The sequence below is a fragment of the Pseudomonas sp. TE12508 genome, from assembly GCF_056279485.1.
The window spans coordinates 112,236-168,306 of record NZ_JBWCCN010000020.1 but is presented as its reverse complement, the minus strand read 5'-3'; the positions used below and the strand labels follow the sequence as shown (position 1 = coordinate 168,306).

At 60.3% G+C, this 56,071-nt stretch carries 45 protein-coding genes; 28 read left to right on the top strand and 17 right to left on the bottom strand.

Features of this window, described 5'->3' with window-relative positions; translation table 11 throughout:
- From ACZ9IM_RS25555 to ACZ9IM_RS25535, 5 genes are all read left to right on the top strand, one after another.
- On the top strand, positions 1–353 hold a 353-nt coding region (locus ACZ9IM_RS25555), incomplete at its 5' end, for a hypothetical protein (protein WP_476225290.1).
- Positions 350–1,237, top strand: coding sequence for a threonine/homoserine exporter RhtA (gene rhtA, locus ACZ9IM_RS25550; RefSeq protein WP_427624373.1), 888 nt, complete (start codon positions 350–352; stop codon positions 1,235–1,237). The genes ACZ9IM_RS25555 and rhtA, both read left to right, overlap by 4 nt.
- A gap of 168 nt (positions 1,238–1,405) precedes the next feature.
- Positions 1,406–1,687 carry a hypothetical protein gene (locus tag ACZ9IM_RS25545; protein ID WP_063341042.1) on the top strand — a complete coding sequence of 94 codons (282 nt, stop codon included), beginning with the start codon at positions 1,406–1,408 and terminating at the stop codon, positions 1,685–1,687.
- Between the two features lie 98 nt (positions 1,688–1,785).
- Positions 1,786–2,526 carry an SDR family oxidoreductase gene (locus ACZ9IM_RS25540; protein WP_427624371.1) on the top strand — a complete coding sequence of 247 codons (741 nt, stop codon included), beginning with the start codon at positions 1,786–1,788 and terminating at the stop codon, positions 2,524–2,526.
- A gap of 36 nt (positions 2,527–2,562) precedes the next feature.
- The gene (locus tag ACZ9IM_RS25535; RefSeq protein ID WP_476225287.1) at positions 2,563–3,159 is read left to right on the top strand and encodes a 2-hydroxychromene-2-carboxylate isomerase; all 597 of its coding nucleotides are present in this window, start codon (positions 2,563–2,565) and stop codon (positions 3,157–3,159) included.
- 58 nt (positions 3,160–3,217) lie between these two features.
- Here ACZ9IM_RS25535 and ACZ9IM_RS25530 read toward each other — a convergent pair whose 3' ends face one another.
- The 4 genes from ACZ9IM_RS25530 to ACZ9IM_RS25515 form a co-directional block, all read right to left on the bottom strand.
- Positions 3,218–5,026 carry an aminopeptidase P family protein gene (locus ACZ9IM_RS25530; RefSeq protein WP_476225286.1) on the bottom strand — a complete coding sequence of 603 codons (1,809 nt, stop codon included), beginning with the start codon at positions 5,024–5,026 and terminating at the stop codon, positions 3,218–3,220.
- Between the two features lie 55 nt (positions 5,027–5,081).
- The gene (locus tag ACZ9IM_RS25525; protein ID WP_476225284.1) at positions 5,082–6,248 is read right to left on the bottom strand and encodes a cysteine desulfurase family protein; all 1,167 of its coding nucleotides are present in this window, start codon (positions 6,246–6,248) and stop codon (positions 5,082–5,084) included.
- 205 nt (positions 6,249–6,453) lie between these two features.
- Positions 6,454–7,068 carry a LysE family translocator gene (locus ACZ9IM_RS25520; protein ID WP_008075565.1) on the bottom strand — a complete coding sequence of 205 codons (615 nt, stop codon included), beginning with the start codon at positions 7,066–7,068 and terminating at the stop codon, positions 6,454–6,456.
- Positions 7,069–7,169: 101 nt separating this feature from the next.
- Positions 7,170–7,439, bottom strand: coding sequence for a hypothetical protein (locus ACZ9IM_RS25515; protein WP_007906574.1), 270 nt, complete (start codon positions 7,437–7,439; stop codon positions 7,170–7,172).
- Positions 7,440–7,662: 223 nt separating this feature from the next.
- Here ACZ9IM_RS25515 and ACZ9IM_RS25510 point away from each other — a divergent pair, with 223 nt between their 5' ends.
- The 9 genes from ACZ9IM_RS25510 to ACZ9IM_RS25470 all read left to right on the top strand — a co-directional run bounded on the left by ACZ9IM_RS25510 (position 7,663) and on the right by ACZ9IM_RS25470 (position 14,798).
- Positions 7,663–8,121: a VOC family protein gene (locus tag ACZ9IM_RS25510; protein ID WP_192344136.1), complete on the top strand. Its 459-nt coding sequence runs from the start codon at positions 7,663–7,665 to the stop codon at positions 8,119–8,121.
- A 359-nt stretch (positions 8,122–8,480) separates the two neighbouring features.
- Positions 8,481–9,686, top strand: coding sequence for a PepSY-associated TM helix domain-containing protein (locus ACZ9IM_RS25505; protein WP_427624367.1), 1,206 nt, complete (start codon positions 8,481–8,483; stop codon positions 9,684–9,686).
- Entirely contained in the window at positions 9,683–10,225 is a 543-nt protein-coding gene (locus tag ACZ9IM_RS25500; protein WP_008075575.1) for a hypothetical protein, read from the top strand. The genes ACZ9IM_RS25505 and ACZ9IM_RS25500 overlap by 4 nt, the downstream gene beginning before the upstream one ends.
- Positions 10,222–10,542 (top strand): hypothetical protein, encoded by a 321-nt coding sequence (locus ACZ9IM_RS25495; protein ID WP_063341052.1) that lies wholly within the window; start codon positions 10,222–10,224, stop codon positions 10,540–10,542. The genes ACZ9IM_RS25500 and ACZ9IM_RS25495 overlap by 4 nt, the downstream gene beginning before the upstream one ends.
- Positions 10,539–11,114 (top strand): DUF6162 family protein, encoded by a 576-nt coding sequence (locus ACZ9IM_RS25490; protein WP_008075577.1) that lies wholly within the window; start codon positions 10,539–10,541, stop codon positions 11,112–11,114. The genes ACZ9IM_RS25495 and ACZ9IM_RS25490 overlap by 4 nt, the downstream gene beginning before the upstream one ends.
- Positions 11,115–11,149: 35 nt before the next feature.
- Positions 11,150–12,079, top strand: coding sequence for a metal ABC transporter substrate-binding protein (locus ACZ9IM_RS25485; protein ID WP_476225283.1), 930 nt, complete (start codon positions 11,150–11,152; stop codon positions 12,077–12,079).
- Between the two features lie 74 nt (positions 12,080–12,153).
- Positions 12,154–12,927 carry a metal ABC transporter ATP-binding protein gene (locus ACZ9IM_RS25480; RefSeq protein ID WP_427624383.1) on the top strand — a complete coding sequence of 258 codons (774 nt, stop codon included), beginning with the start codon at positions 12,154–12,156 and terminating at the stop codon, positions 12,925–12,927.
- A complete protein-coding gene (locus tag ACZ9IM_RS25475) occupies positions 12,927–13,826 on the top strand; it encodes a metal ABC transporter permease (protein ID WP_427624364.1) in 900 nt (299 codons plus the stop codon). Before ACZ9IM_RS25480 ends, ACZ9IM_RS25475 begins: the two co-directional genes overlap by 1 nt.
- Complete coding sequence (locus ACZ9IM_RS25470) at positions 13,827–14,798, top strand: metal ABC transporter substrate-binding protein (RefSeq protein WP_427624362.1); 972 nt, start codon at positions 13,827–13,829, stop codon at positions 14,796–14,798.
- 203 nt (positions 14,799–15,001) lie between these two features.
- Here ACZ9IM_RS25470 and ACZ9IM_RS25465 read toward each other — a convergent pair whose 3' ends face one another.
- The 5 genes from ACZ9IM_RS25465 to ACZ9IM_RS25445 all read right to left on the bottom strand — a co-directional run bounded on the left by ACZ9IM_RS25465 (position 15,002) and on the right by ACZ9IM_RS25445 (position 19,637).
- Positions 15,002–15,229, bottom strand: a complete 228-nt coding sequence (locus ACZ9IM_RS25465; RefSeq protein WP_007934245.1) for an MbtH family protein — start codon at positions 15,227–15,229, stop codon at positions 15,002–15,004.
- Between the two features lie 81 nt (positions 15,230–15,310).
- Positions 15,311–16,723 carry an aspartate aminotransferase family protein gene (locus ACZ9IM_RS25460; RefSeq protein WP_427624360.1) on the bottom strand — a complete coding sequence of 471 codons (1,413 nt, stop codon included), beginning with the start codon at positions 16,721–16,723 and terminating at the stop codon, positions 15,311–15,313.
- A gap of 143 nt (positions 16,724–16,866) precedes the next feature.
- Positions 16,867–17,352, bottom strand: coding sequence for a GNAT family N-acetyltransferase (locus ACZ9IM_RS25455; RefSeq protein WP_063341055.1), 486 nt, complete (start codon positions 17,350–17,352; stop codon positions 16,867–16,869).
- A gap of 282 nt (positions 17,353–17,634) precedes the next feature.
- On the bottom strand, positions 17,635–18,960 hold the full coding sequence (locus ACZ9IM_RS25450) for an ATP-binding protein (protein ID WP_427624359.1): 1,326 nt from the start codon (positions 18,958–18,960) through the stop codon (positions 17,635–17,637).
- A complete protein-coding gene (locus ACZ9IM_RS25445; RefSeq protein WP_427624358.1) occupies positions 18,957–19,637 on the bottom strand; it encodes a response regulator in 681 nt (226 codons plus the stop codon). Before ACZ9IM_RS25445 ends, ACZ9IM_RS25450 begins: the two co-directional genes overlap by 4 nt.
- Positions 19,638–19,974: 337 nt before the next feature.
- On the opposite strand from ACZ9IM_RS25445, the gene ACZ9IM_RS25440 reads away from it, so the two are divergent.
- From ACZ9IM_RS25440 to dsbG, 5 genes are all read left to right on the top strand, one after another.
- The gene (locus ACZ9IM_RS25440; RefSeq protein ID WP_427624357.1) at positions 19,975–20,670 is read left to right on the top strand and encodes a hypothetical protein; all 696 of its coding nucleotides are present in this window, start codon (positions 19,975–19,977) and stop codon (positions 20,668–20,670) included.
- A 179-nt stretch (positions 20,671–20,849) separates the two neighbouring features.
- Positions 20,850–21,818, top strand: a complete 969-nt coding sequence (locus ACZ9IM_RS25435) for a tetratricopeptide repeat protein (protein ID WP_427624356.1) — start codon at positions 20,850–20,852, stop codon at positions 21,816–21,818.
- A 140-nt stretch (positions 21,819–21,958) separates the two neighbouring features.
- Complete coding sequence (gene dsbD / locus ACZ9IM_RS25430) at positions 21,959–23,698, top strand: protein-disulfide reductase DsbD (protein ID WP_476225282.1); 1,740 nt, start codon at positions 21,959–21,961, stop codon at positions 23,696–23,698.
- Positions 23,698–24,564: a TlpA family protein disulfide reductase gene (locus tag ACZ9IM_RS25425; RefSeq protein WP_476225280.1), complete on the top strand. Its 867-nt coding sequence runs from the start codon at positions 23,698–23,700 to the stop codon at positions 24,562–24,564. Before dsbD ends, ACZ9IM_RS25425 begins: the two co-directional genes overlap by 1 nt.
- Positions 24,540–25,307, top strand: coding sequence for a thiol:disulfide interchange protein DsbG (dsbG, locus tag ACZ9IM_RS25420; protein ID WP_427624353.1), 768 nt, complete (start codon positions 24,540–24,542; stop codon positions 25,305–25,307). The genes ACZ9IM_RS25425 and dsbG overlap by 25 nt, the downstream gene beginning before the upstream one ends.
- Positions 25,308–25,401: 94 nt before the next feature.
- Here dsbG and ACZ9IM_RS25415 read toward each other — a convergent pair whose 3' ends face one another.
- Both ACZ9IM_RS25415 and ACZ9IM_RS25410 read right to left on the bottom strand, forming a co-directional pair.
- Complete coding sequence (locus ACZ9IM_RS25415) at positions 25,402–26,214, bottom strand: alpha/beta fold hydrolase (RefSeq protein ID WP_476225278.1); 813 nt, start codon at positions 26,212–26,214, stop codon at positions 25,402–25,404.
- 202 nt (positions 26,215–26,416) lie between these two features.
- Positions 26,417–39,400 carry a non-ribosomal peptide synthetase gene (locus ACZ9IM_RS25410; protein ID WP_476225277.1) on the bottom strand — a complete coding sequence of 4,328 codons (12,984 nt, stop codon included), beginning with the start codon at positions 39,398–39,400 and terminating at the stop codon, positions 26,417–26,419.
- Positions 39,401–39,781: 381 nt separating this feature from the next.
- On the opposite strand from ACZ9IM_RS25410, the gene ACZ9IM_RS25405 reads away from it, so the two are divergent.
- Positions 39,782–40,330 (top strand): RNA polymerase factor sigma-70, encoded by a 549-nt coding sequence (locus tag ACZ9IM_RS25405; RefSeq protein ID WP_007894994.1) that lies wholly within the window; start codon positions 39,782–39,784, stop codon positions 40,328–40,330.
- 154 nt (positions 40,331–40,484) lie between these two features.
- Here ACZ9IM_RS25405 and ACZ9IM_RS25400 read toward each other — a convergent pair whose 3' ends face one another.
- The 4 genes from ACZ9IM_RS25400 to ACZ9IM_RS25385 all read right to left on the bottom strand — a co-directional run bounded on the left by ACZ9IM_RS25400 (position 40,485) and on the right by ACZ9IM_RS25385 (position 44,175).
- A complete protein-coding gene (locus ACZ9IM_RS25400; RefSeq protein ID WP_476225276.1) occupies positions 40,485–41,498 on the bottom strand; it encodes a GNAT family N-acetyltransferase in 1,014 nt (337 codons plus the stop codon).
- Between the two features lie 148 nt (positions 41,499–41,646).
- Positions 41,647–42,486, bottom strand: a complete 840-nt coding sequence (locus tag ACZ9IM_RS25395) for a sugar-binding protein (RefSeq protein WP_427624349.1) — start codon at positions 42,484–42,486, stop codon at positions 41,647–41,649.
- Between the two features lie 173 nt (positions 42,487–42,659).
- A complete protein-coding gene (locus ACZ9IM_RS25390; RefSeq protein WP_427624347.1) occupies positions 42,660–43,454 on the bottom strand; it encodes a substrate-binding periplasmic protein in 795 nt (264 codons plus the stop codon).
- A 94-nt stretch (positions 43,455–43,548) separates the two neighbouring features.
- Positions 43,549–44,175 (bottom strand): TetR/AcrR family transcriptional regulator, encoded by a 627-nt coding sequence (locus ACZ9IM_RS25385; RefSeq protein WP_008075602.1) that lies wholly within the window; start codon positions 44,173–44,175, stop codon positions 43,549–43,551.
- Between the two features lie 178 nt (positions 44,176–44,353).
- Between ACZ9IM_RS25385 and ACZ9IM_RS25380 the strand changes: the two genes are divergently transcribed.
- The 8 genes from ACZ9IM_RS25380 to ppnP all read left to right on the top strand — a co-directional run bounded on the left by ACZ9IM_RS25380 (position 44,354) and on the right by ppnP (position 53,769).
- The gene (locus ACZ9IM_RS25380) at positions 44,354–46,156 is read left to right on the top strand and encodes an acyclic terpene utilization AtuA family protein (protein ID WP_427624345.1); all 1,803 of its coding nucleotides are present in this window, start codon (positions 44,354–44,356) and stop codon (positions 46,154–46,156) included.
- 14 nt (positions 46,157–46,170) lie between these two features.
- Entirely contained in the window at positions 46,171–47,085 is a 915-nt protein-coding gene (locus tag ACZ9IM_RS25375; protein ID WP_427624343.1) for an SDR family oxidoreductase, read from the top strand.
- Between the two features lie 2 nt (positions 47,086–47,087).
- The gene (gene atuC, locus ACZ9IM_RS25370; protein WP_476225275.1) at positions 47,088–48,704 is read left to right on the top strand and encodes a geranyl-CoA carboxylase subunit beta; all 1,617 of its coding nucleotides are present in this window, start codon (positions 47,088–47,090) and stop codon (positions 48,702–48,704) included.
- Positions 48,705–48,772: 68 nt separating this feature from the next.
- On the top strand, positions 48,773–49,930 hold the full coding sequence (atuD, locus tag ACZ9IM_RS25365; protein ID WP_008075606.1) for a citronellyl-CoA dehydrogenase: 1,158 nt from the start codon (positions 48,773–48,775) through the stop codon (positions 49,928–49,930).
- On the top strand, positions 49,927–50,724 hold the full coding sequence (locus tag ACZ9IM_RS25360) for an enoyl-CoA hydratase/isomerase family protein (RefSeq protein ID WP_123723216.1): 798 nt from the start codon (positions 49,927–49,929) through the stop codon (positions 50,722–50,724). The genes atuD and ACZ9IM_RS25360 overlap by 4 nt, the downstream gene beginning before the upstream one ends.
- A gap of 104 nt (positions 50,725–50,828) precedes the next feature.
- Entirely contained in the window at positions 50,829–52,790 is a 1,962-nt protein-coding gene (locus tag ACZ9IM_RS25355; protein ID WP_476225274.1) for an acetyl/propionyl/methylcrotonyl-CoA carboxylase subunit alpha, read from the top strand.
- Positions 52,791–52,861: 71 nt separating this feature from the next.
- Positions 52,862–53,410, top strand: coding sequence for a 3'-5' exonuclease (locus ACZ9IM_RS25350; protein WP_008009345.1), 549 nt, complete (start codon positions 52,862–52,864; stop codon positions 53,408–53,410).
- Positions 53,411–53,484: 74 nt separating this feature from the next.
- On the top strand, positions 53,485–53,769 hold the full coding sequence (ppnP, locus tag ACZ9IM_RS25345) for a pyrimidine/purine nucleoside phosphorylase (RefSeq protein ID WP_007895072.1): 285 nt from the start codon (positions 53,485–53,487) through the stop codon (positions 53,767–53,769).
- Between the two features lie 74 nt (positions 53,770–53,843).
- Here the strand turns inward: ppnP and ACZ9IM_RS25340 are convergent, their stop codons facing one another.
- The gene (locus tag ACZ9IM_RS25340) at positions 53,844–54,647 is read right to left on the bottom strand and encodes an MOSC domain-containing protein (RefSeq protein WP_476225273.1); all 804 of its coding nucleotides are present in this window, start codon (positions 54,645–54,647) and stop codon (positions 53,844–53,846) included.
- A gap of 137 nt (positions 54,648–54,784) precedes the next feature.
- Complete coding sequence (locus ACZ9IM_RS25335; protein ID WP_008075611.1) at positions 54,785–55,723, bottom strand: chemotaxis protein CheV; 939 nt, start codon at positions 55,721–55,723, stop codon at positions 54,785–54,787.
- Positions 55,724–56,071 lie beyond the last annotated feature (348 nt).

Here is a 56,071-nt window from a genome sequence, read left to right as displayed (position 1 = left end):
TCGCTGCTGTCAACACCTCTTTTTCTCCGCTTTCGACCGAGATGATCGAACCGTCAATAAGGCGAAAACACACTGCCTTACCAACTCCTTCTGGCCTCGATGAACTGAAGCTTAACCACTGCCGAAAACTGCGTAACTCTTTGTTTACCAAGGAGTTTTCCGTTTCGACTGCGCCGGAAGTGGGGCGAATTATAGACGTCCAGAATCTGCCGTCAACCCCTGATTTGGTTTTTCTATCAGGATGTTCAAAAACCCTCCTTATATATAGATGCGCCCGCAACGAATGCGCAGTATATTGCCCAACACATACAACAATACTCTCGCTTGCTACTTCGGACGATGCCACGCAATGAATGACCACCCCCGCAGTCTTGCCTCGACCCTGTTCTCGGTTGGCCTGCTCTTGATAGCCATGGCATCAATCCAGTCCGGAGCCTCCCTGGCCAAAAGCATGTTCCCGGTCATCGGTGCTCAAGGAACGACCACCCTGCGACTGATCTTTGCCAGTGTGATCATGCTGCTTATATTGCGCCCATGGCGAGCGAAGCTCACTGCGAAATCCCTGCGCACCGTTATCGTCTACGGGATGGCGTTGGGCGGCATGAACTTCCTCTTCTACATGTCCTTGCGCACTGTCCCCCTGGGTATCGCCGTAGCCCTGGAGTTCACCGGCCCATTGGCAGTCGCTATTTACGCCTCACGTCGAGCGATCGACTTTCTGTGGATTGCTCTGGCAGCCCTGGGTTTACTGCTATTGATTCCGACAGGCGCCACGAGCACGGGCATCGATCTGGTCGGCGCTGGTTACGCCCTCGGTGCTGGTGTCTGCTGGGCGCTGTACATTCTGTTCGGCCAGAAGGCTGGTGCTGATAATGGGGTGCAGACCGCTGCGTTGGGCGTGATGATTGCCGCCCTGTTCGTAGCTCCCATTGGTATTGTCCACGCTGGCGCTGCGCTACTGACACCCTCGTTGATTCCCGTGGCCATCGGGGTCGCCATTTTGTCCACCGCCCTGCCCTACACCCTGGAGATGGTCGCCCTCACACGGATACCAGCCCGGACCTTCGGTACATTGATGAGCATCGAACCTGCGATCGGTGCGCTGTCCGGCCTGTTGTTTCTCCAGGAATACCTTTCCCTGTCACAGTGGATGGCTATCCTGTGCATCATTCTGGCTTCCGTCGGCGCGACCATGACCATGGGGAGTAGCGCCAAGCCTGTGGTCGCAGCAGATTGAAACAAGATTGACGAAGGTCTGGTATTTACCGCTCAATTAGGCCATGTTTGGGCTACGTAACTCAGTGTCAGACATGGATTTTTTCAGATAGGGATATCAGAACGCTTCAAGCAAAAGCGAATGCAGGCAGACCCAGGCACAGATCCGGGGCCGCTATTAAGGACAGCAATGAAACGAATTTTGATACTGATCGCCGTACTTGCAATTGCGGGCTGCGCAGCGACCTCGAAACCCCAGACGAAACACGGCAAGAAAGGACTGCATATCAATTGTTCGGGGCTCTCGTCCTCGTGGGACAAATGCTACACCAGCGCCGCCAATTCGTGCGCGCCCAAGGGTTACAAGGTCATCGCCAAGTCAGGGGATACGGTGGAAGAGCCCGGTGACTATCCGTTCGGCCTCAACCCTGCCGGCTACACCAGCCGCAGCATGATCGTCATCTGCAAGTAACCCTCCCTTTCTATCGGGCTTGCGCAGCCCGATAGGCGCTTCGCGCCGATGCTGCTAACGTTCATCAGTCAATGACCGTTCAGCAAAGGGCGATATCCATGACCACCGCTATCAATAACAAGAACATCGTATTGGTCGTCGGCGCGGGCGATGCCACCGGCGGCGCCATCGCCAAACGTTTTGCCCGTGAAGGGTATATCGCCTGCGTCACACGTCGCAGCGCAGACAAACTCCAGCCATTGGTAGACTCCATTACAGCCAATGGCGGCGAGGCCCACGGTTTTGCCTGCGATGCGCGTAATGAAGAAGACGTGATAGCGCTCATCGAGCAGATCGAAACCGAGCTCGGCCCCATCGAAGCGTTCGTCTTCAATATCGGCGCCAATGTGCCGTGCAGCATCCTCGAAGAAACCGCCCGCAAGTATTTCAAGATTTGGGAAATGGCCTGTTTCTCAGGGTTTCTCAACGCCCGTGAAGTGGCCAAGCGCATGGTCACCCGCCAACGAGGCACGATCCTGTTCACCGGCGCCACTGCTGGCTTGCGCGGTGCCGCGGGTTTCGCCGCCTTCGCCGGTGCCAAGCACGGGATTCGCGCCTTGGCGCAAAGCATGGCCCGTGAACTGGGACCGATGAACATCCACGTCGCCCACGTCGTAGTTGATGGCGCCATCGATACCGACTTTATCCGCGACAACTTCCCGGAAAAATACGCGACCAAGGATCAGGACGGCATCCTCAATCCCGAGCACATCGCCGAAAACTATTGGTACCTGCACAGCCAGCCACGGGACGCCTGGACCTTCGAGCTGGATCTGCGCCCCTGGAGCGAACGCTGGTAAGCCCTCCCCGACAACAACAAGAAGAGCACATCGACCATGAGCAAAACCGTGGAGTTCTTTTTCGACCTCGGCAGCCCCGCCACTTACCTGGCCCATACCCAACTGCCGAAAATCTGCAAACAGACCGATAGTCAGCTGATCTACAGACCGATGCTGCTGGGTGGCGTCTTCAAAGCTACTGGCAATGCTTCCCCCATCACCATACCGGCCAAGGGTCGCTACATGTTCCAGGACCTGGACCGCTATGCCAAACGCTATGGCGTACCGCTGAAGTTCAACCCGAACTTCCCGATCAATACCCTGATGCTGATGCGCGCTGTCACAGGTATGCAACTACGCCATCCCGAACGCTTTCAGGCGTTTATCGATTGCCTGTTTCACGCCCTTTGGGTTGAGGGATGCAGCCTCGATGATCTAGCGACTGTTGCCGCCGTGCTGACGCAAAACGGTTTCGATCCAAACGAGGTGCTGGCACTGACCGCCGATGAAACCGTCAAAGCCGCCCTCAAGGAAAACACCGAGGAAGCGGTGCAGCGCGGTGTATTCGGTGCACCAAGCATGTTTGTCGGTGATCAGTTGTTCTTCGGCCAGGATCGACTGGACTTCGTCCTTGAAGCCCTGCGTGCGCAATAACCAGCGCCGGCCTATGACCTGAGCCAGGCGCTGGAAACAGCGCCTGGACTCAAACCGCTCAGATGGCCGCGGTACGGGTGTTCAACCATTCGAGGGCCGCACCATTGAGCAACGGGCTCAGGCGTTCACGCACCTCGGCGTGATAACCGTTGAACCACTGCTTTTCGTCTTCAGTCAGCAGCGCTGGTTCCAGACAACGTGTGTCGATCGGGCACAGGGTCAGGGTTTCGAATTTCAGGAACTCCCCGAATTCGCTCTTGCCTGCTTCACGATTCAATACCAGGTTCTCGATCCGCACTCCCCAGCGACCCGGACGGTAAGTGCCCGGTTCGATGGAGGTGATCATCCCCGGCTGCATCGCGGTTTGCGGTGCCGCAGCAGCCTGATAGGCGATGACTTGCGGACCTTCGTGAACATTGAGGAAATAGCCGACGCCGTGACCAGTGCCGTGGCCGTAGTCGACGCTTTCGGCCCAGATCGGTGCGCGGGCAATAGCGTCCAGCAACGGCGACAGAATGCCTCGTGGGAACTGTGCACGGGAGAGCGCAATCACGCCTTTGAGTACGCGGGTGCAATCGCGCTTCTGCTCGTCAGTCGGCGTACCCACCGGCACCATTCGGGTGATGTCGGTGGTACCGCCCAGGTATTGGCCGCCGGAGTCGATCAGCAACAAGCCGTCACCCTCGATCACCGCGTGTTCTTCTTCGGTGGCGTGGTAGTGCGGCATCGCACCGTTGGCGTTGAACGCGGCAATGGTGTTGAAGCTCAGAGAGACATAATCCGGACGTCGGGTACGCGCCGCGGTCAGGTGTTCGTCGATGGTCAGTTCGGTGATGCGCTCACGCCCCCAAGCCGCTTCCAGCCAGGCGAAGAATTCACACAGCGCCGCGCCGTCCTGCTCCATTGCCCGACGAATGTGCTCGGCATCGGCCAGGCTTTTCTGCGACTTGGCCAAGGTGGTCGGGTTCAGGCCTTCGAGCAGCTTCACGCCGCTGTTCAGGTTATCCAGCAGACCGGCCGTGACCCGCGCGGGATCGACTTGCAGGCTTGCGCCGCTCGGCACGGCGCGCAAGGCGGCGGTTACTTCGCTGTAATCGCGCAGGGTCACGCCGTCCTGTTCGAGAATGGCGCGCAGCTCGGCGCTCACTTTGCTCAGGGCGACGAATAAGGTGGCCTGCTGCTGGCTGATCAGGGCGAAGGACACGAACACCGGGTTGAACGACACATCGCCGCCGCGCAGGTTGAACAGCCAGGCGATGTCATCGAGGGTGGCAATGAAGTGCCAGTCGGCACCGCGCTCTTTCAGCACCTCACGCAGTTTGGCGAGTTTTTCGCCACGACTGACCGTCGCCTGAGGCGGCAAGTGTTGATAAATCGGCTCATTCGGCAGACTTGGACGATCACTCCAGACTTCACTCAGCAGATCGATGTCGGTGCGCAGACGTGCGCCGCGTTCTTCGAGTTTGCTGCTCAAAGTACGCGCGAAGGCCAAGGCCATTACCGCGCCATCGACTGCAACGACACCGCCTTCCGGGGTTTGCTCGGCCAGCCAATCGAGCGGGCCGGGTTGACCCGGTTGCAGCTTGACCAGCTCGATGCCGCTGCCCTTGAGCTCCTTGCTCGCTTGTTCCCAATAGCGGCTGTCGGCCCAGACGCCGGCAAAATCCGGCGTAACGATCAGCGTGCCCACCGAGCCATGAAAACCCGACAGCCACTGCCGTCCCTGCCAATAGCCCGGCAGGTATTCCGACAGGTGCGGGTCGGCTGACGGCACCAGCAGAGCATGAACACCCTCCCGGCTCATCAACTCACGGGTTTGCGCCAGGCGCTGGGGTACCAATCCGTTGGTCAAAGGCTGTGTACTCATCGTGTCTCCTGCTAACCACTCATCATTATTATTCGGTGCCGATCAGAGTCGGCGCTTAAGGACCTGTCGCCCAGAATGCCGGAGCACTGGCGCAAGTTGCTTTAATCAGGTGTACCGCCTGGTCGACATCCTGCTCGGTGGTGAAACGTCCCAGGCTCAAGCGAATGGTGCGACTGGCCGAGCGTGCGTCATGCCCCAGGGCCAGCAGCACATGGGACGGCGCATTGCTGGCGGAATTACAGGCCGAGGTCGCGGAAAACGCGATCGAGGTGCTCAACGCCGCGGAACTGAACTCGCCTTCGTTGAAAGTCAGGCTCAGGGTATGGGGAATGCGCTGGGTCGGGCTGCCATTGAGGCGCACCCCGGGAATGCTCAGCAGCGGCTCGAGCAAGCGTTCACGCAGACGCGTGATGGTGGCTTTTTCTTCATCGAACGAGGTGGCCGCCAACGCGAAGGCTGCCCCCATTGCGGCAATCTGGTGCGTCGCCAGCGTGCCGGAACGCAACCCGCCCTCGTGACCGCCGCCGTGGATCTGCGCCTGCAGACGCTGCTGAGCACGAGGACCGACATACAGCGCGCCGATGCCTTTGGGACCGTAGACCTTGTGCGCCGAGAACGACATCAAATCCACCGGCCACCGGGCCAGATCGATCGCCACTTTGCCCGCGCCCTGAGCCGCATCAACGTGGAATAACGCATCGCGATCACGCACCACCTGGCCGATGGCCGGGATGTCGTTGATGGTGCCCAGTTCGTTATTGACCAGCATCAATGACACCAGAAAGGTGTCCTCACGCATCGCTTCACTGACCGCTTGTGGAGTAATCAGGCCTTCGGCATCGGGCACCAGATACGTCACCGCAACGCCTGCGTCCTGCAACTGTTTTGCAGTGTCGAGAATCGCTTTGTGTTCGATCTGGCTGGTAATGATGTGGCCGCCGGATACACCGCGGGCCTGGGCCACGCCCTTGAGGGCAAGGTTGTTTGATTCGGTGGCGCCGGAAGTCCAGACGATCTGCTCCGCCTGGGCGCCCACCAACTCGGCGACCTGGCGCCGTGCTTGCTCGACCGATTGCCGGGCCTGTTGGCCGAAGGCGTGGGAACTGGACGCTGGATTGCCGAAGTTACCTGTGAAACCCAGACACTCGACCATGACCTTGATGACCCGCTCATCCACCGGCGTGGTGGCGGCGTAGTCGAAATACAACGGACGTTTATTCATAAAAGACTCGCAGAGCGTGTTCCGGGATCAGGAAGCTCGTCACTGGAAATGTCAAAGCGCCGCCTCATGAGCGACGCCGAATTTTCAGAACGACAGCAATACCTGATCGGAGGCCATTAAAGAAGAACAACTTCATTTAAAAGTGCGTAGGAACGCTCCTGAAGTCGAGCTTAACAGGCATCGGGCCACCGGATGAAGCAATGCGTCAGCTAAAACTTTCGAGCAATAACGGATACATCGAAGCCACCAACAATAAGGCCATACCCCAGTTGAACAGCCGCAACCAGCGGCGATCGCGCAGCACATTGCGCAACAGCGTGCCGCAACCGGCCCACACCCCGACGCTTGGCAGGTTGATCAAGGCGAAGACCGCGGCAATCACAATCACATTGGTGAAATAGCCCTGCATCGGCGTGTAGGTGCTGATCGCACCGATGGCCATGATCCAGGCCTTGGGGTTGACCCATTGAAACGCTGCCGCACCCAAGTAACTGATCGGCCTGCCCTCGCCCTGTTCACCCTCGGCTACCGGCCCGGAATGAGCAATCTTCCACGCCAGGTACAACAAATACGCCGCGCCGACATAGCGCAACACGGTGTAAAGCATTGGATAGGTTTGAAACACCGTGCCCAGGCCGAAACCGACAGCGACCACCAGGACGAAGAAGCCACAAGTGATACCCAGCATGTGGGGAATGGTGCGCTGAAAGCCAAAATTCACGCCAGAGGCCAGCAACATGGTGTTGTTCGGGCCGGGGGTGATCGAGGTGACAAGGGCAAACAGGGCAAAGCCCAGCAGCAGGTCGAGCGAGAGTGTCATGGGTGGCAGTCCATCAGGGTCAGTCAGGTATTGACCCTATCGCACGCCTTGAGGGAAACCCATGGACAGTTGCGTGAAAGTTCGAGCAGTACAGTTGTCGCTCAGCTTGGGCGACCGTGCAGCTGTACTGCGCGTTCGGCGTTCATCTCGCCTTGTTTGTCGAAACTGAACGATTTTGCCGGCTGGCCGAGCAATTCGGCTTTCTTCGCGTGGTACTCGTCGAAGGACAAGCCACGACGATTCAGCGCCTCCAGCGCCAGTTCCCGGGTTTCTTCAGCGGTGTAGGGCCGCAATTCCGGTGAAACATGGCTGGCACATCCGGCGAGAACGGAGATGGCGAGCAGCAAGAAAGTGGCGAGCAGAGATTTCATTTCGGGCGTCCGCAGATCTGTGTTTGGGGCAATGAACACAGGCTACCCGTGCCGCTTGAAGGGTAGAAATCAACGCTCTCGATAGTGGGTATCGGATCAAAAGATCGCAGTCTTTGCCAACTGCTCGTCGGGCACTCGGTTGCGGGAAAAGGGCTGACCTATAGTTACTCGACCGGAAATCGGCGAAGGAACACCTTAACCCCACAACAAAAGGAGAACCGTCATGAGCGTAAAACCTATTCCAGAGGGTTATCACAGCATCACCCCTTATCTAGGCATTCAGAAAGCTGCCGAAGCCATCGACTTCTACAAGAAGGCCTTTGGCGCCACCGAAGTCATGCGCCTGGCCATGCCCGATGGCGGGATCGGGCACGCTGAGCTGCGTATTGGTGACTGCCCGATCATGCTTGGCACACCCTGCGACCAGGGCCCATTGAGCAACCCGGACAAGTCGCCGTCCGTGGGGCTGCATCTGTATGTGAACGATGTGGACAAGTCCTTTAAACAGGCCATCGATGCCGGTGCCACGCAGGTGTCCGAGGTCAAGGATCAGTTTTATGGCGACCGTTCGGGGACTTTGAAGGATCCCTACGGGCATCTGTGGTTTCTGGCCACGCGCAAGGAGGATTTGACTCAGGAGCAGATCGAACAGCGCGCGAAGGAGATGTTTAAGCAGGGTTGAGTTTTCCAGTGAATGTTCGGGCCTCTTCGCGAGCAAGCCCGCTCCCACAGTTGATCGGCTGCGTACACATAATGTGTGTTCGACACCAATCCAATGTGGGAGCGGGCTTGCTCGCGAAGAGGCCATCACCTTCAACATCCAATTTGACTGTCAGACCTTTTCGCAAATAAACCCGCCCCCCGCCCAGCCAGCAATACGAAACATTTACTTTCATATCCCCTTTCGGGATTTCCGATGCTCATACGTCTTATTTAGATGCAGTCGGTCGCGTAGGCAAAAGCCACGGCCGGACTTTTCATGGACCGCACCGCTGGGAAGCCCGCAGCAGTAGTCCTCTCATCGAAACAAGACCTTTAATCATGTCGAAGAAATCCCGCTCAAAACTCTGGTTTCTGGTCCATAGCTGGCTGGCGCTGCCCATCTGGTTTTTTGTATTGATCGTCTGTGTGACCGGCACGCTGGCGGTGGTCAGTCAGGAAATCGTCTGGCTGGCCAACCCGCAAATGCGGGCCAGCGCGCCTTCAGACGACGCGCCGCTGCTCAACTATGACCAGATTGTCGCCGCCATCAAACAGGCCGAACCCCAGACGTTGGTCCAGAGCATCAGTCGTCCCGACGAGTCGCATTTCGCCCTGGACGTGGACGTCAGTTACCCGGACGGCCGCGAGGTGACGGTCTATGTGAACCCCTATAGCGGGGTGATTCAGGGCACCGCTCCACAATTCAACTTCAAGGCATTCACCCGCGCACTGCATGGCTGGTGGCTGGTGCCGTTCACCAACGGCTACAGCTGGGGCTGGTATCTGGTGTCGTTCCTCGGGCTGCCGATGCTGGCGTCGCTGGTGACCGGGCTGGTGGTCTACAAACGGTTCTGGAAAGGCTTCTTCCGACCGACCCTGCGCATTCGCCATGGCGCGCGGATTTTCTGGGGCGACTTTCACCGGCTCAGCGGTATCTGGTCGATCTGGTTCATTGCGGTGATCTCGATCACCGGTGTCTGGTTCCTGATCAAGGCGATTCTGTTCGACAACCAGATTTCGATTACCACGGAACCGGTGGTGTCGGTCGTCTCGCGCGAAAGCGTGCCGTTGACCAGCACCGGCAAACCGGCCCCGATGATCAGCCTGGAACAGGCGATCAAGGTCGCTCAGGAACAGATCCCCGGACTGGAAGCGAGTTTCGTCAGCCTGCCGGGCAACGCTTACAGCCACCTGTCGGTCGGTGGTCGAAGCTGGTATCCGCTGATGTTCCAGACGGCCGAGGTCAACCCGTACAACGGCGATATTGCCAGCACACGGCTGCTGTCCGATCGCTCCAGCCTGGAATTCGTGACCGAGTCGATGCGTCCGTTGCACACCGGTGACTTTGGCGGGATCTGGATCAAGCTGATCTGGTTCTTCTTCGGTTTGCTGCTGAGCATGATGGTGCTCAGCGGCTTGCTGATCTGGACCAAACGCACCGCCCTGGCCACCGCCAATGCGTTCAAGCGCAGCAACAAGGCTCCGCTCCCGGTGTCGAGACCGCAAACGGTCATGAACCAACAGACTCCGGAGGGCAACCTGTGAGCAAGACGATCACTGCACCGCAGCCTTCCCGGGCGAGCCTGCTTTGGCGCAAATGGCGCTTCCACATCAACATTTTCTTGCTGCTGATCCCTTTGGGCTTCATGCCCAAATACTTTGCCGACGCCTCGCTGTTTCGGGGCGACAGCGGACTGGGGGAACGGGAAATCGGCGAAATCCAGGTCGGCCCCTGGAGCCTGCAACTGGCCGAACTGCGCAACGAAGCGCCACGATTGACCGGCCCGGCTGGCCACATGAAAGGTTTCAACGCAGCACTGTGCGAGCGCTGTCGCGATGAGGTCAAGGCGACTTACCTGCGCATCGGCAAACCCCGCAGCCTGCGCGCCGCCGGGGTGATTTTCTTCGGTACACCATACCGCATGGGCGCGATGCTGCCGGTGCCCGAAAAGACCAAAACCGACGCCGAACTGTGGATCACCATGGAAGGCTGGGACGGCGCCATGCATCAAGCGTCCATCCCCCTGAGCCAGGCATCCCCGGCCACCCTCGCCTGGCTGAACAAACAAGGAGGCAAACCATGATCAACGCTTTTCGCCCCGTTCTATTGATGTTCTGCGCCGCCTTCAGCACCAGCGCCCTGGCTCACAACCCGATGTGCGAATGCAAGGCCATCGATGCCGAACAGATCCAGTGCACCGGCGGTTTCTCCGACGGCAGCGGCGCGCCGGGCGTGACCCTGGACGTGATCGGCTACGACGAAACCATTCTGGTGCCGGGCAAGCTCGGCGCCGATTCGACCCTGACGTTCAAGAAACCCGGCGCTGAGTTCTATGTGCTGTTCGACGCCGGTCCTGGCCATGTCGTCGAGATCGACCAAGCGGACATCCAAGCCCCATGACGACACCAACCACACACATCGTCCGCCCGGCCGGCGCCGGCCATGAAACCCTCTATGTGTTGCTGCTGTGCCTGATGATCCTGGCGGTTGCCGGCTCCGTGGTCGCCTGGCGCGGCGAGGCTCAGGAGGTGAGTAGCGTTGGCAGCCATCAACTGGATGCCCGTCGTGACCTGAGCGCATCCGAGCAAGGCATCTACGCCGACCTGCGGGTCACGCTGGATGAAATTCATCTGTTGCGTCAGGAACAGCAAGCACTGCCCACACCCGCCACCCTCGCCGATGAAGGCTTTGCGCCGTTTGCCCAGGACGCCAGTTCTGTCAGCCGCGGCAGCCATGCCTGGCAGTTGCTGGGCGCGAAGGCGTATTTCGGCCAAAGCCAGACCCCAACCGTTGCCGGTTCGTTTCTGATGCGCTTGACCGCTGAAGACGACACTGCGCCAGACATCTGGCTCAACCGCGCCAGCACCCTCAACGCCCCGAACGATCTCACCGACGCTGCGCTCAACGGCGCCGGCTGGCAGCAGATCGTCGCGCAATTCGATGCCGGCGTCACCCGCCAACATCGGCATTGAACCCTCGCCTTCACCCGAGAGAAGACCGCTTTCCCATGCCTAGTTCATCTCAACGTCATTCCTTTTTGCGCCTGCTGCTGGTCGGTCTGTTTGCCTGTTTGCTGACACCTCTGGCCAGTGCCGATGAAGCCAAGCGCCTGCGCATCGGCATCACCCTGCACCCTTATTACAGTTACGTGGCCAACATCGTCGGTGACAAAGCCGAAGTGGTGCCGCTGATCCCGGCCGGTTTCAATCCGCATGCCTACGAGCCGCGGGCCGAAGACATCAAGCGCATCAGCGGGCTGGACGTGGTCGTGCTTAACGGCGTGGGCCATGACGACTTCGCCGACCGCATGATCGCCGCCAGCGAAACGCCGAACATCAAGGTGATCGAAGCCAACGAAAACGTGCCCCTGCTGGCCGCCACCGGCGTCGCTGCACGGGGCGCCGGCAAGGTGGTCAACCCGCACACGTTCCTGTCGATCAGTGCGTCCATTGCCCAGGTCAACAACATCGCCCGGGAACTGGGCAAGCTCGACCCGGCCAACGCCAAGACCTATACCCAGAACGCCCGCACCTACGGCAAACGCCTGCGACAGATGCGCGCCGACGCCCTGGCAAAACTGACCCAGGCGCCGAACGCCGAGCTTCGCGTGGCCACGGTGCATGCCGCCTACGACTATTTGCTGCGCGAGTTCGGCCTGGAAGTGACCGCTGTGGTCGAGCCGGCCCACGGTATCGAACCGAGCCCCAGCCAGCTGAAAAAGACCATCGATCAGCTGCGGGAGCTGGACGTGAAAGTGATCTTCTCGGAGATGGATTTTCCGTCCACCTACGTCGAGACCATCCAGCGTGAGTCCGGGGTGAAGCTGTATCCGCTGTCGCACATTTCCTACGGCGAATACACCGCCGACAAGTACGAAAAAGAAATGACCGGCAACCTCAATACCGTGGTCCGCGCGATTCAGGAGTCCGGCGCATGACCGCTAAAGAAACCATCACTGAATCCCCTGTGGGAGCGGGCTTGCTCGCGAAGAGGGAGTATCAGTCGACATCAATGTTGACTGACCCACCGCTTTCGCGGGCAAGTCGGATCGCCGCACCGCCGCTCCCACAGGTTTCGGGGCCGACCCTGGATTTCGCCGAGGTCAGCCTCACGCTGGGTCGCACGACAATCCTCGACAAGGTGACCTTTGAGGTTCGGCCCGGCAGCGTGCACGCACTGGTCGGCCCCAACGGTGGCGGCAAGAGCTCGCTGATCAAGACCCTGCTCGGACAGATGCCGCATCAAGGTCGATTGAGCCTGCAATGGCCTGGCGAACCGGGGACCATCGGCTACGTGCCTCAGGCGCTGGAGTTCGATCGCGGTTTACCGATGACCGTCGATGACTTCATGGCCGCGATGTGCCAACGGCGCCCGGCGTTTCTCGGGTTGAGTAAACACTACGCGGCGGCCATCGGCGAAGCACTGGAACGGGTCGGCATGCAGGACAAACGCAAGCGGCGCATGGGCGCATTGTCCGGCGGTGAGCGCCAGCGCGTTTTGTTGGCGCAAGGACTGATTCCGGCGCCACAGTTGCTGGTGCTCGACGAACCGATGTCGGCCCTCGATGAGGCCGGTATTCAAGTGTTCGAACGACTACTGGGCGACTGGCGCCAGAGCGGCATCACCGTGCTGTGGATCGAGCATGATCTGGAAGCGGTCGGGCGACTGGCGGACCGGGTCACCGGGCTCAATCGCCGGGTGCTGTTCGATGCCACGCCGAAACAGGCACTGACCCCGGAGCGACTGCTGACCTTGTTCTCGACCCATCCCCGGAGCGCTGCCTGATGAGTTACGAAGCCTTTCGTTTGATGATCCAGGGTTGGGCCTCGTCGGGTTACCTGCCGGAAGCGCTGGCCTATGGATTTGTGGTCAACGCGCTGCTCGCGGGGCTGTTGATCGGCCCGGTGTTGGGCGGCTTGGGTACGCTGGTGGTGGTCAAGCGTTTCGCGTTTTTCTCCGAAGCGGTGGGCCATGCGGCGCTGACCGGTGTGGCCATCGGCATTCTGCTCGGTGAACCCTACACCGGGCCTTATGGGAGCCTGTTCGGTTACTGCCTGCTGTTCGGCATTTTGCTCAACTATTTACGCAACCGTACGGGGCTGGCGCCGGATACCTTGATCGGCGTGTTCCTTTCTGTGTCGTTGGCGTTGGGCGCCAGCCTGTTATTGATTCTGGCAGGCAAAATCAACGTGCACATCCTGGAAAACGTGCTGTTCGGTTCAGTGCTGACAGTCAACGGCAATGACCTGCTGGTGTTGGCCATTGTTGGTTCGCTGGTGATGGCGCTGGCCCTACCGCTGTACAACCGCATCATGCTCGCCAGTTTCAATCCGCAATTGGCGGCGGTGCGCGGTGTGGCGGTGAAGACCCTGGATTACCTGTTCGTGATCCTGGTGACCCTGATCACGGTGGCGGCGGTGAAAGTTATCGGCGCGATTCTGGTCGGTGCGCTATTGGTGATTCCTGCGGCGGCCGCGCGATTGCTCAGTCAGTCGCTGAAGGGTTTCTTCTGGTGTTCGGTGCTGATCGCCACGGTGAGCACGCTGTGCGGAATTCTCGCGCCGATTGTCTTTGACCTGCCTATCCCGTCCGGCGCCGCGATCATTCTGGTGGCCGGTATCGCCTTCGCCCTGGCCGCGATTGCTCGTGGCATCGTTCCAAGTCTGAAAGGGAACCTCGGATAAATGTCTTTTTCTCTGCGTCAATTGACCCTGGCGCTGACCTTGTGTGGGCCAGCCTCGTTCAACGCATCCGCCACCGATACCTTCGAACCGATGCGTCTGGTGGCCAATCACGGTGTCGGTAACACCGCGCTCTTTGCCTCGACTTCAACGCACAAAGTGCTGGTGCTGGCAGCGTTGCCTGTGACCTACGGTCTGGGTGCCCTGCTGCTGGAGGGCACCGATGTCAGCCTTGAGCGCGCTGCGCCGGCCAACCTTCCCGGCAGTCGGCAGACCGCTTATTTCACCGGTCGCGGCGCTCAAGCGCTCAATAAGCTGGCGATCGACGCGGATGCGGTCATCGGCCTGCGTTCGCTATGGCCGGATGATCCGCTGTATCCGAACGCCCGTCGCAGCAATATCCGCATCATTGAAATCGACGCCGCCCGCCCGGTGGACGGCGCTCTGCCCGGCATCGCCATACAGCCTGGCAGCAAGATCGACGGTTTGAACAGTCAGCCTTGGTTGGCCAGCAACAACATGGGCCGGATGGCGGATGTCATGGCGGCAGACCTGGTGCGCCTGGCGCCAGCGGCCAAGCCGAAAATCGATGCCAACCTGGCAGCACTCAAACAGCGCCTGCTCAAGCTCAGCGCTGACAGCGAGTCACGGCTGGCCTATGCCGACAACTTGAGTGTGATGAGCCTGAGCGATCATTTCGGCTACCTGATCGGCGGCCTTAACCTGGAGCTGATCGGCCTGGATGCACGGTCGGATGCCGAGTGGACGCCGCAGGCGCTGACGCAATTGGGCGCAACGCTCAAAAACAATGATGTGGCGGTGGTGCTGCATCATCGCCAGCCGTCGGACGCGGTGAAAGCGGTGATTGCCGAGGCGGGTAGTCGGTTGGTGGTGTTGAGTGTCGATGCGGCGGATCCGGTGGCCGAGCTGGAAGGGAATGTGGATCAGGTGATCAAGGGGTTGAGCGGGGTGTAACGTCAGTTAGACCGCGTTATCGTTCTTCGCGAGCAGGCTCGCTCCCACAGTGGATTTGTGTCGAGCACATACTCCGTGATCACCACCGATCAAATGTGGGAGCGAGCCTGCTCGCGATGGCGGCCTGACGGGCAACACAAACTCCAGACATGAAAAAGCCCGCTGACCTTACCGGTTCAGCGGGCTTCTTTTTGCGCGGTGACTCAGTGAGCCACAGCCGCCTGTTCTTCCATTTTCTGGCGCAAGCTCAGTGGACGCATGTCAGTCCAGACCTCTTCGATGTAGGCCAGGCATTCCTTTTTCAGGCCGCTCTTGCCCACGGTGCGCCAGCCTTGTGGCACGGCTTTGTAGTCGGGCCAGATCGAGTATTGCTCTTCGTGGTTGACCACGACCTGAAAGAGGATGTCCTCGCGGTCGAATACTGACGTCATGCTGTCTCTCCATCGCTGTAGGGTGGGCTGCACGCCGTGCGCAGCCGTTATGTAGAAGGAACGTTCAAGGCACCAAAAAATTTAGAGGCTGGCAGTGGCTGCGGCCATGGCCCTGCCGAAAATGTCGGCCACCCGATCGATTTCTGCTGCTGTGATCACCAACGGTGGCAGGAAACGCACGACACCGCCGTGACGCCCGCCCAGCTCGAGGATCAATCCGCGTTTGAGGCATTCGCGCTGCACCAACGGCGCCAGCCGAGCGAATATCGGTGGATGCCCTTGAGCGTCCGGCGCGCCGGTCGGGTCGACCAGCTCAACGCCCAGCATCAAGCCCCGTCCGCGGATATCGCCCAGTTGCGGGAAGTCCCGTTGCAGGATGTGCAGGTGTTCACTCAGGCGTTCGCCCATGGCGGCGGCGTGCTCGCAAACCTTGTGCTCTGTCAGGTAGCGCATCACCGCAGAGCCTGCGGCCATTGCCATCTGATTACCGCGGAAGGTCCCGGCATGGGCGCCCGGCAGCCAGGTGTCGAGCCAGTCGCGATAGACCACCACCGCCAGCGGCAGACTGCCGCCGATGGCTTTGGACATCACCACCACGTCCGGAATGATCCCGGCGTGCTCGAAGGCGAACATCTTGCCGGTACGGGCGAAACCGCTCTGGATTTCATCGACGATCAGCGCTACGCCGGCCTTCTCGGTGATGCGTCGCAAGCCGCGTAGCCAATCGAGATCGGCCGGAATCACCCCGCCCTCGCCCTGTACCGCTTCGACGATCACCGCAGCAGGCAATTGCACGCCGGCCTCTGGATCATTCAGCAGGTTTTCCAGGTAACTCAGGTTGACCTGCACCCCCTGCGCGCCGCCGAGCCCGAACGGGCAACGGTAATCGTAGGGATACGGCATGAACTGCACGCCACTGCTGAGCAACGCACCCAACGGTTTCTTCGGCCCCAGACTGCCCATCAGGCTCAGCGCGCCCTGGCTCATGCCGTGATAACCGCCCTGGAACGACAAAACCGTGCTGCGTCCGGTGGCGGTGCGCACCAGTTTCAGCGCGGCTTCTACCGCATCGGTGCCGGTGGGGCCGCAGAACTGAATCTTCGCTTCAGCGGCCAATGCCGGCGGCAACAGACCGAACAGGTCCTGAACAAACTGATCCTTGACCGGCGTGGTGAGGTCGAGTGTGTGCAGCGGCAGTTCATCGGTCAGCACTTGCTGGATCGCTTCGATCACCACCGGGTGGTTGTGTCCCAAAGCCAGAGTCCCCGCACCGGCCAGGCAATCAATGAAACTGCGGCCTTCGACATCCTCGACATAAATGCCCTTGGCTCGCTTGAGTGCCAGGGGAATGCGCCGCGGATAGCTGCGGGCGTTCGACTCCTGCTGGCTTTGACGAGCCAGCAATGGCGATTCGTTGAACTGATAAAGCGTCTCGGCAGGCGTCGGAACGATCCGGGCAGGCTGATCTTCGATAAGGCTGATAGCGACTGACATCTCTCGATCCCTCAATACGCTGTTGATAGTGACCAAAACTGCACACCGGGCAGGTGCGCGTTCCGGTCACGGGGCGCACTTGCAGGTTTTCCTGTTCTGGAAACGCATCAGGACCTCAAGGATTTAGACCCTCGATCAGCTTTCTATGAAGGTGGTGACAGCGCCTTGTGCATGGGAATGGCGTGGAGTCCCGCCACGGTGAAGGTTTCAGCGCAAGCCCGGTAACCCAGACGGTGGTAAAACGCCTCACCGGTACGGGTGCTGTTGAGCCGCGCGTGAGGCAAACCCTGAGCGATCAACCAGGTTTCGAGATCATGCACCAGCGCTTGTCCGGCGCCTCGCCGAAACCATTCAGGCTGTACATAGCAGAACGCGACCTTTCCGCTGATCGCCGCCATGGCGACGCCGATAGGTTTGTCCTGCAACAGGGCGATGTTCAGGTACAACCGCGAGTCGGCCAGCCAGGGTTGCACGTGTTCAATGGTTTTGTTGTGGGTCCAGGTGGCGACGGTGCGCGGATCGTTGCGATGGTCCAGCGCGCAGCCGACGCGAATGGAGCGCTCGACGATGCGGCTGATGATCCCGGCGTCGGCAGCCGTTGCCTTGCAGATGTGTATCGATGCATCCATGGCGCTGTTACCTCACCATTGAGTCAAAGCTGCCAGGGACGATAGCGCTGTGAGGGCCGGGTGGCTAATGGAGAGACGTTACATTTGGTGTGTGACACAGAAACAGTGTGGGGCTTTTGTGGCGAGGGGGCTTGCCCCCGTTCGACTGCGAAGCAGTCGTGAACCATCTCATGCGGTGCATCCGATGCACTGCGATGACAGGATTCAGGGCCGCTTCGCGCCCCAACGGGGGCAAGCCCCCTCGCCACAAAAGCCCGCCCCCACAGGGTTTGGTGTTGTTGGTCAGACCGGTTGCAGAGGCATGGTCAGCTCGACCCGCAAGCCATCCGGGCGGCTGTCGAAATGCAGGGTGCAGCCGCAACGCTGGACGATGGCCTGGACAATCGCCAGGCCGAGGCCGCAACCGGTGCTCTGGCCGTTGCGCCAGAAGCGTTGGGTCAGGTGTTGCAGGTCATCTTCGGCAATCCCCGGGCCGTGGTCGCGGACCAAAAAGCGCACGCGATTGTTGGTGGTTTCCAGGCTCAGCTCCACGGCCCCATTTCCTGGGGTATGGCGCAGGGCGTTGTCGAGCAAGTTGCGCAATGCGGCAATCGACAGCACCGCGGGCATTTGCAGCGGCGCATCGGAGAATGTGGTCGGCAACTGAAACTTGATCCGCTGACGATCACCGCTGGCCGCATCCTGTATCGCCAGTTTCGCCACCTGCTCGGCGCTGCATTGCACGCCATCATCGAACGACAGACTGCCCTCGACGCGCGCCAGCAGCAGCAATTGTTCAAGCGTGCGGTGAAGTCGGTCAGCGCCCTCTTCAGCCCGCGCCAGGGACTGATCCCGGGCGCTGCCTTCAGTCATGCGCGCCACTTGCAGATGGGTTTTGATCGCGGTCAGCGGGCTGCGCAATTCATGCGCGGCATCACCGGTCAGGCGCCGTTCGCGCTCGATGGTCTTGCCAATACGCAGGAACAACTGATTCTGAGTTTCCAGCAGCGGTTGCAGTTCGCTGGGCAGCGGCTGGATCTGCAACGGCTCCAGGGAATCGGCACTGCGCCGCATCAGCGCATCGCGCATACGATTAAGCGGTGCCAGCCCCTGACCGATGCCGAGCCACAACAGACACAGGCAGCCGAGCAGCGCCACGCCGACCGGTACCGAGGCCGCCAGCAGGATGGACATGTTCAGCGCTTCGCGCTCGATTTGCCGGTCGGCAGTGGTAATGCGCACATTACCGCGCGCCAGGGTGAAGCTGCGCCAGGGTGCGCCGTCGATCATTTGATCATGGAAGCCCATTTTTTCAGCTTCCAGGGTTTGTTCGGGGCTACTGTGGCTGCGGGCCAGAATTTCGCCGCGCAACGAGCTGACCTGACAGGCCATGCCGCCAGGGATACTCAGCTGTTCAGCGCTGAAATGGGTCCCCTCGCCCTTGCTCGGCAACGCCGGCAGTTGCTCCAGCAGCCCGGCCACCATCCGCGCCGACGCCACCAGCCGCTGGTCCAGGGAAAACATCATCTGGTTGCGCAGATCACTGAGCATCCAGGCGGCGGCCAGGGCCCAGATCAGCGCAAACGCGGCGCCGAGGGTCAGGCTCAGGCGCAAACGCAGACTCATCACTTCGATTGCTCTCCGCCATCGGCCGGCCCCAGGCGATAGCCCAAGCCACGCACGGTCTCGACGATGCCGTTGCCGAGTTTGCGCCGCAGGTGATGGATATGGACGTTAAGGGCGTTGCTTTCCAGTTCGTCATTGAAACCGTAGACACTGTCCTTGAGTTGCTCGGTGGACAACACCCGGCCACGGTTATGCAGCAAGGCTTGCAACAGCGATTGTTCACGGCGCGACAAATCGACGGGTCGGCCGCCGAGCAGGGTTTCTCGGCTGCTCGGGTCGTAGGTCAAACGACCATGTTCAATCAGGTTGACGCTGCGACCCGCCACCCGTCGCAACAGCGTATGCAGACGGGCGGCGAGTTCGCGCAGGTCAAACGGTTTGAGCAAGTAGTCATCGGCACCGGCTTGCAGGCCGTCGACCCGGTCGGTGACCGAATCCCGCGCAGTGAGGATCAGCACCGGGATTTCGAGGCCATTGTGACGCAACTGCTGCAACAACTTGAGGCCATCTTCGTCCGGCAGTCCGAGATCGAGCACCATGACGTCGAACTCGGCCACCTTGAGCATCGCCCGGGCGGCGGAAGCGGTGGCCACGTGTTCCACCGTCAGGCCCTGGGCCGTGAGGCCGGCAACAATGCCGCTGGCAATCAGCTCATCGTCTTCGCAAACCAGTACGTGCATGGGAGCTCCATGAGCAAAAACGCGAGTCAAACAGATGTGGATTAAGCCGCAATTATGGCAAGCCCCACGGCCGACGAGAAGCAGGCCTTTCGCTCAGTGGTCGTCCAGCGTACCAGATGGGTACTTGATGATCGCCTTAATCATTTTGACACCCTCCTCTTAGTTGACATGAAACATATCAGTCTCAAACCGAAACAATCAACCCACAAAAAGCCATACCAAAGATCAATATCTAACGATAGTCTAACTCCGACATTAACGCCCCACACTATCAGGTTCGAAGAGATGCCATTTATTTACTATAAGTACTCTTCAGCCAACTGAAAGGAATCAGATCATGCCGACACTCAAGAATTTTGTTGCCGTCGATTGGCGCGCAGGAAAAGATAAAATTTACTTCTTCTTCAAAGACAGCAATACCTACTCCAGATTTGATCTTGGCGAGAACAAGGTTGACGAGGGATATCCTGCCGAGATAACAGCCGATAACTGGGGAAGCTTTCACGCTCACGTCAAAGATCTGCGTTTCGGCTTTACAGTCACTGGGGTTGGGGGCCACCCGAACGGAGGTGATGACATTTTATGGCTGTTCTATTATGCCAATGGCACTCCGATGGTCTGTAAGTACGACCAGGATTACGACAAAGTAACCGGAACTTATCGTCTTGAAGATTCGTTGTGGCACTCGCTACTTCCTTATTTCGACCGCATCGTGGCCGGCACATGGTGGGAAATATTCGGCTTCAAATATCTATTCAAGTTTTTGACGAATGATGGACATTACATCAACTTCAATTACAGAACACAAAAAACATCAATAAAGCCCATCACACCTGACTCTTGGCCCGGATTGGGACCTTACAAAAACCGAATCATAACAGCCGTGCAAAACGACGCCCCGCTTTTCGACAGCTACTTCTATATCTTTCTGACCAACAACAGATACATCAGATACAACATAAAGGACAACAGGGCAGAGACGGGACCGACAATAATAGATGACGACACCTGGCCAGGGTTGATACAAGACTGAGACCGCATCGGATTCCGCTTCCTGGGAGGATCATGCCTTGGGCCGGGGGACCGCTGGCTTTTCTCCAGACGACGGGTGATTTCTCGCGCGTCATATATATATGTAACGCACGTCCTCCTTCTCACCTGAATAACCTGTGTGCGTACCACCCCAATTGTCCACTCACACAGGTATTGACTATGTATACACACTCATCCGCTTTGACGACTCTGTTCAGCTTGCTCAACACATTGAGCTCGCTGATTGCCCGGTTGACCAATGAGCAAGAAACCGCCAGAAAAAAGGGGCTGGAGCTCTACAACCTGGGGGAATACCGGGATTCGGAGGCTTATCTGACCATTGCCGCCACCGCTGGAGATCGTGAATCGCAGTACGCACTCGCAGAAGTCATCAGGCGCCGGGAAAACAACCTCAAGGAGGAGGATAAAACCCACGCCGACAGAGATTGGTACGCCCTGGCAGCAGCTCAGGGCGACGTCTACGCCCTGCTGCGATTGGCTGATGACGCGTCCCTTAAGCAAGCCAAAACACTTGCGCAAGGGCGTGCCGACAGCGGCGATGGCGAAGCCATGCTTCAACTTTATGAAATAACCAAGGATATCGCCTGGCTGAAAAAATCGGCTGAAGCAGGTTTTCTGGAAGGGCAATACATACTCGCCATCGTGTATGACAAGGACCACACCCTCATTCCGGATGCGATTGAACGCAGGTCTACTATCGACCGCTGGCTCAAACGTGCGGCCGAGGCGGGGTTCTCCCGGGCGATGCACTGGTACAGCAATCGCCCACCCGTTAGCCATGATCTTCCCACCAGGAGAGAGTGGCTGATCAAAAGGGCACAATTGAACGATGTAAACGCGGTGCTCGAGTACGGCTATGGGTTGGGTGGCGTCTATGAGGATGAGAATGGCATCGATACCGAATATGGCTTCGAGAAGAACCTGATCAAAAGTTACGGCCTCATTTGGCTGGTGCTCGATACCTCTCGGGAATCCCCGCGCTACAACACCGCGTTTAACAATCTTTCAATCATTGCGCAGGACATGTCCAAAGAAGACATAGAAGCCGGCAAGGCATTTGCGCAGGAGTGGAAGCGTACGCATCCCCCACTGTCGGAATTCAGATTGACCTACAGCGATCTTCAGTAAGCCATTAAGAATGATTCGCGCTGTGAATCCTGGATTCCAGCGCGAATCAGCCTGGCTAATAATCATGTCCTGCTCGTTAACACCGGGTTAATCGGCAGCCATCATCGTGCTCGGCAATTGCAATGTTTAAGGCCTTGTCGATGCGCGGTTTTCTTGTTTTTCTTCTCTGGCTGTTTGCCAGCCTTGCTCAGGCGCAGCCAGGGAACAATCCATTCGACAGAAAACCCGACTTTCTACCCATCGAAAAAGCGTTCATCTTCACCTCCGAGCGCCTGGCGTCCGGTGAAACGCAATTGTTCTGGCAGATTGCCAACGGTTACTACCTTTACCAAAAACGCCTGAAGTTCGACGATTTGCCTGCGCAGTACAAACCGGTGTTGCCTGAAGGTGAAACTCACAGCGATGAGTTTTTCGGTGAACAGCAGGTTTATCGCCAAGGCCTGGAACTGAAGATCCCGGCGGGTGCCAGCGGCCAGATCAAGGTGGGGTTCCAGGGCTGTGCCGATGCCGGGTTGTGTTATCCGCCCCACACTCAAGTGGTGTATTTAGGCAACACCACAATGCCGAGCCTTTTAAATGAGGCACCGGATCAAGCCTTGGCCAGCGACCTGCAACAACGGGCGCTGGGCTGGAGCTTGCTGGTGTTCTTCGGCTTGGGCCTGCTGCTGGCGTTCACGCCTTGCTCGTTGCCGATGTTGCCGATTCTGGCGGGGTTGATCGTTGGCAGTGGCGCCACGCCCAAGCGCGGTTTTGCACTGGCCGGCAGCTACGTGATCAGCATGGCACTGGTGTATGCGGCGATGGGCGTTGTGGCTGCGCTGCTCGGGGCGAACCTTCAGGCACTGCTACAGAATCCATGGCTGCTGGGCAGCTTTGCGGCGGTGTTCGTGCTGCTGGCCTTGCCGATGTTCGGTTTCTTCGAGCTGCAGTTGCCGGTGGCGGTACGTGATCGACTGGAACATGTTTCGCGCAATCAGCGCGGTGGCAGCCTGATCGGTGCCGGTGTGCTCGGGGCTTTGTCCGGCCTGCTGGTGGGTCCGTGCATGACCGCCCCATTGGCCGGCGCCCTGCTCTATATCGCCCAGAGCGGCAATGCGCTGCACGGCGGGCTGATTCTGTTCGCCATGGGCATCGGCATCGGTATACCGCTGCTGTTGCTGGTGACCGTCGGCAATCGTTTCCTGCCCAAACCCGGCGCCTGGATGAACCTGCTCAAAGGCGTGTTTGGTTTCCTGTTCCTCGCCACCGCGCTGCTGATGTTGCGCCCGGTGCTGGATGAATCGCTGTGGCTCGGGTTGTGCGGTGCCTTGCTGCTGATCGCCGCCTATAGCGCCTGGAAGCAGTCGCAGGGGTTTGGCCGGATTGCCCATCTGTTCGGCGCCAGTTCGTTGCTGTTGGGTCTATGGGGCAGTCTGCTGGTGGTCGGTGCGGCGGGTGGCAGTGACGATCCGTATCAGCCATTGCAGGTGTACAGCGCCGGCCGTACCGACGCCGCCGCGCCCAGCATTCATGATGCCTTCACGACGATCAAGGAACCCGCGGTGCTGCAACGCGAACTCGATGCGGCCAAGACCCAGGGCCAATGGGTGCTGCTGGACTACTACGCCGACTGGTGTGTGGCGTGCAAAGTCATGGAAAAACAGGTCTTCGGCAAACCGCAGGTATTGCAAGCGCTCCGCGATGTGCGCTTGCTACGGCTGGACGTCACCGCCGACAATGCCGCCAGCCGCGAACTGCTCGGCCGTTATAAAGTGCCGGGGCCACCAAGCTTCTTGTGGATCGGCCCCGACGGCGAAGAGCGCCGCAGCCAGCGCATCACCGGCGAGGTCGATGCCGACACCTTCCTGCAACGCTGGACCACCACCCGAGACGCTCGTTAATGCTGACCTTTACCCTCGGCACCTTTGCCATCGCGCTTAATCACCTGCTGCTGATCAGTGCCCTGGCACTGGCGACTTTTGTCGGCTGGCGGGTGGCCAAGCGTGGTGGCGAGAACCCGGAGTCGGTGCTGTTCAGCCTGTTCCTGCTGGGCCTGCTGGCGGCCCGGGTCGGTTTCGTGATTGCCTACTGGGCGCAGTATCGCAACGATCCATGGCAGATCATCGACCTGCGCGACGGTGGTTTCCTCGCCTGGCCGGGGGTGGTCGTGTTGCTGCTTGCTGCGTTGTATCGAGGCTGGCGTCGCCCGGGCATGCGTCGGCCGTTGGGCTTCGGCGTAGGCAGCGGTTTGGTGTTCTGGCTGCTGGCGACGTTCTCCCTGAGTATTTACGAACAAGGCACGCGTCTGCCGCAGATCACCCTGCGCAATGCCGCTGGGCAAACGGTGCAACTCAGCGATTACCAGGGCGGCCCGCTGGTCATCAATCTTTGGGCCACCTGGTGCCCGCCCTGCCGCCGGGAAATGCCGGTGCTGGAAAACGCCCAGCAACAGCGTCCGGACCTGACTTTTCTATTCGTCAACCAGGCCGAAAGCATGCAGAGCGTCGCCACCTTCCTCGAAACCCAGGGCCTGAGCCTGACTAACGTGCTGTTCGATGGCCGTGGTCGCTTGGGTCAGGCCGTGGGTTCCATGGCATTGCCGACTACGCTGTTCTATAGCCCCGACGGGCACCTGCTGGGCAGCCATTTGGGCGAGCTCTCTGAAGCCAGCCTGGCCCGTGCCCTGGAAAACTTCGACACCCCGAACCCGGCCACCTCGGCCACGCCTTCAAGGAAATTGCCATGCTCCGCCTCCGCCATCTGCTGACGTTAACCCTGGGTGCCGCCCTGCTGCACTTGCCGTCGGTACAGGCCGAAGAATTGCCTGAAGCGATCAAGAAGATCGAAGCCAAAGGCGCCAAAATTGTCGGCACCTTCGACGCGCCCGACGGCCTGCGCGGTTATGCGGCGCAGTACCAGAACCGTGGCATGGCGTTGTACCTGACCCCGGACGGCAAACATGTACTGTTGGGCAATTTGTACGACGCCGAAGGCAATGACCTGAGCAGCGCGCCGTTGCAGAAACTGGTCTACGCGCCAATGGCCAAGGAAGTCTGGGGCAAGATGGAAGCAAGCAACTGGATCGGTGACGGCAACAAGGACGCACCGCGAATCGTCTATCTGTTCAGCGACCCGAATTGCCCGTACTGCAACATGTTCTGGGAACAGGCGCGGCCGTGGGTCAAGGCCGGCAAGGTGCAGTTGCGGCACATCATGGTCGGCATCATTCGCGAAGACAGCCCGGGCAAATCCGCCGCGCTGCTGGCTGCCAAAGACCCGCAAAAAGCGTTGGCAGACCACGAAAAATCCGGCAAGGACAGCTCGCTCAAAGCCCTGAAAGATGTGCCGCCGGCGATTCAGGCGAAACTCGCGGCGAACATGCAGTTGATGGAAGAGCTGGAACTGGCCGCCACGCCGGCGATTTTCTACATGGATGACAAGGGCCAGCTGCAACAGCAGCAAGGTGCGCCGTCGCCGGATAAATTGGTGAAGATTTTGGGGCCGAAGTAATCCCACCGCCCCCATCGCGAGCAGGCTCGCTCCCACAGGGATATGCGGTCACCTGTGGGAGCGAGCCTGCTCGCGATGAGGCCATCAAAATCGGCTAATTTCTCCCGCCTAGAAACTTCAGCAGTGCATCTGTAACGAACTGCGGATTCTCCAGATTAGAGATATGCCCAGCCTCCGGCACCAGCACATACGGGCAACCAATCAACTCGGCCATTTCTCTGGTTTCCGACGGCGGTCGCGGTTTGTCCTGATCGCCGCACATCAACAGCGTGGTTTCAGGGTTCAGTTCACCCAGGCGCGGCAACAGATCGTCACGACCAAAGGTAATCCGCCCCATCGGCACGATGCTTTCACGCAAGCGGTCGGCCGGCAGCGCAGCCAGTTTGGCGCGGAAACCCTGATACAGCGCCGACTGCGGGTCGATGCCGGGCCGGAAAAAGATCGGCACGACGATGTCGAGCAACTGCGGCGAGATCACACCGCTGTCTTCGATCTGCTTGAACAGCGAGAAATAGTATTGGCGAGTCGGTTCCGGCTCGACGCCGACGTAGGTGTCCATCAGCACCAGACCGTTGAGCCGCTGCGGTGCTGACAGCGCCAGTCGAACGCCCCACATGGCACCGACCGAAAGACCGACCAGCGTGACCTTATGGATGTCCAGATGATCGAGCAATGCCAAGGCCTGGCGTGCCACGTCATCCAGCGAGTTTGTGCATTCGGGCATCCGCCCGGATTGGCCATGGCCCCACAGGTCCAGGGCGATGACCCGATAGTGCTGCGACAGCGCCGTAATCTGCGGCACCCACATAGCCTGATCCCACAGGTAACTGCCGGCCAGCAGTACCGCAGGGCCTGTGCCTTGATCTATGTAGTGAAGCGCTTGTCCGTCAACCGTTACGAAGGGCATCGACTGTCTCCCTGGTGAAATAATATCCATTAAAAAAGCACAGGAAGACTGAGCCGGTGGCGATCGGCAGTCAACCCGAACCTTATGTGGTGTTTGCACTGGCCCTTTCGCGAGCAAGCCCGCTCCCACACTGGATCTGTATTCGCAAGCCCCATGTGGGAGCGGGCTTGCTCGCGAAGGGGCCTTCACAAACGCTAGAGAACTACAGGCCCTCCAACTCCGCCATCAGGTCATTCAACCGATCCACCTTATCTTCGGTAATGTCGCTCGCCGCCAACCCGTCGATGTACTCGGCCAGCTCCGCCACCGTGCTGCACTCGAACATCGCCCGCAGCGGCACGTTGCGTTGCAGGGCTTTTTGCACCCGCGAGGCGATCTGTGTGGCCAGCAGCGAATGCCCACCGAGTTCGAAGAAGTTGTCACGCACGCCGACCTTCTCGACCTTCAACACCTCAGCCCAAATATCGGCCAGGGTCTGCTCCAGCTCATTGCGCGGCGCCTGATAGTCCTGGCTCTGCAACTGGCCAATCTCCAGTGCCGGCAAGGCCTTGCGATCGAGTTTGCCGTTGGCGTTGAGCGGCAGCTTGTCGAGCCACAACCAGTGCAGCGGCACCATGTATTCCGGCAATTCGGCGCGCAGACGTTGCTTGATACGCTCCAGTCGTTCGTTCGGATTCAGCGCCGACTCCGCTGCGACCAGATAGCCGACCAAATGCTTGCCGTTGACGCCTTCCTCCACACCCACCGCCGCGTCGCGAACTTCCGGTTGCTCGTGCAGACGGGCCTCGATTTCACCCAGTTCGATGCGGTAACCGCGGATCTTCACTTGATGGTCGATACGCCCGACGTATTCCAGCACGCCATCACTGCGACGTCGGGCCAGGTCGCCGGTGCGATACAGGCGATCCCCCGGTGCGCCGAACGGGTTCGGCACAAACACTTGCGCAGTACGCAACGGATCGCTCACATAGCCACGACCCACGCCGATGCCGGCCACGCACAACTCACCCACCGCTCCCAATGGCACCAAGTCCAGCGCGCCATCGAGCAGGTACAAACGGTTGTTATCCGTCGGCGTACCAATCGGCAGATAACTGCCACGTGTCGAGGCCAGGTCGACGCGGAAGAACGCTACGTCGTCCGAGCATTCCGCCGGACCGTAAGCATTCACCAGACCAATCTGCGGATAACGCAGCAACCACTGATGCGCCAGCTCCGGCGGCATCGCTTCACCCGTCGGCAGCATCCAGCGCAGGCCATCGAGGCTCATGCGGTCCTGGGCGAGCATGCCCTGAATCAGCGACGGCACGCTTTCCAGCACGGTGATGCCCTGGCTCTGAACGTGAGCCAACAAGCCTTGCGGATCGTGGGCGATGCTGTTCGGCACGATGTCCACCCGAGCACCGAACAACGGCGCGGCGAGGAACTGCCAGACCGAAATATCGAAGCTTTGCGAAGCGGTCTGGGCGATCACGTCGGCCTCGCTCAGTTTCAGGTATGGCACCTTGCTCAACTGGTTATTGAGCATGCCGCGCTGCTCGACCATCACCCCCTTCGGCAGACCGGTGGAACCCGAGGTGTAAATCACATAAGCGAGGTTGTCCGGGCCGCTGTAAATGCCCGGATTGGCCACCGAAACATCGCTCGCCTGCACGTCTTCCCAGACCAGCAATCGAGGTCGATTGGCACAACCGAACTCTTCCAGCAGCGCGATGGCTTGTTCACGACACGCCTGGGTGCAGACCAGCAACGGCGTGCGGCTCAGGTCAATGATTCGACTCAGGCGCTGACTCGGCAGGCCCGGGTCCAGCGGCAGGTAACCGGCACCGGCCTTGAAGCTGCCGATGATCATGCCCAGCAGATCAAGGTTACGTTCGGCGAGCAGCGCCACCGGTTGATCCAGGCCGACGCCGGCCGCAATCAGCGCATGGCCGAGACGGTTACTGAGCTGGTTCAGCTCAACGTAGCTGTGCTGCTGATCCAGGCAACTGGCGGCAACTCGCTGCGGATGCTCGGCAACCTGCGCTTCGAACAATGAGACATAGCTCTGCTCCAGCGGGTACTCGTGTTCACTCTGGTTGCAGCCATGAATCAGGAAGTCCTGTTCCTCGAGGCCCAGCAGCGGCAGATCGGCCATGTCGCCATGGAAGCCTTCGACCAGCGCCAGCAGCAGGCGCTTGAATTCGCCGAGCATGCGCTCGACCGTGGATTCATCGAAATAACGCTGGTCGTAGGACAGGTGCAAGCCCAGGTCATCGCCCGGATAACAAACCGCGGTCAACGGGAAGTTGGTGTGGGTGCGGCCCGAATCCGAGGTGGCGTTGAGGCTTTGCGCACGGTCCAGCACTGAGACTTCCACCGGGGCGTTTTCGAACACGAACAGGCTGTCGAACAGCGGCTGGCCTTTAGGCAGTTCGCTGTTTTCCTGAATGCTCACCAGCGGCAGGTATTCGTACTCGCGCAGCTGCATGTTGCTGTCGAGCAAGCCAGTGAGCCACTGGCGAACGCTGCAACGCTGATCGTCTTCGGGCATTTTCACCCGCAGGGCGATGCTGTTGATGAACAGCCCGACCGTGCGTTGCATCTGCGGCATTTCCACCGGACGCCCGGCCACCGTGACGCCGAACAGCACGTCGCGATCGCCGCTCAAGCGACGCAGCACCAGCGCCCACGCCGCCTGGGCGAAGGTGTTGATGGTCAGCTGATGGGCCTGGGCCAGTTCGCGCAGTTGCGCACCATCGCGGGCATCGAGTCGGGCATAGCGGTCGCCGACGATCATGCCGCCGCTGTCGCCGGCATGTTCACGCAGGAACGGCCGGTCGCTCGGAATCGGTGTGGTGCGCTCGAAACCTCGCAGGTTCTGCTGCCACCACTGCCGCGCTTCGGCCAGACTCTGGCGTTGCAGCCAGCCGATGTAATCGCGATAACGCGGCGGCACAGCCAGTTGCGCTTCCCGGCCTTCGCCGAGGGCGGTGTAGATCTCGAAGAAATCATTCATCAGCAGCGAACGGCACCAGGCATCGATGAGGATGTGGTGGTTGCTCATCATGAACCAGTAACGCGCCGCGCCCACGCGGATCAAGCGCAGGTGGAACGGTGCCTGGTTGAGCAAATCGAACCCGGCCTCGCGCTCGTTTTTCAGCAGCGCCTGCAACTTCGGCTCTTGCTCGGTTTCGGCAACCGCGCTCCAGTCCAGATATTCGATCGGCGTGCTGCCCGGTTTGTGGATCACCTGCAGCATGTCTTCGCCGACGTTCCAGCAGAACGAGGCGCGCAAGGCTTCGTGACGGGCGATCACCGCTTGCCAGGCCTGGGCGAAACGCTCGGGGTCGAGTTCGCTGTTGATGCGGTAGCGATCCTGCATGTAGTAGAGGCCGGTGCCCGGTTCGAGCAAGGTGTGCAGCAGCATGCCTTCCTGCATCGGGGTCAGCGGGTAGACGTCTTCGATCATCGCCGCCGGGACGGGCAATGCGTCGAGTTGCGGCTGAGTCAGTCTGGCCAGCGGGAAGTCCGACGGCGTCAGCCCGCCCGCGTTGTCGCTCAGGCAATGCTGGATCAGGCTTTGCAATTCGCCCAGATACGCCTCTGCCAGTTCGGTGATGGTTTGCAGGTCATGGCGTTCGGCGCTGAAGGTCCAGCGCAGCACCAACTCACCGCCATACACCTGACTGTCGACGCTCAGCTCGTTGGGCAGCGGCGCGTGTGGATCGTGGGCCGCGCCCACTGGTTCATCCAGCGGCCGGAACAGCGCATCACCGCCGAAGCTCTGGTCGAACTGACCCAGGTAGTTGAAGGTGATCGGCGCCACCGGCAGCGCGGCCATGGTCTGACGGCACAGGCCATCGGCCAGGTAACGCAGCACGCCATAACCCAAACCCTTGTGCGGCACGGCGCGCAGTTGCTCCTTGATCGCTTTGATCGAGGCACCCTGTTCACTCACGGGTGTGAGGCGCAGCGGATAGGCGCTGGTGAACCAGCCAACGGTGCGGGTCAGGTCGATCTCGTCGAACAGGGTTTCGCGACCGTGGCCTTCGAGTTGAATCAACGCCGATTCGTGACCGCTCCAGCGGCACACCACACGGGCCAATGCGGTCAGCAGCAGGTCATTGACCTGGGTGCGATAGGCCGTCGGCGCCTGTTGCAGCAGTTGGCGGGTGCGCTCGCTGTCGAGGCGCACGCTGACGGTTTGCGCGTGACGATTTTGCTGACCACCCTGCGGACGATCACAGGGCAATTCAGCGCTTGGGCCGGCCAGTTGCGTCTGCCACCAGCTCAATTCTTCACGCAGGGATTCGCTACCAGCATATGCCTGCAAGCGTGCGGCCCAGTCCTTGAAGCCGCTGGTTTTCGCCGGCAGTTTTACTGACTGTCGGGACTCGAGTTGACGATAAACCGTTTGCAGATCGTCCAGCAGCACTCGCCACGACACCCCGTCCACCACCAGGTGGTGAATGGCAATGAACAGCCGTTGTTGCCCCTCAGGATCATCGACCAGCAGCGCCCGCATCAGCGGCCCTTGCTCAAGGTCGAGGCTGCGTTGGGCATCGGCGAACAGCGCCGCGCAGTTGTCCATGGCCGCCACGTGCACCTGCCACAGCACGGCAGCGTCGGAAACCGCCTGGTGCTCGGCCTGCCAATGGCCGTCAACCTCGGTGAAACGCAGGCGCAAGGCGTCGTGCTGTTCGATCACCGCCAGCAGCGCTTGCTCCAGACGATGAGGCTCGAGCGCCACGGTCGGCTCCAGCAGCAACGCCTGGTTCCAGTGTTGACGCTGCGCAATGTCGGTATCGAAGAACCAATGCTGAATCGGCGTCAGACGCGATTCACCGCTCAGCAGGCCTTGCTCGGCGGTGATCTGCTCGGTGCGGGTCGCGACGGCGGCCAGCGTCTGCACGGTCTGGTGCTGGAACAGGTCACGCGGGCTGAAGTGGATGCCCTGCTGCCGCGCACGGCTGACCACCTGGATCGACAGAATCGAATCGCCGCCCAGTTCGAAGAAGTTGTCGTTGAGGCCGACCTGCTGGACGTTCAGCACTTCGCACCAGATCCCGGCAAGGGTCAGCTCAAGTTCATTGCTCGGCGCCACGTACTGCTGACGATTCAACTCCGGGTCCGGGGCCGGCAGCGCGCGACGGTCGAGTTTACCGTTGGCGGTCAGCGGCATGCTGGCCAGCAGGATCAAGTGCGTCGGCACCATGTAATCCGGCAACTGCGCTTTGAGGTGCGCCTTCAACGCTTCGCGCAATGCAGTTTGCTGCGCTTCATCCTGTTCGGCGATGTTGGTGACCAGGTAGCCGACCAATTGCTTGCCACTCGGCGCATCGAGTGCCAGAACAACCGCTTCACGCACGGACTCGTGTTCCAGCAAACGGGTTTCGATCTCGCCCAGTTCGATACGGAAACCACGGATCTTCACTTGATGGTCAATCCGGCCGAGGTACTCGACCCGCCCATCGGCACACTGACGGACAAGGTCACCGGTGCGATACAGACGCCCGCCGTTCGCTGCAAAAGGATCGGCGACAAATCGTTCGGCAGTCATGCCCGGACGCTGGTGATACCCCTGCGCCAGGCCGGCACCGCCGACGTACAACTCGCCCGTCGCGCCTTGCGGCACCAACGCCAGATCGGCGTCGAGGATGTACGCCACCCGAGCGCCAATCACGCTGCCGATCGGCACGCTGCCCAGCCCCTCCTCCAATTGCTCGGGCGCCAGGCTGGCGAGCGGCATGACCACGGTTTCAGTCGGGCCATAAGCGTTGAAAAACAGGCTCGGTTTGAACGCCGCGCGAATCCGTTGCAGGTGTTCGCCGGTCAACGCCTCGCCGCCGGTGATGCACATGCGCACCGGCAGGGTTTCGCCCTGGGTCGCCAGCCATTGCGCCAACTGGCTGCCGTAGCTCGGGGTGAAACCAAGAATGTTGATGTTGTGGCGACGAATCAGCCCGCAGATTTCTTCTGCATCCCACTGGCCTTGCGCACGCAGGACAACTTGCGCGCCACTCAACAGCGGCACCAGCAGACGCTCGGTCGCAGCATCGAAGTTGATCGAATAGAAGTGCAATTCGCAGTCGTCGGGTCGCATGGCGAAGCGTTCGATCACCGCGCGGCAATGCATGGCGATTTCACCGTGGGACACCACCACGCCTTTCGGTTTGCCGGTGGAGCCCGAGGTGTAAATCAGGTATGCCTGATGTTGCGGCAGGCTGATAAACGGCAGCTCAGTGGCCGGGTAATTGGCCAGTTCGACGGCATCTTCTTCCAGGCACCAGCGGCCAACGCTGGCCGGCAATTCACCGAGGGCCGCTAACATCGCCGCATCGCTGAGCAGCAAACCAATGCCGCTGTCTTCGATCATGTAGTGCAAGCGATCCAGCGGGTATTCCGGGTCCAGCGGCACATAGGCGCCGCCCGCCTTGAGAATTGCCAGCAGGCCGACGACCATCTCCAGCGAACGCTCCAGCGCCAAACCGACCCGCACCTGTGGCCCGACTCCGCGCTCGCGCAGCATCCAGGCCAGACGATTGGCGCGACTGTCGAGCTCGGCGTAGCTCAGGGTTTGCCCGGCGAACGTCAGGGCCGGTGCGTCCTTGCGCACCAGCGCCTGTTCGCTGAACAGGTGATGGATGCATTGATCGAGGCGATGCTCGCCCGGCTCAATGCCGAGGCTGTCGAGCAGGTTTTGCTGTTCAGTGGCTTCCAGCAACGGCAGTTCGCTGAGGCGTTGTTGTGGGTCGGCGAGCAACGCTTCCAGCAGGTTGCGCCAGTGCCCGGCCATGCGCGCGATGCGCGGTTCATCGAACAAATCGGTGCTGTAGGTCAGGCAGCAACCGAGGCGATGGTCGAGGTCAGTGACTTCCAGGTTGAGGTCGAACTTGGTCGCTCGCGCATCGTTGGCCAGGTACTCGACCGTCATCCCGGCCAGGGTGCGACTCTGCTGGAATTCCCAGCGCTGCACGTTGCACATCACCTGGAACAGCGGGTTGTAAGCCGCACTGCGCGGTGGCTGCAAGGCTTCCACCAGATGATCGAACGGCAGGTCCTGATGGGACTGGCCCTCGATCACGGTATGGCGAACCTGCTCGAACAACTCGCCGACAGACATCTGCCCGTCGAGCTGGCAACGCAGCACTTGAGTGTTGAGGAACGCGCCGATCAGCCCTTCGCTTTCCGGGCGAATGCGGTTGGCCACCGGCGCACCGATGCGCAGATCGGTCTGGCCACTGTAGCGATAAAGCAACACCGCCAGCGCGGCAGTCATGGTCATGAACAGGGTCAGACCGTTGTAGGCGTTGAAGGCACGAACCCGCGCCGCGAGGTCATCACTCAGATCGAAGCGGAACAGTTCGCCCTGATGGCTTTGCACCGGCGGACGCGGACGGTCGGCCGGCAATTCCAGCAGCGGATGTTCGCGGCCCAGTTGCGCGGTCCAATAATCGAGCTGGCGCTGACGCTCGCCGGACTCCAGCCACTGCCGCTGCCATACGCTGTAATCCAGGTACTGCACCGGCAGCGGTTGCAGCGGCGAATCGCGATCATCGACGAACGCTTCGTAGAGCGCGCTCAGTTCCCGGGCGAAGATGTCCATCGCCCAACCTTCGGTGACGATGTGGTGCAGGGTCAGGACGAAGTAATGTTCCTGCTCGGCGGTCTTGACCAGGCAAGCACGCAGCAGCGGTCCGGTTTCCAGATCGAAAGGTTTATGGGCTTCGTCATCGGCCAGTTGCTGGACCTGCCATTCGCGGCTATCGGCATCCAGCGTGGTGTAATCCTTCCAGTCCATGCGCATACCGGTGTCTGGATGCACCTGTTGCCGGGCCACGCCGTCGACGCTCGGGAACGTCGTACGCAAGGTTTCGTGACGCATGATCAGCGCTTGCAATGCCGCTTCGAAACGCCCGACATCCAGCACGCCGCGCAACCGCGCCATGCCGCCGACGTTGTAGGCAGGGCTGTCCGGTTCCATCTGCCAGAGAAACCACATGCGTTGCTGGGAATAGGACAGTGGCACCGGTTGGCTGCGGTCGACCTTCTCGATCGGCGGCTGCTTGTTGGTTTTGCCGCTGGCCTGGATCAAGCGAACCTGTTCGGCAAACGCGCCCAGTTCACTGGCCTCGAACAGCGCCCGCAGCGGCAACTCAACGTCGCAAGCCTGGCGGGTGCGGGAAATGATTTGCGTGGCCAACAGCGAGTGGCCGCCGAGGGCGAAGAAGTCGTCGCGCAGGCCGATCTGCGTTTGGCCCAGCACCTCGCGCCAGATACCGGCGATTTGTTGCTCAAGGGCAGTGACCGGTTCGACATGTTCGCGGACTTGCCACTGGGGCTGCGGCAAGGCGCGGCGATCGAGTTTGCCGCTCGGGCTCAGGGGCATTTCGTCCAGACGCATGAGTTGCGCCGGGACCATGTATTCCGGCAGCTCGGCGGCGAGTGCGGTTTTCAGGCGGGTGGTTTGAGCATCGATGGTTTCGCTGGTTTCAGTGGCGGTGTAGTAACCAATCAACTGTCCGCCGGCCGCCGTTTCGCGCACCAGCACCACCGCTTGGGCGACGCCAGACTGCGCCAACAGACGCGCTTCGATTTCTTCCGGTTCGACACGAAAACCACGCAGTTTGACTTGCTGGTCGAGACGTCCAAGGTATTCGATCACACCGTCGGCGGTCCAGCGCGCACGGTCACCGGTGCGGTACAGACGTGCGCCCTGCTCGCCCAGCGGATCGACCACAAAGCGTTCCGCAGTCAGACCTGGGCGACCCAGATAGCCACGGGCCAAACCGATACCACTGATACACAGTTCACCCGGCACACCGGCCGGTACCGGATTGAGGTCACTGTCGAGCACGCTGCACAACACGTTGCCCAATGGCCGGCCAATCGGCGAGCGCTCGCCATCAGCCGTTGTGCAATGCCAGTGGGTGACGTTGATCGCGGTTTCGGTTGGGCCATAGCGGTTGTGCAGTTGCACCGCCGGCAGTTGCGTTAGCACCCGGTTGCGCAGTTCGGCGGGCAAGGCTTCGCCGCCGGAGAACAGCCGGCGCAGGCTGGTGCATTCGGCGCTGAGCGGTTCGTCAATGAACAAGGAAAGCAACGGTGGTACGAAGTGCAGTGTGGTCACGCCGTACTGCTGAACAAGCTGCGCGATGCGGTGCGGATCGCGGTGTTCGCCAGGGCCGGCGATCAGCAGGCGGCACCCGGTGATCAGCGGCCAGAAGCACTCCCACACCGACACGTCGAAACTGATTGGCGCTTTTTGCATCAGCACATCGGTCTGGTCCAGACGGTAGGCGGCTTGCATCCATTGCAGGCGTTCAGCGAGGGCCGCGTGAGTATTGCCAACGCCCTTCGGCTGACCGGTGGAACCGGAGGTGTAAATCACGTAGGCCAGGTTGTCGCCGTGCAGGTGCAGACCGGGCGCATGGCTTGGCCAGTTCTCCAGATGCAGGGCGTCCATAGCAATCACGCTGACGCCGTCGGTGGCCGGCAGGCGGTCGAGCAACCCGGTTTGGGTCAGCAGCAACTCGACGCCACTGTCGCTGAGCATGTAGGCCAGGCGCTCGGCCGGGTAATCCGGGTCCAGCGGCACATAAGCGCCGCCGGCCTTGATGATCGCCAGCAAGCCAATCAACAACTGCGGCGAACGCTCGGCGGCGATGGCCACGCACACGTCCGGGCCGACGCCTTTGTCGCGCAGGTAATGCGCCAAGCGGTTGGCCTGGGCGTGCAGTTCGGCAAAATTCAGGCTGCCGCCGTCCCACAGCAGCGCGGTGCGCTCCGGGGTCTGGCGCGCTTGTTCGTTGAGCAACTCCGGCAGCCATTGACTGGCCGGGGTGCAGGGTGCGGCGCTCCAGGCGGATTGCTGATCGTGCTCACTCGGGGTTAGCAGTTGCAGGTCGCCGATGGCGGTTTTCGGTTGCTCACAAATGGCTCGCAGCAGGTTGCTGAAATGCTCGGCCAGGCGCTCGATGGTCGCGGCGGCGAACAGCTCGCTGGCGTAGTCGAACGACAAGCTCAGGCGACCATTGCGGTCTTCTTCGCTGTGCAGTTGCAGATCGAACTTGGCTTCGCGACTGTGCCACGGCAGCTCTTCGACGAGCAGTCCCGGCAAGCGACGCAGCGCAGTGAGATCCCGTTGCTGATGGTTGAACATCACCTGGAACAAGCCCTGCTCGCGGGCCTGGGGGAAGGCTTCGAGCAATTGTTCGAACGGCAGGTCCTGATGCGCTTGCGCGCCCAATGCGGCTTTACGGGTTTGCGCCAGCAACTCAACGAACGGCAGTCGCGAATCCACCTCGGCGCGCAGCACCTGGGTGTTGATGAAAAAGCCAATCAGCCCTTGGGTTTCCAGACGCGGACGGTTGGCATTCGGCACGCCGATGCGGATGTCGCGTTGACCGCTGTAGCGATGCAGCAGGCTCTGGAATGCCGCGAGCAGCAGCATGAACGGCGTCGATTCATGGGCCTGGGCAGTCTGGCGAATGGCATCGCTCAGACGCTTGTCCAAACGCCGCGTGTGACGGGCTGCGCTGTAAGTGTGTTGCGTCGAGCGCGGATGATCGGTGGCCAGGCTCAGGGTCGGATGATCAACGCCCAACTGCGCTTTCCAGTAAGCGAGTTGACGCTCGCCCTCCCCTTGCGCCAACCACTGACGCTGCCAGCTGCCGTAGTCGGCGTATTGAGTTAGCAACGCTGGAAGGCTGGCGGTCTGGCCTTGAGAGGCTGCCGCATACAGGCGCGAGAATTCGTCGATCAGCACGTTCATCGACCAGCCGTCGGCGATGATGTGGTGCATCGTCACCAGCAGTTGATGGTCTTCATCGCCGAGGCGCACCAGGGTCACCGACAGCAGCGGGCCTTTTTCCAGATCGAACCGGGTGCGGGCTTCATCCTCGCGGATTTGCTGCGCGCGGGCTTCACGCTCGGCGTCTGGCAGGTCGCTGATATCGATTACTTGCAGGTTGAATTCGCCGGCAGCAATGACCTGTTGCAGGGCTACGCCATCACGCTCGAAAAACCGCGTGCGCAGGGATTCGTGACGCTCGATCAGTTGCTGGAAACTGGCGCGCAAGGCGTCTTCGTCCAGTTCGCCACGCAGGTGCAAGGCACCGGGAATGTTGTAGGCGCTGCTCTGCGGGTCGAGTTGCCAGGTGATCCATAGACGGTTTTGCGCCAGGGATTGCGACATGGCGTCGCTGCGCGACAGCGTGGTGATCGCGCCTTGAGCCTGGCCGCCATCCTGTTGTTGCCGGGCGATCGTGGTAGCGAATGCGCCGAGGGTTGGCGATTCGAACAACAGGCGCAGATTCAACTCCAGCCCCAACTCTTCACGCAGGCGTGCGACCACTTGAGTGGCGGCGATGGAGTTGCCGCCGAGCAGGAAGAAGTGATCGTCGGCGTTAACCTGCTTGACCTGCAATTGCTCGCACCAGATCTGGCCGATCAACGTTTGCAGCTCAGAGCCCGATTCAGCTTCGGATGGGTTGGCGATGTCTGCCGACGGGAACAGCGCATAGCTGTCGAGGCTGCCATCGGCCAGGCGATTGCGGCAGGCGGAGCGTTGCAACTTGCCGCTGGAGGTCTTCGGCAGCGCCCCCGGGTTGAGCAATACCACCACGCTCGGCGCTTGCTGATATGCCTCGGCCACCGCTTGACGGATGGCTTTGATCAGCGCCTCGGGCGGCAGGATTTTCTGCACGCTGCGGCTGATTTCCGCAGCGATGCCGATGCCTTCCTGACCCTCGATGCTGACTGCAAATGCGGCCACGCGACCTTTGCGCACCACCTCCACTTCACGCTCGATGGTCTGTTCGATGTCCTGCGGATAGAGGTTATGACCACGAACGATCAGCATGTCTTTCAGGCGCCCGGTGATGAACAGCTCACCGTCACGCAAAAAGCCCAGGTCGCCGGTGCGCAGCCAGGTGCGGCCGGCGTGCTGGACGAACGTCTTGGCCGTGGCTTCGGGGTTGCGCCAGTAGCCATGGGCGATGCTCGGCCCGCTGGCCCAGACTTCACCGATCGCGTTATCGGCGAGTTCTTCGAGCGATACGGAATCGACAATCAGCACCGCGTGATCCGGCTGGCTGACGCCGCAGCTCATGATCGGACTGCCATCGCCCGGTTCGGCTCGGTTCTGCGCCAGCGCTTGATCATCCACACGCAACGATGGAATGCCTTGGCCACGCGGGCTGCCGGCAACGAACAACGTGGCTTCCGCCAGGCCGTAAGAGGCCATGAAGCTGTCCGAGGTAAAGCCACAGGCCGCGAACTTCTCGGCGAAGCGTTCCAGGGTGTCGAGGCGAATCGGTTCGGAACCGGAATACGCCACGCGCCAGCCACTCAGGTCGAGGCGTTCCAGCGCTGATTCGCTGACCCGTTCGCTGCACAGTCGATAGGCGAAGTCCGGCCCGCCGCTGATGGTGCCGCCGTATTCGCTGATCGCCTCCAGCCAGCGCAATGGCCGGCCGAGGAAGTAGGCCGGCGACATCAACACACAGGGCACGCCGCTGAAAATCGGCTGCAACAGGCCGCCGATCAAGCCCATGTCGTGGTACAGCGGCAACCAGCTGACGATCACGTCGTCGGGGTTCAGATCGATGCCGAATCCGTGGCGAATCAGCAGTTCGTTGGCCACCAGGTTGCCGTGACTGACTTGCACGCCTTTAGGCAACGCCGTGGAACCGGAGGTGTATTGCAGGAAGGCGATGTGCTCGCCTTGCAAGTCCGGTGCAACCCAGCGTTCGGCCAAGGCGCTGTCGAGGGTGTCGACACACAGCAGCGGCGGCGCCTCGTCTATTTGCAGCAACGCGTCGCGCAGGTCAGCGCTGGTCAATAGCAAGCGTGGTTCGGCATCGCTAATGATCGACAGCAGACGTTCCTGGTGATGACGACGGGTCGATTCAGGCGGATAGGCTGGCACCGCAATCACGCCGGCGTACAGACAGCCAAAAAACGCCGCGACGTAATCCGGGCCGCTGGGAAACAGCAACACCGCGCGATCGCCAAACGACGTCTCGGCCTGCAACGCGCCGGCAATGGTTCGCGCCCGTTGGTCGAGCTCACGATAACTGAGCACCACAGCCTGATCCTGGGTTTCGGCGAGAAAACGCAAGGCCACCCGGTCCGGCGTCAGGGCCGCGCGGCGCTGAAGGGCTTGGACCAGTGTGCTAGGGAGTTCGAACGCGTCGGTCATGAGGTTTCCTGCCTGAATTCGGCTTGCAAGTGGAATCGGTTTTCGTACGTCACGCCCGTTCATGGGCATGCAGGACGCGGTCTTCGCCGACCGCGCAAGGCTTGGGAATGCTGGTTTGGCCGGGGCTTGCGCCCGGAACCATTCACCAATGAGAACGGATGAAGTCTTGAAATAATTAGTCGCCAGGCTTGAGCGCCGGCAGGCTTGCAGCCAGGTAGGTGAGTCAGCGTGTCGCCGTTCTCACTCTGCTCTTATGTGGAGCATTAATTCTCTTTCTCAATTGACAATCATTATCATTCAGCCTAATTTGTCGCTCGATGTGTAGGACGACTCCGACCCACTTGTCGTCCCACGACCCTATTTGCAGCAAGGTGATTTCCAATGACGGAACAAGTATCCACAAGCAGGTGCGATTCACCGCTACTTCAGGCCTTCGTCGACAACCGACTGATTCTGGTCAAGATTGCCGCCCGCATCACCGGTTGCCGATCACGCGCCGAAGACGTGGTGCAGGATGCGTTCTTCCGGCTGCAATCGGCGCCGCAGATCACGTCGTCAATCAAGGCGCAGCTCAGCTATCTGTTCCAGATCGTGCGCAACCTGGCGATCGATCATTACCGCAAGCAGGCGCTGGAGCAGAAGTATTCGGGCCCGGAAGAGGAAGGTCTGAATGTGGTGATTCAGGGCGCTTCGCCGGAAACCTCGCACATGAATTTCTCGACCCTGGAAAACATTGCCGATGCGCTGACGGAGCTGCCCAGCCGCACCCGTTACGCCTTCGAGATGTATCGCCTGCACGGCGTACCGCAAAAAGACATCGCCAAGGAACTCGGCGTCTCGCCAACCCTGGTGAACTTCATGATTCGTGATGCGCTGGTGCATTGCCGCAAGGTGTCGGGCAATCGTGCGGATACCTTCGCCCGTCGTTAATATCTTGAATCTCGGCGCCCCCATCGCGAGCAGGCTCGCTCCCACATTCGATCTTTGGTGTTCACAAATTGCGTGTTCACAGGAGATTCAATGTGGGAGCGAGCCTGCTCGCGATGGCTGACTCAAGATCAAAGCAAGTCTTGATCCTTACGCATCAAGCCAACGCACATCGATCAAAAAACCGCTCACGCCCCAACACCATCAGCGCCGCGCGCTTGTGCGGGAAGTCGAACTCTTTTTCGCAGTGGAAACACTGATTGTGCATATGCCCGATCATCTTCGCGTTGTCGGCGCGAGGCTCGGCGACCACCCGTTGAGTGCGTGGATCATCGAGAAACAGATAATGCACCAGCGCCGATAGCCAGCTCGCCACCTTGTGCGGCCCGCGGTGATGTTCTTCGCCCACCAGCATGTGAATGCCGCGGTCGTAATCACCGGCGTCATAGAACGGCGCAATGCGATCTTCCTTGGCCCAATAGGCTTCGAAATAGGCAAACGGCTGATCATCGAAGCAGCCGATCAGCGTCAAGGTATGCGGGTCGGCTTCGAGCTTGCTCAGGTATTCACGATGCTTCTCGAGACTGCCCTCCTCCTGCCAGAAACTCGCCACCCGCGGGCTGTTCTGCCAGCGGTTGAAACGCGCCAGGTCATGCTCGATTTCTACCGTACGCAGGGAAACCCACGCACCGAGCCGCGCATCGAAGCGTCGATACACCTCACCACGGGGTTTCACCGCACGCAATGGATGGCGCTTGCCGCTACTGATGACCATTTGCTGCGGATAACTGCCGGTGCGCGACTCACCCAGCCAAGGCTGAGGCAATTGCCAGAACAGCGTGCGTTCGCAGCGATACTGGCCGGTGACTTCGGTCGCGATCAGCAATCCGCTGAGCAAGGCTTCGGTGGACACATCATCGAGTTGCCAGGTCAGACGCTGACACGCCGCGTCACGGGCAAACAGCCAATAGCAAGCCGCCCAGAATGCCTGACCGTCAGGACGGCCGAAGCGCTCCTCCAGCCGCAGATGCAACTCCGGCTCGCGGGTCAGCCGCAGTTCGATCAACGGCTGCCCTTGCAGGCTGAGGCTCAGACGGCTGGCGGTTTCATCGGCTACAAGACAGTTACCTGACGGCAAGGCCAGGGTGGTCAGGTCATTCAGATTGGACATGGGTGGGGCTCACGGTAATCGTCGACAGTTAACTGAGGGACGTGAGCCAGGCATGGAAATTTAACGAAAAACACCGCGAACCTTAATCAGCGTTCGCGGTGGCATGCATAGCCTGGGTCAGTTCCAGGCCATTGACGTTGTGCAGGCGCTAGATCGACCTGACCCAGATTTCGCGGAAGGCATAGTCATTCCCGTTTCCGGTGGCGACATGGTTAACGATCTGCAACTCCATCTGTGACGCGCTCGCGGTAAAAGTGCCTTTGAGCGGCGCCCAGGCCGTTGATGAAATTTCCGTCGCGGGTGCAATGACTTGCGATCCGCTGTTGAGTGACAGCACTGGAACTGAATAGCTGTTGTTCCACCTGCGCACGGTCAACCCGAACTCATAGGACCGCCCCACCTCCAGCTTCTGAAAGGTCTTTTTCAACACTGTCCCGGCAGAGTTGTTGGTGTAGGTGTTGTCGAATAATACGTAGATATCCCCATCTTTGGTGATGGTGAGATCCCGTGGATCAGTCGCAGCCTCCCCCCTCATCCAGCCATTCCAGTTATTGGTGCCGTCTGTTGCCGAGAAGGTCGTTGTGTCATCGAAAGGCGCCCGAACCTCAAGACACAATGGCGGGAACAGTGCCGGGCAAGCACAGTTGCCTCCATCCAGCTCGGCCTGAAAAACAAACGAGAGATGGCTGTGGTCTTTGAGGTTCTGCAAATACGCCCAGGCAATATTCCGACGCCAGCCTTCCGTGAACTCTTGCTGCGTGACGGGCTCGGCGTCGGCCACTCGCAGCATCACTGGCGAGCCGTCGGGTTGTTGACCGCAGACATGCAACGTCGCCTTTTGATTGACCACCATGAACGGCCAACGCGCCACCTCGACCGTGACACCGGCCGAATCATCAGGCTTTTTCAGAATGAGTACATTGTCGACAGCTTGCGCCACCACAGGAGAAGGAACGCAGGAGAGAGAAACCAATGAGGGGGTTGTCATGGCAGAAATCCTTTCTGGATGAGAGCCAACCCCTCCATGGGGTCGGACACAGGAAAGGAGCTAAGACCACGTTGGGCGAAGCGTCTACTGTCAGTCTGACCGTTCGAACAGCAGAACACGATTAGTCGATGAACGGTCGTCTGCTCCCCCCCTGAACTCAGAAACTGTCTCCTTCAGGGTTTGCCCACCGGCACCAGGGCAATCTTGTAAGGGTCGAAAATCTTCAGCATCTGGCCATTGTTTCGCAGGCCTTGCAGCAACTTGCCAAATGCTTCACCGGTAATCGGCGCCTGCGGGCGAATCAGCGCGTAATGGTGATAGACCTGATCGATGCGCTGCGACACCAGCAATTGCTCGCCGACTTTCTCGTTACGCAGCAGGTAATCGCTCAGGTAGGAACGTGTCACCAAGGCAATGTCCGCTCGTCCACGCAGCACCATCAGCAGGTTGCTGTCGTGGGAATAAGTCAGCGTGGCCTTATAGGTTTCGGCCAGATACTTGGGATCGGCATTGAAACTGGCAAACTCGTAGTGATAGCCGCTGTACAGCGCCAGACGCTTGCCCGTCAGGTCCTTGAAGTAATTCTCATCGCGACCGGGTTGCTTCTGCGCGACAAAGATTTCTGCATCTTCCAGGCCCATGTCGACAAGGGTATGCGCAATGTCCTTCCAGCCCCAGTCCGGGTTCTCGAAAATCGCCATATCGACCCGGCCTTCCTTGAAGTCATTGAAACGCCGGGGAATGGAGGTGGGCACCAGCACAAACTGATAGTCGGTTTGCAACTGATTCAGCGCTTCCACCAGTTGCGGCAACAGACCGGTGTCGGCACCGGACTCCGGGCGCACGGTATAGGGTGGAAAATGCGCGGCACCGACCCGCACCTGTTGCGCAGCCTGAGACGGCAACACGCAGCACACTGCAAGCGCCGCCAGCAAAAGCCGAGACGCTGTCCGAATTGGCGAAGACATCAAAACAGCCTACTCCCCGAAAAAAAAAATCCATCAATGCATTCAAGCTAGGCGGTTTCGCCAACTTAGCCAGTTTCTTGTCGAGATAGACGGCTCACTGCCGTTCTTCAAGCACCAGAATCAACGCCTCATCGGCCAATTGATCGAGGCTCATGCTGCCATCGGCACGAAACCAGGTGGTGGTCCAGGACAACGCGCCCGTCAGGAAACGGCGGGTGATGAACACGTCGCCACGGATAAAACCGGCGTCCTTGGCTTCGCCCAGCACCTGCAACCAGATGTTTTCATAAATATCACGCAGCGCCAGAACCTGCGCCTGGCCTTCTGCTGACAGCGAACGCCACTCATACACCAGCACCGCCATGGCCTCGCCGCTGCCGCCCATGATCGACTGCAATTCACAACGAATCAGCGCCAGCACCCGCTCGCGCACACTGCCGGCCTCGGCCAGGGCTGCGCGCATCAATGCGGTATTGTAGCGAATGGTTTCCTCCATCACTGCCCGCAGGATTTCGTCCTTGCTTTTGAAGTGATGAAAAATACTGCCTGACTGAATACCCACCGCACTGGCCAGATCACGCACGGTGGTACGTTCATAACCTTTGTTGCGAAACAGGTGAGCGGCCACTTGCAGCAGTTTGCCGCGGGCGCTGTCCGGGTCGGTCAATTGGCCGCTGTCGACCAATTCGCGCATCACCCTCAGGGCTTTTTGCTCGTCCACCCGTTCTCTCCTACAGTCGATCAATCAATTGCGCCGCTGGCCGCTAAAACAGCGGGGTTGCGCGGGCAATTTAAGCTGGCGGGGGCGACCAAGCAAGCGCTTGGGCAGAAGATATTTCAGCCGTTTACAAACCAAGCGCTTGCTTGGTAGTCTCAAAGCACTTCTGTCGGAGGTGGTTATGGAATTGACTGCGCCTAAAACAATCCGCATCGGTTGCGCCAGCGCATTCTGGGGCGACACCTCGACCGCCGCCGAGCAACTGGTGGAAGGCGGACGGCTGGACTACCTGGTGTTCGATTATCTGGCCGAGATCACGATGTCGATCATGGCCGGGGCGAGGATGAAAGATCCGGGGGCCGGCTACGCCAGCGACTTCATCGAAGTCCTCAGTCCCCTCCTCAACCAGCTCGCGGAACAGAAGGTCCGCGTCATCAGCAATGCCGGCGGCGTCAATCCACAAGCTTGCGCCGCTGCCCTGCAAGCGGCTTGCGACAAGGCCGGGGTGACGCTGAAGATTGCCGTGCTATCGGGTGACGATCTGCAACCGCAGTTCAAACACCTGAGCAGCCTTGGCCTGCATGAGATGTTCAGTGGTACGCCCCTGCCGCCGATGTGCGTATCGACCAACGCCTACCTCGGCGCGCCGGGCATCGTCGAAGCCCTGCGCCTGGGCGCCGACATTGTGATTACCGGGCGCGTGGTCGACAGCGCCGTGGTCAGCGCCGCGCTGGTGCATGAGTTCGGCTGGTCGTGGCACGACTACGACAAACTCGCCCAGGCTGCATTGGCCGGGCATCTCATTGAATGTGGCGCCCAGTGCACCGGCGGCAATTTCACCGATTGGCGCGACGTGCCCGACTACGAACACATCGGTTTTCCGATCGTCGAAGTCGGCGCCGACGGCCAGTTTATCGTCAGCAAACCCGATGGTTCCGGCGGCCTGGTTACGCCCCTGACCGTTGGCGAGCAGATGCTTTATGAAATCGGCGACCCGCAGGCCTATTTGCTGCCCGACGTGGTATGCGATTTCAGTCAGGTCAAACTCGTGCAACAAGGCAAAAACGCGGTACAGGTGCATGGCGCAAAAGGCTTGCCGCCGACCGATCACTATAAAGTCAGCGCCACGTATCCGGACGGTTTCCGCTGCACCGCCAGTTGCCTGATCGCCGGGATCGATGCCGTGGCCAAGGCCCGACGGGTCAGCCAGGCGATCATCAACAAGACCTCGGAAATGTTCAGCCAGCGCGGCTGGGCGCCCTACAGCGAAGTGAACATCGAACTGCTGGGCAGCGAAGCGACTTATGGCCCCCACGGCCAGCGCCAGGACAGCCGCGAAGTGGTGATCAAACTCGCAGTGCGCCACCCAAGCAAACAGGCCTTGATTCTGTTTTCCCGGGAAATCGCCCAAGCCGCCACCGGCATGGCGCCAGGGTTGACCGGGATCGTCGGCGGGCGGCCGACGGTGTACCCGCTGATTCGGCTGTTTTCATTCCTGATCGACAAAACGGCCTGCACCCTGCAAATCGACCTCGCCGGTGAGCGCCACCCCTGCGCCCTGCCCGCCCTCGATGTACTCGACCCGGCTGACTTGCCGCTACCGTTCGATCCGCCCCAACCCACCGAGCGCGCCGACGCCAGCGTGGCCCTGATCAAACTCGCCGTGGCGCGCTCAGGCGACAAGGGCAATCACAGCAACATCGGCGTCATGGCCCGCCATCCCGACTACCTGCCATGGATCGCCGAAGCGCTGACACCTGAGGTGATGGTCGACTGGATGAGCCATGTCCTCGACCCGATCCACGGGCGTGTCGAACGCTGGTATTTACCCGGCACTCAGAGCTTTAATTTTCTTCTGGAGAACGCACTCGGCGGCGGTGGCGTGGCCAGCCTGCGGATCGATCCGCAAGGCAAGGCGTTCGCCCAACAACTGCTGGAGATCCAGATTCCGGTGCCTCGGCGCATCGCCGATCAGGTCAACTAGAGGAAACCGTCGCCATGGCTTATGACTCGATTTACAAACCCGACCTGTTCGCTGGCCAAAACATCATCGTTACCGGTGGCGGCAGCGGTATCGGCCGTTGCACCGCCCACGAGCTCGCAGCCCTCGGTGCGCAGGTGCTGCTGGTGGGGCGTAATGCCGAAAAACTGAAAAAGGTCACCGCCGAAATCATCGAAGACGGGGGGAAAGTCAGTTGGCAGGTCTGCGATATCCGCGATGAAGACGCCGTCACGCAATTGGTCAGCGAATTGATCCGCAAACACGGGCCGATTCATGGGCTGGTCAACAATGCCGGCGGGCAGTACCCCTCGCCCCTGGCGTCGATCAATCAGAAAGGGTTCGAAACCATACTGCGCACCAACCTGGTGGGTGGTTTTCTGATGGCCCGCGAGGTGTTCAATCAGTCCATGAGCAAGCACGGCGGCGCCATCGTCAACATGCTCGCCGACATGTGGGGCGGCATGCCCGGCATGGGTCACTCGGGCGCGGCGCGCTCGGGCATGGACAACTTCACCAAGACCGCTGCGTTTGAATGGGGCTATGCCGGCGTGCGGGTCAACGCCGTCGCGCCGGGCTGGGTCGCTTCCAGCGGCATGGACACCTACGAAGGTGCGTTCCGGGCCGTAATCCCGACCCTGTGCGAACACGTACCGCTCAAGCGCATCGGCACCGAATCGGAAATCAGCGCGGCGATTGTTTTCCTGCTCAGCCCGGCAGCCGCTTTTGTCAGCGGCAGCACGTTGCGCATCGACGGCGCCGCCAGCCTCGGCGGGCGGGCCTGGCCAATGCACAAGGCGCAGAACAGTCATTCGTACAACGGCTTTCACCGCGCCTATTTACCCGAAGTACTCAGACCCGACGCGTCCAAACCAGACGTCTCCAAGCCAGACGAGCTCAAGGACAAGGAATAACCATGCCGGTCATCCAGTCCCAGATAGATCCGTTCAGCGAATCGTTCGCCCGTAACCGTGCGGCCATGCTGGCCGGCATCGAGCAGGTCCGCCAGCTCGAACAGAACCTGCTGAGCAAAGCCGCCGAAGCCAAGCCCAGGTTCGACAAGCGCGGGCAACTGCTGCCCCGGGAGCGACTTAACTTGCTGCTTGATCCCGGCGCGCCGTTCCTCGAACTGGCGAGCCTGGCCGGCTACAAGCTGCACGACGACAAGGACGGCAGCTCGGCCGGCGGCGGTTTGATCGCCGGGATCGGTTACGTGTCGGGCGTGCGGGTTTTGGTGGTGGCGAACAACAGCGCGATCAAGGGTGGAACCATTTCCCCCAGCGGTTTGAAAAAGTCCCTGCGCCTGCAACAGATCGCCATGGAAAACAAACTGCCGGTGATCACCCTCGCGGAGAGCGGGGGCGCCAACCTCAATTACGCGGCGGAGATTTTCGTCGAAGGCGCGCGCAGCTTTGCCAATCAGGCGCGGATGTCGGCCATGGGCTTGCCGCAAATCACCGTGGTCCATGGCTCGGCCACCGCGGGCGGTGCTTATCAGCCCGGGTTGTCGGATTACGTGGTGGTGGTGCGCGGCAAAGCCAAGCTGTTTCTTGCCGGGCCGCCGCTGCTCAAGGCCGCCACCGGTGAAGTCGCTACCGATGAAGAACTGGGCGGCGCCCAGATGCACGCGCAAACCGCCGGCACCGCCGAATACCTGGCCGAGAACGATGCTGATGGCCTGCGCCAGGTGCGCGAGATCATGAGCCTGTTGCCGTGGAACGATCAGTTGCCATGGTTACCCGAACGTCGGTGGGAAGAACCGCTCTACCCCATCGACGAACTGCTGGGACTGATCCCGGATGACCCGAAAAAGCCCTACGACGTGCGCGAAATCATCGCCCGGATTGCCGACGCTTCGAACTTCCTCGAATTCAAGGGCGAGTTCGACCAGCAAACAATCTGCGGGCATTTGCAGATTCAGGGTCGAGCCTGCGGCTTCATCGGCAACAACGGCCCGATTACGCCCAAAGGTGCGAGCAAGGCTGCACAGTTCATTCAGCTCTGCGACCAGAGCCAGACGCCCCTGCTGTTTTTCCACAACACCACCGGTTTCATGGTCGGCACCGAGTCGGAACAACAAGGCGTGATCAAGCACGGCGCGAAAATGATTCAAGCGGTGGCCAATGCCCGAGTGCCCAAACTGACGATCGTCGTCGGCGGTTCCTACGGCGCTGGCAACTACGCGATGTGCGGTCGTGGCCTCGACCCGCGCTTCATCTTCGCCTGGCCCAACAGCCGCACCGCGGTGATGGGCGGCGCTCAGGCCGGCAAAGTGTTGCGGATCGTCACCGAAGCCAAGCAGCTCAAAGACGGGTTAGTGCCCGATCCGAAAATGCTCGACATGCTGGAACAAGTCACCGCGCAGAAGCTCGACAGCCAGTCCACAGCGTTGTATGGCAGCGCCAATCTATGGGACGACGGGCTGATCGATCCGCGGGACACCCGCACGTTGCTCGGGTATTTGCTGGACATCTGCCATGAGGCCGAAGTTCGTTCGCTGCAATCCAACAGTTTCGGCGTAGCCCGTTTTTGATGACGCGGTGCGTCTAAGGCTGCATTCCCACGCAGAGCGTGGGAACGATCACAGGAGAACAATAAAAAATGATCTTCACCCAGGAACACGAAGCACTGCGCCGCACCGTCCGCCAATTCGTCGATCACGAGATCAATCCTCATGTCGAGGAATGGGAAAAGGCTGGGCGCTTTCCGATCCATGAGATCTTCCGCAAGGCGGGCGACCTCGGTCTGCTGGGGATTTCCAAACCGGAAAAATTCGGCGGCATGGGGCTCGACTACAGCTATTCGATTGTGGCCGCCGAAGAGTTCGGCACCATTCATTGCGGCGGTATTCCGATGTCCATCGGCGTGCAGACCGACATGTGCACCCCGGCCCTGGCGCGTTTCGGCTCCGATGAACTGCGCGAAGAATTCCTCCGCCCCGCGATCACCGGCGAGCAGGTTGGCTGCATTGGCGTCTCTGAAGTCGGTGCCGGCTCCGACGTAGCAGGTTTGAAAACCACCGCCCGCAAGGACGGCGACGACTATGTGATCAACGGCAGCAAGATGTGGATCACCAACTCGCCGAGCGCCGACTTCATCTGCCTGCTGGCCAACACCTCGGACGACAAACCGCACATCAACAAGTCGCTGATCATGGTGCCAATGAACAGCCCCGGCATCAGCCTCAGCTCGCACCTGGACAAACTCGGCATGCGCAGCTCGGAAACCGCCCAGGTGTTTTTCGACAACGTGCGCGTGCCGCAACGCAACCGCATTGGCCACGAAGGCGCGGGGTTCATGATGCAGATGCTGCAGTTCCAGGAAGAACGATTGTTCGGCGCGGCGAACATGATCAAAGGCCTGGAGTATTGCGTCGACAGCACCATCGAGTATTGCAAGGAGCGCAAGACCTTCGGCAATGCGCTGATCGATAATCAAGTCATCCATTTCCGCCTGGCCGAACTGCAAACCGAAATCGAATGCCTGCGGGCGCTGGTCTATCAGGCCACCGAGCAATACATCAAAGGCCAGGACGTCACCCGTCTGGCGTCCATGGCCAAACTCAAGGCCGGGCGACTGGGCCGGGAAGTCAGCGACAGTTGCCTGCAATATTGGGGCGGCATGGGCTTCATGTGGGACAACCCGGTGGCGCGGGCTTACCGCGACGTGCGGCTGGTGTCGATCGGCGGCGGTGCCGACGAAATCATGCTGGGGATCATCTGCAAACTCATGGGCATCCTGCCGGGGAAAAAGAAATGAACACCCTTCCCGTTTGCCAGACTCTGTTGCTCGAACGGCATAACGGCGTCCTGCACATCACCCTCAATCGCCCCGACAGTCGCAACGCCATGAGCCTGCAAATGGTCGCCGAGCTACGCGCGGTGCTGGCGGCGGTGCGCGATGACCGGCAGGTTCGCGCGTTGGTGATCGGCGGTGCCGGCGGGCATTTTTGTGCCGGTGCCGACATCAAGGACATGGCCAATGCCCGCGCTCAAGGCGCGACCGCCTACCGCGAATTGAACCGTGCGTTCGGCGCCCTGCTGGAAGAAACCCAGCACGCGCCGCAAGTGGTCATCACGGTGCTGCAAGGGGCGGTGCTTGGCGGCGGCTTCGGCCTTGCCTGCGTCAGTGACATAGCCATGGCCGATCATCAGGCGCAATTCGGCCTGCCGGAAACCAGCCTCGGCCTGTTGCCGGCGCAGATCGCACCGTTCGTGGTGCAGCGCATCGGCCTGACCCAGGCCCGCCGACTGGCCCTGACCGCCGCACGGTTCGATGGCACCCAGGCCCGGCGGATGGGATTGGTGCATTTTGTCGAGCATGACCCGCAAGCCTTGGCCGAGCGCCTCGATGAAGTGCTGGCCCATGTGTTGTGTTGTGCTCCGGGGGCGAATGCAGCGACCAAAAAACTCTTGCTGGCGAGTGCGGTGCAACTTTCGGATGGCCTGCTGGATCAGGCGGCCGAGTGGTTCAGCGAAGCAGTGACCGGGGATGAAGGGATCGAGGGGACGATGGCCTTTGTGCAAAAGCGAAAACCGGGTTGGGCAATTTAAAAGCATCGCGAGCAGGCTCCCACAGGGGAATGCACTTCAAATGTGGGAGCGAGCCTGCTCGCGATGGGGCCATCACATTCACCGTAATACAAAGGGAATAACCCATGCCCGCCTTCAGCAAAATCCTGATCGCCAACCGCGGTGAAATCGCCTGCCGCATCCAGCGCACCGCGCAAGCGCTGGGCTACCGCACCGTCGCAGTATTCAGTGACGCCGACGCCGATGCCTTGCATGTGCAGATGGCCGACGAAGCCGTGAACATCGGCCCGGCCCCGGTGCAGCAGTCTTACCTGAACATCCCGGCAATCATCGACGCCGCCCGGCGCACCGGTGCCGATGCGATCCACCCCGGTTACGGCTTCCTCTCGGAAAACGCAGCATTCGCCCGCGCCTGCCAACAGGCCGGCATCATCTTCATCGGCCCGAGCCCCGAGGCCATTGAACTGATGGGCAGCAAACGTCTGTCGAAACTCGCCATGATCAAAGCGGGCGTGCCCTGCATCAAAGGTTATCAGGGCAGCGAACAGGACGACGCGACCCTCGGCCGTGAAGCCGAACGCATCGGCTATCCGCTGATGATCAAGGCCAGTGCCGGCGGCGGTGGTCGTGGCATGCGCCTGGTGCATAGCGCTGAAGAGTTGCTGGAGCAGATTCGCACCGCACGCTCCGAGGCGCGGCATGGGTTTGGCAGCGACGAACTGATCCTCGAGCAAGCCTTGATCGACCCGCGTCACGTCGAGGTTCAGGTGTTCGGCGATCAACACGGCAACCTGATCTACCTCGGTGAGCGCGACTGTTCGATCCAGCGCCGTCACCAGAAAATCATCGAGGAAGCGCCCTGCCCGGTAATGACCGCCGAGTTGCGCAAAGCCATGGGCGAAGCGGCGCTCAAGGCGGGGCGCGCGGTGAATTACGTCGGCGCCGGCACTGTGGAGTTCCTGCTGGATACTCGCGGGCAGTTCTACTTTCTGGAGATGAACACCCGGCTGCAGGTGGAACATCCGGTGACAGAGCTGATCACCGGCCTCGATCTGGTGGCCTGGCAGTTTCACGTCGCCGAAGGACTGCCACTGCCGTTGCAACAGGAGCAGGTGCAGCTCAACGGCCATGCCATGGAAGTGCGCCTGTACGCCGAAGATCCAGCCCAGGGATTTCTGCCGCAAACCGGGCGAATCGCAGCCTGGGAACCCGCGTTGCTGGGCGGTGTGCGGATCGACCATGGCTTGATCGAAGGTCAGTCTGTCAGTCCGTTTTATGACCCGATGCTGGGCAAGCTCATCGCCCACGGCACCACCCGCGAAGAAGCCCGGCGCAAGTTGCTGCGGGCCGTACAAGACAGCGTGTTGCTGGGCGTGCAAAGCAATCAGCGCTTGCTCGCCAGCCTGCTGGAACATCCGCAGTTCATCAGCGGCGAGTTCAGCACCGGGTTCATCCCCACGCACTTCGCCGATCATCCCTGCCTGCATCCCCATTTGCCGAGTGCCGAAGAACTGGCCATCGCTGCGGCGCTGTTTTATCAGGCTTCAGCGCAGGCTCACCGCACCCCGCTGGCCGGTTGGCGCAACAACGCCAGCGTGCCTTTGCACTACCGAATCGGCCTGGAGGATCAGGACTGGCCGGTGGAATTGAACGCTGAACCTGGCAAACCCTACCGTGCTCAGATCGGCGCTCGCGCCCTCGAACTGAAGGTCATCGGATGCGACGGACACTGGGCCACCCTGGAAATCGACGGCATTCGCCAACGCCATGCCTACCGCCTCGAGGCCGGGCAACTGTGGTTGTTCACGCGCCCCGGCAGCCTGCGGCTGATGGATCGGACCCAGGCGCTGGTCAGCGGCCAGGCCAGTGTCAGTTCCGGCACGCTCAAGGCGCCGATGGACGGGGCGATCGTCGATGTACTGGTCAGTGAGGGCAGCCCGGTCAGCAAAGGTCAGCTATTGGTGGTGCTCGAAGCAATGAAAATGGAGCATCCGCTCAAATCGGGTATCGATGGGGTACTCAAACGCTTGCAGGTCAGGGTCGGTGATCAGGTCAAAAATCGTCAGATTTTGTTAGAGGTCGAATAAGCCGCTAGGCGGATCCGCCGGGTTTGGCTACGCTCAAGCCCTATCAGGACGCGGATACCAGGAACCCTGCGATGCCTCACTGGTTGGTCATTGATCTGGAAGCCACCACCGATGAGGGTGGCTGGCCAGTAACGGAAATGGAAATCATCGAAATCGGTGCCACCCTCGTGGACCGCAAGGGCCAGGAACTGGATCACTTCCAGTGCTTCGTGCGCCCGTTGCGCCGGCCCTTGCTGACGCCGTTTTGCCGGGAACTGACCCACATCACCCAGGCCAATATCGATGCCTCACAGCCGCTCACCGACATCTGGCCGTTGTTCGAACGCTGGCTCGGCCAACATCACGCGAGCCTGGAAGGCTGGGCCAGTTGGGGCGATTACGACCGCAAACAACTGCTGCAAGACTGGCAGCGCCTGCAACTCGACAGCGCCCTGAGCCGGGTGCCGCACATGAACCTCAAGCAACGCTTCGCCAAGGCTCGTCGGCTGGAGCGCCCGCTGGGGCTTAATGGAGCCTTGCAGCTGGCGGGCCTGCAGTTCAACGGTCAGCAGCATCGGGCGCTGGAAGACGCGCGCAATACTGCGCGTTTGTTACCGCTGGTTTTCCCCGCTAATCCTTGAGTGCAGGAGGTGACGCCTATCGACACCTTGTGCATACTGGCCGGCCCTTTTTAGCCCTTTTCGAGGAACCGCCCATGTTTAAAGTCAACGAGTACTTCGACGGCACCGTCAAGTCGATCGCCTTTGGCACCGCTGAAGGTCCAGCGACCATCGGTGTCATGGCACCGGGCGAATACGAATTCGGCACCAGCCAGCGTGAAATCATGCACGTGGTGTCCGGCGCCCTGACCGTCAAACTGCCTGACAGCGACACCTGGGAAACCTTCGCCGCCGGCAGCCAGTTCAACGTGCCCGCCAACAGCAAGTTCCAGCTGAAAGTGGCTGTCGACACCGCTTACCTGTGCGAATACCGCGGCTAAACCCCCAGGTTTTCACAGCGACAAAAAAAATGCCCGTGTCCTTGGACGCAGGCATTTTTTATTTTGAAGGGCTTTTATTCGAGGATCGTCACGGGCATGCCGACTTCAAGCCGGCCATTGCCGTCGTTGACCAGGTTCTGACCGAACATCGCGCCGTCGGCCTCGGTGCGGTATTTCTGCAAGGTCGCCAGCGGTTCACGATCTTCGCTGCGTTCGCCGGTCTGTGGGTCGATGGTGGTCAGAATGCAGCGTGAGCAGGACTTGACCACGCGGAACTCGACATCGCCAATGCGGATGCGCTTCCAGCCATCCTCGGCATAGGCCTCGCTGCCCTCGATCACCAGATTGGGCCGGAAACGCAACATCTCCAGCGGCCGCCCGACCTTGCTCGACAAGTCTTCCAGCGACGCCTGACCAATCAGCAATAACGGAAAGCCATCGGCAAAAGCCACCTGATCATCGTCCTTGCCATAGCCGGCCTGGGTGATCCGCGCGCGATCAAGCGGCACTTGCACCAGACGCGTCGGCTTGCCGATAAACTCACTGACCCAGGCACCCGCCGCATCGCCGGCATCGGGAACGCGCAAAGTGTCGCGCCAGATGGTCACCCCACGCAGATCGGCATCGCCGTCAGGCAAGGCAATATCGATCGGTGAATGGCCCGGGGCACTGAGGGTCAAGCCGCCGTCGGCATTCCACAACGCCGACAGCTGACTCATTTTCGCGACCGCGCGTTGGGTCAGAAAGCGCCCACTGGCCTCGTCCACCAGCATCCAGCGTCGATCACCGTCCAGTCCCAGCTTGTCCAGGCGGACCTGATTGAGGGTCTCGCCCTTGCCGGATTTCAATGGAAAACGATAAAGCGCGCTCAGACGCATGGCCAGCTCCCTGGTGGGTAAAAACGCCACCCTATACGAGCTTGATTGCCGAATCAAAGGCCCCGTGGCGAGGGGGCTTGTCCTAATGCCGCTAAATTAAGCTGTAATGCCAGCTGCTACAAAGAATGCGCCGGGGCTTAACTTGTCGGTACTGCGTCGAGCATCAGGCGCTGGCGCACTACGTCGACGAGTTTGTCGGGCTGGAATTTGGAGAGGAAGTTGTCGCAACCGACCTTCTTCACCATCGAGTCGTTGAAGCTGCCCGACAGCGAGGTGTGCAAGACCACATAAAGGCCACGCAAACGGGGGTCATTACGGATTTCGGTGGTCAGGCGATAGCCATCCATCTCCGGCATTTCCGCATCGGTGAAGATCATCAGCAGCTTGTCGGTCATGACTTCGCCCGTATCGGCCCAGGCCTTGAGCATGTTCAGCGCCTTCAAGCCATCGCTGGCAATGTGCATCTTCACGCCCAACTGACCCAACGTGTCGCGCAATTGCGACAAGGCCACGTTAGAGTCATCCACCAGCAACACTTCACGGCCACGGGCACGCTCCAGCACCGGATCGTCGAGTTTGTCGCGCGATACCTTGGCGTTGTACGGAACGATCTCCGCCAGGACTTTCTCGACGTCGATGATTTCCACCAACTGATCATCGACCTTGCTGATGGCGGTCAGGTAATGCTGGCGACCGGCACTGGCCGGCGGCGGCAAAATGGCTTCCCAGTTCATGTTGACGATGCGGTCCACGCCACCGACCAGGAACGCCTGCACCGAGCGGTTGTACTCGGTGACAATAATGGTACTGGTGGGACTTGGCACCAACGGGCGCATGCCGATGGCCTGGGACAGGTCGATCACCGGCAGCGTCTGGCCACGCAGGTTGACCACGCCGCAAACAAAGGGATGGCGTTGCGGCATCAGGGTCAGCTTCGGCAGCTGAAGCACTTCCTGAACCTTGAAGACGTTGATCGCAAACAATTGCCGTCCGGCCAGCCGAAACATGAGAATTTCCAGGCGATTCTCACCCACTAGTTGCGTGCGTTGGTCTACCGTGTCGAGAATGCCGGCCATTAATGACTCCTGGGCTTGTTCTGATGAATTCACTAAAGGGAGTTATCGGCTGTTTTTGCCGGACCTTGACCCCCAGACAAAATGCCAGGCTCAGGCGTTGATGTCACATTAACATCATGCTTTACTGGCTCCGTGATTTTCATCTGCTTCCTTCCCTGCGGCGCGACCTCGGTTTGCACGTTAGGTTCCCCTGCGTAAGGGATTCCCCTAGTAACAATCAGGCCCAACCTGATATTCGCAATATCCAATAGCCATTAATGTGACGCCATTCTCATTGCATGAATGGAGTCAGGCTTTTGTGTGCGATTGCAGGTCAGTGGCCATCCACCCTCTCGAGTTCCCCTGCCG

Bases quoted from the DNA above. Each gene is read 5' to 3' on its own strand.
- ACZ9IM_RS25400 (WP_476225276.1), bottom strand. From the start codon at position 41,498: ATGTCCAATCTGAATGACCTGACCACCCTGGCCTTGCCGTCAGGTAAC.
- ACZ9IM_RS25485 (WP_476225283.1), top strand. From the start codon at position 11,150: ATGCCTAGTTCATCTCAACGTCATTCCTTTTTGCGCCTGCTGCTGGTC.
- ACZ9IM_RS25405 (WP_007894994.1), top strand. From the start codon at position 39,782: ATGACGGAACAAGTATCCACAAGCAGGTGCGATTCACCGCTACTTCAG.
- ACZ9IM_RS25480 (WP_427624383.1), top strand. From the start codon at position 12,154: ATGTTGACTGACCCACCGCTTTCGCGGGCAAGTCGGATCGCCGCACCG.
- ACZ9IM_RS25380 (WP_427624345.1), top strand. From the start codon at position 44,354: ATGGAATTGACTGCGCCTAAAACAATCCGCATCGGTTGCGCCAGCGCA.
- ACZ9IM_RS25435 (WP_427624356.1), top strand. From the start codon at position 20,850: ATGTATACACACTCATCCGCTTTGACGACTCTGTTCAGCTTGCTCAAC.
- ACZ9IM_RS25455 (WP_063341055.1), bottom strand. From the start codon at position 17,352: ATGGATGCATCGATACACATCTGCAAGGCAACGGCTGCCGACGCCGGG.
- ACZ9IM_RS25510 (WP_192344136.1), top strand. From the start codon at position 7,663: ATGAGCGTAAAACCTATTCCAGAGGGTTATCACAGCATCACCCCTTAT.
- ACZ9IM_RS25475 (WP_427624364.1), top strand. From the start codon at position 12,927: ATGAGTTACGAAGCCTTTCGTTTGATGATCCAGGGTTGGGCCTCGTCG.
- ACZ9IM_RS25495 (WP_063341052.1), top strand. From the start codon at position 10,222: ATGATCAACGCTTTTCGCCCCGTTCTATTGATGTTCTGCGCCGCCTTC.
- dsbD (WP_476225282.1), top strand. From the start codon at position 21,959: ATGCGCGGTTTTCTTGTTTTTCTTCTCTGGCTGTTTGCCAGCCTTGCT.
- ACZ9IM_RS25410 (WP_476225277.1), bottom strand. From the start codon at position 39,400: ATGACCGACGCGTTCGAACTCCCTAGCACACTGGTCCAAGCCCTTCAG.
- ACZ9IM_RS25515 (WP_007906574.1), bottom strand. From the start codon at position 7,439: ATGAAATCTCTGCTCGCCACTTTCTTGCTGCTCGCCATCTCCGTTCTC.
- ACZ9IM_RS25530 (WP_476225286.1), bottom strand. From the start codon at position 5,026: ATGAGTACACAGCCTTTGACCAACGGATTGGTACCCCAGCGCCTGGCG.
- ACZ9IM_RS25520 (WP_008075565.1), bottom strand. From the start codon at position 7,068: ATGACACTCTCGCTCGACCTGCTGCTGGGCTTTGCCCTGTTTGCCCTT.
- atuC (WP_476225275.1), top strand. From the start codon at position 47,088: ATGCCGGTCATCCAGTCCCAGATAGATCCGTTCAGCGAATCGTTCGCC.
- ACZ9IM_RS25440 (WP_427624357.1), top strand. From the start codon at position 19,975: ATGCCGACACTCAAGAATTTTGTTGCCGTCGATTGGCGCGCAGGAAAA.
- ACZ9IM_RS25425 (WP_476225280.1), top strand. From the start codon at position 23,698: ATGCTGACCTTTACCCTCGGCACCTTTGCCATCGCGCTTAATCACCTG.
- ACZ9IM_RS25390 (WP_427624347.1), bottom strand. From the start codon at position 43,454: ATGTCTTCGCCAATTCGGACAGCGTCTCGGCTTTTGCTGGCGGCGCTT.
- ACZ9IM_RS25545 (WP_063341042.1), top strand. From the start codon at position 1,406: ATGAAACGAATTTTGATACTGATCGCCGTACTTGCAATTGCGGGCTGC.
- ACZ9IM_RS25350 (WP_008009345.1), top strand. From the start codon at position 52,862: ATGCCTCACTGGTTGGTCATTGATCTGGAAGCCACCACCGATGAGGGT.
- ACZ9IM_RS25540 (WP_427624371.1), top strand. From the start codon at position 1,786: ATGACCACCGCTATCAATAACAAGAACATCGTATTGGTCGTCGGCGCG.
- ACZ9IM_RS25490 (WP_008075577.1), top strand. From the start codon at position 10,539: ATGACGACACCAACCACACACATCGTCCGCCCGGCCGGCGCCGGCCAT.
- ACZ9IM_RS25395 (WP_427624349.1), bottom strand. From the start codon at position 42,486: ATGACAACCCCCTCATTGGTTTCTCTCTCCTGCGTTCCTTCTCCTGTG.
- ACZ9IM_RS25360 (WP_123723216.1), top strand. From the start codon at position 49,927: ATGAACACCCTTCCCGTTTGCCAGACTCTGTTGCTCGAACGGCATAAC.
- ACZ9IM_RS25465 (WP_007934245.1), bottom strand. From the start codon at position 15,229: ATGACGTCAGTATTCGACCGCGAGGACATCCTCTTTCAGGTCGTGGTC.
- ACZ9IM_RS25525 (WP_476225284.1), bottom strand. From the start codon at position 6,248: ATGAATAAACGTCCGTTGTATTTCGACTACGCCGCCACCACGCCGGTG.
- ACZ9IM_RS25415 (WP_476225278.1), bottom strand. From the start codon at position 26,214: ATGCCCTTCGTAACGGTTGACGGACAAGCGCTTCACTACATAGATCAA.
- ACZ9IM_RS25505 (WP_427624367.1), top strand. From the start codon at position 8,481: ATGTCGAAGAAATCCCGCTCAAAACTCTGGTTTCTGGTCCATAGCTGG.
- rhtA (WP_427624373.1), top strand. From the start codon at position 350: ATGAATGACCACCCCCGCAGTCTTGCCTCGACCCTGTTCTCGGTTGGC.
- atuD (WP_008075606.1), top strand. From the start codon at position 48,773: ATGATCTTCACCCAGGAACACGAAGCACTGCGCCGCACCGTCCGCCAA.
- ACZ9IM_RS25355 (WP_476225274.1), top strand. From the start codon at position 50,829: ATGCCCGCCTTCAGCAAAATCCTGATCGCCAACCGCGGTGAAATCGCC.
- ACZ9IM_RS25470 (WP_427624362.1), top strand. From the start codon at position 13,827: ATGTCTTTTTCTCTGCGTCAATTGACCCTGGCGCTGACCTTGTGTGGG.
- ACZ9IM_RS25375 (WP_427624343.1), top strand. From the start codon at position 46,171: ATGGCTTATGACTCGATTTACAAACCCGACCTGTTCGCTGGCCAAAAC.
- ACZ9IM_RS25445 (WP_427624358.1), bottom strand. From the start codon at position 19,637: ATGCACGTACTGGTTTGCGAAGACGATGAGCTGATTGCCAGCGGCATT.
- ppnP (WP_007895072.1), top strand. From the start codon at position 53,485: ATGTTTAAAGTCAACGAGTACTTCGACGGCACCGTCAAGTCGATCGCC.
- ACZ9IM_RS25335 (WP_008075611.1), bottom strand. From the start codon at position 55,723: ATGGCCGGCATTCTCGACACGGTAGACCAACGCACGCAACTAGTGGGT.
- dsbG (WP_427624353.1), top strand. From the start codon at position 24,540: ATGCTCCGCCTCCGCCATCTGCTGACGTTAACCCTGGGTGCCGCCCTG.
- ACZ9IM_RS25460 (WP_427624360.1), bottom strand. From the start codon at position 16,723: ATGTCAGTCGCTATCAGCCTTATCGAAGATCAGCCTGCCCGGATCGTT.
- ACZ9IM_RS25340 (WP_476225273.1), bottom strand. From the start codon at position 54,647: ATGCGTCTGAGCGCGCTTTATCGTTTTCCATTGAAATCCGGCAAGGGC.
- ACZ9IM_RS25535 (WP_476225287.1), top strand. From the start codon at position 2,563: ATGAGCAAAACCGTGGAGTTCTTTTTCGACCTCGGCAGCCCCGCCACT.